The organism is Nocardia sp. NPDC050435 (assembly GCF_040655395.1).
Classification (GTDB): Bacteria; Actinomycetota; Actinomycetes; order Mycobacteriales; family Mycobacteriaceae; genus Nocardia.
Map to the genome: position 1 here is coordinate 166,067 of NZ_JBFAJW010000002.1, position 54,472 is coordinate 220,538.

62 protein-coding genes and 1 tRNA gene (1 of these 63 only partly in view) are annotated in these 54,472 nt (G+C 67.1%); 21 read left to right on the top strand and 42 right to left on the bottom strand.

The window, feature by feature from the left end:
• Positions 1-370: the 5' portion of a phytanoyl-CoA dioxygenase family protein gene (locus AB0I43_RS05085; protein WP_357431413.1), read on the bottom strand. Its footprint begins 335 nt before the window's first position; the window shows 370 of its 705 coding nt (coding positions 1-370); the start codon lies at positions 368-370; its stop codon lies off the left edge, out of view.
• A gap of 168 nt (positions 371-538) precedes the next feature.
• Between AB0I43_RS05085 and AB0I43_RS05090 the strand changes: the two genes are divergently transcribed.
• A complete protein-coding gene (locus tag AB0I43_RS05090; RefSeq protein WP_357431415.1) occupies positions 539-1,837 on the top strand; it encodes a helix-turn-helix transcriptional regulator in 1,299 nt (432 codons plus the stop codon).
• Here the strand turns inward: AB0I43_RS05090 and AB0I43_RS05095 are convergent.
• The 20 genes from AB0I43_RS05095 to AB0I43_RS05190 all read right to left on the bottom strand — a co-directional run bounded on the left by AB0I43_RS05095 (position 1,834) and on the right by AB0I43_RS05190 (position 13,621).
• Positions 1,834-2,079, bottom strand: a complete 246-nt coding sequence (locus AB0I43_RS05095; protein ID WP_357431417.1) for a hypothetical protein — start codon at positions 2,077-2,079, stop codon at positions 1,834-1,836. The genes AB0I43_RS05090 and AB0I43_RS05095 overlap by 4 nt on opposite strands.
• Positions 2,076-2,291, bottom strand: a complete 216-nt coding sequence (locus tag AB0I43_RS05100) for a hypothetical protein (RefSeq protein WP_357431419.1) — start codon at positions 2,289-2,291, stop codon at positions 2,076-2,078. Before AB0I43_RS05100 ends, AB0I43_RS05095 begins: the two co-directional genes overlap by 4 nt.
• Positions 2,288-2,500, bottom strand: a complete 213-nt coding sequence (locus AB0I43_RS05105) for a hypothetical protein (RefSeq protein WP_357431421.1) — start codon at positions 2,498-2,500, stop codon at positions 2,288-2,290. The genes AB0I43_RS05100 and AB0I43_RS05105 overlap by 4 nt, the downstream gene beginning before the upstream one ends.
• The gene (locus AB0I43_RS05110) at positions 2,497-2,970 is read right to left on the bottom strand and encodes a RusA family crossover junction endodeoxyribonuclease (RefSeq protein ID WP_357431423.1); all 474 of its coding nucleotides are present in this window, start codon (positions 2,968-2,970) and stop codon (positions 2,497-2,499) included. Before AB0I43_RS05110 ends, AB0I43_RS05105 begins: the two co-directional genes overlap by 4 nt.
• On the bottom strand, positions 2,960-3,235 hold the full coding sequence (locus tag AB0I43_RS05115; protein ID WP_357431425.1) for a WhiB family transcriptional regulator: 276 nt from the start codon (positions 3,233-3,235) through the stop codon (positions 2,960-2,962). Before AB0I43_RS05115 ends, AB0I43_RS05110 begins: the two co-directional genes overlap by 11 nt.
• A gap of 46 nt (positions 3,236-3,281) precedes the next feature.
• Positions 3,282-4,055, bottom strand: coding sequence for a PE-PPE domain-containing protein (locus AB0I43_RS05120; protein WP_357431427.1), 774 nt, complete (start codon positions 4,053-4,055; stop codon positions 3,282-3,284).
• Entirely contained in the window at positions 4,052-4,489 is a 438-nt protein-coding gene (locus AB0I43_RS05125; protein WP_357431429.1) for a hypothetical protein, read from the bottom strand. Before AB0I43_RS05125 ends, AB0I43_RS05120 begins: the two co-directional genes overlap by 4 nt.
• Before the next feature lie 36 nt (positions 4,490-4,525).
• Positions 4,526-4,960 carry a single-stranded DNA-binding protein gene (locus AB0I43_RS05130; protein ID WP_357431431.1) on the bottom strand — a complete coding sequence of 145 codons (435 nt, stop codon included), beginning with the start codon at positions 4,958-4,960 and terminating at the stop codon, positions 4,526-4,528.
• 515 nt (positions 4,961-5,475) lie between these two features.
• Positions 5,476-5,940 carry a hypothetical protein gene (locus tag AB0I43_RS05135; RefSeq protein ID WP_357431433.1) on the bottom strand — a complete coding sequence of 155 codons (465 nt, stop codon included), beginning with the start codon at positions 5,938-5,940 and terminating at the stop codon, positions 5,476-5,478.
• A 105-nt stretch (positions 5,941-6,045) separates the two neighbouring features.
• Positions 6,046-7,569, bottom strand: a complete 1,524-nt coding sequence (locus AB0I43_RS05140) for a DnaB-like helicase C-terminal domain-containing protein (RefSeq protein ID WP_357431435.1) — start codon at positions 7,567-7,569, stop codon at positions 6,046-6,048.
• Entirely contained in the window at positions 7,570-8,457 is an 888-nt protein-coding gene (locus AB0I43_RS05145; protein ID WP_357431437.1) for a phosphoadenosine phosphosulfate reductase family protein, read from the bottom strand. It abuts the gene before it with no gap.
• Between the two features lie 8 nt (positions 8,458-8,465).
• Positions 8,466-8,738 carry a hypothetical protein gene (locus AB0I43_RS05150; protein ID WP_357431439.1) on the bottom strand — a complete coding sequence of 91 codons (273 nt, stop codon included), beginning with the start codon at positions 8,736-8,738 and terminating at the stop codon, positions 8,466-8,468.
• The gene (locus tag AB0I43_RS05155) at positions 8,735-9,316 is read right to left on the bottom strand and encodes an NUMOD4 motif-containing HNH endonuclease (protein ID WP_357431441.1); all 582 of its coding nucleotides are present in this window, start codon (positions 9,314-9,316) and stop codon (positions 8,735-8,737) included. The genes AB0I43_RS05150 and AB0I43_RS05155 overlap by 4 nt, the downstream gene beginning before the upstream one ends.
• Positions 9,285-9,800, bottom strand: a complete 516-nt coding sequence (locus AB0I43_RS05160) for a hypothetical protein (RefSeq protein WP_357431443.1) — start codon at positions 9,798-9,800, stop codon at positions 9,285-9,287. Before AB0I43_RS05160 ends, AB0I43_RS05155 begins: the two co-directional genes overlap by 32 nt.
• Positions 9,797-10,702, bottom strand: coding sequence for a hypothetical protein (locus AB0I43_RS05165; RefSeq protein ID WP_357431445.1), 906 nt, complete (start codon positions 10,700-10,702; stop codon positions 9,797-9,799). Before AB0I43_RS05165 ends, AB0I43_RS05160 begins: the two co-directional genes overlap by 4 nt.
• Positions 10,692-11,135 carry a hypothetical protein gene (locus tag AB0I43_RS05170; protein ID WP_357431447.1) on the bottom strand — a complete coding sequence of 148 codons (444 nt, stop codon included), beginning with the start codon at positions 11,133-11,135 and terminating at the stop codon, positions 10,692-10,694. Before AB0I43_RS05170 ends, AB0I43_RS05165 begins: the two co-directional genes overlap by 11 nt.
• Entirely contained in the window at positions 11,135-11,503 is a 369-nt protein-coding gene (locus AB0I43_RS05175; protein ID WP_357431449.1) for a hypothetical protein, read from the bottom strand. The genes AB0I43_RS05170 and AB0I43_RS05175 overlap by 1 nt, the downstream gene beginning before the upstream one ends.
• Complete coding sequence (locus AB0I43_RS05180; protein WP_357431451.1) at positions 11,500-12,228, bottom strand: RecT family recombinase; 729 nt, start codon at positions 12,226-12,228, stop codon at positions 11,500-11,502. Before AB0I43_RS05180 ends, AB0I43_RS05175 begins: the two co-directional genes overlap by 4 nt.
• A 68-nt stretch (positions 12,229-12,296) precedes the next feature.
• The gene (locus tag AB0I43_RS05185) at positions 12,297-12,671 is read right to left on the bottom strand and encodes an SLOG family protein (RefSeq protein WP_357431453.1); all 375 of its coding nucleotides are present in this window, start codon (positions 12,669-12,671) and stop codon (positions 12,297-12,299) included.
• Entirely contained in the window at positions 12,668-13,621 is a 954-nt protein-coding gene (locus AB0I43_RS05190) for a lambda-exonuclease family protein (RefSeq protein WP_357431596.1), read from the bottom strand. Before AB0I43_RS05190 ends, AB0I43_RS05185 begins: the two co-directional genes overlap by 4 nt.
• Positions 13,622-14,060: 439 nt before the next feature.
• On the opposite strand from AB0I43_RS05190, the gene AB0I43_RS05195 reads away from it, so the two are divergent.
• On the top strand, positions 14,061-14,714 hold the full coding sequence (locus tag AB0I43_RS05195) for a hypothetical protein (RefSeq protein WP_357431455.1): 654 nt from the start codon (positions 14,061-14,063) through the stop codon (positions 14,712-14,714).
• Between the two features lie 9 nt (positions 14,715-14,723).
• On the opposite strand, the gene AB0I43_RS05200 is transcribed toward AB0I43_RS05195, so the two are convergent.
• Positions 14,724-14,981, bottom strand: a complete 258-nt coding sequence (locus AB0I43_RS05200) for a hypothetical protein (RefSeq protein WP_357431456.1) — start codon at positions 14,979-14,981, stop codon at positions 14,724-14,726.
• A gap of 866 nt (positions 14,982-15,847) precedes the next feature.
• Here AB0I43_RS05200 and AB0I43_RS05205 point away from each other — a divergent pair.
• Positions 15,848-16,165, top strand: a complete 318-nt coding sequence (locus AB0I43_RS05205) for a helix-turn-helix transcriptional regulator (RefSeq protein ID WP_357431458.1) — start codon at positions 15,848-15,850, stop codon at positions 16,163-16,165.
• Between the two features lie 77 nt (positions 16,166-16,242).
• On the opposite strand, the gene AB0I43_RS05210 is transcribed toward AB0I43_RS05205, so the two are convergent.
• Both AB0I43_RS05210 and AB0I43_RS05215 read right to left on the bottom strand, forming a co-directional pair.
• A complete protein-coding gene (locus tag AB0I43_RS05210; protein ID WP_357431460.1) occupies positions 16,243-16,695 on the bottom strand; it encodes a hypothetical protein in 453 nt (150 codons plus the stop codon).
• Positions 16,682-17,221: a hypothetical protein gene (locus tag AB0I43_RS05215; RefSeq protein WP_357431462.1), complete on the bottom strand. Its 540-nt coding sequence runs from the start codon at positions 17,219-17,221 to the stop codon at positions 16,682-16,684. Before AB0I43_RS05215 ends, AB0I43_RS05210 begins: the two co-directional genes overlap by 14 nt.
• An 861-nt stretch (positions 17,222-18,082) precedes the next feature.
• Between AB0I43_RS05215 and AB0I43_RS05220 the strand changes: the two genes are divergently transcribed.
• On the top strand, positions 18,083-18,358 hold the full coding sequence (locus AB0I43_RS05220) for a helix-turn-helix transcriptional regulator (protein ID WP_357431464.1): 276 nt from the start codon (positions 18,083-18,085) through the stop codon (positions 18,356-18,358).
• 7 nt (positions 18,359-18,365) lie between these two features.
• On the opposite strand, the gene AB0I43_RS05225 is transcribed toward AB0I43_RS05220, so the two are convergent.
• On the bottom strand, positions 18,366-19,415 hold the full coding sequence (locus tag AB0I43_RS05225) for a hypothetical protein (RefSeq protein WP_357431466.1): 1,050 nt from the start codon (positions 19,413-19,415) through the stop codon (positions 18,366-18,368).
• A gap of 511 nt (positions 19,416-19,926) precedes the next feature.
• Here AB0I43_RS05225 and AB0I43_RS05230 point away from each other — a divergent pair.
• Complete coding sequence (locus AB0I43_RS05230) at positions 19,927-20,220, top strand: helix-turn-helix domain-containing protein (RefSeq protein WP_357431468.1); 294 nt, start codon at positions 19,927-19,929, stop codon at positions 20,218-20,220.
• Between the two features lie 52 nt (positions 20,221-20,272).
• On the opposite strand, the gene AB0I43_RS05235 is transcribed toward AB0I43_RS05230, so the two are convergent.
• Positions 20,273-20,686: a hypothetical protein gene (locus AB0I43_RS05235; protein WP_357431470.1), complete on the bottom strand. Its 414-nt coding sequence runs from the start codon at positions 20,684-20,686 to the stop codon at positions 20,273-20,275.
• A 35-nt stretch (positions 20,687-20,721) separates the two neighbouring features.
• Positions 20,722-22,329, bottom strand: a complete 1,608-nt coding sequence (locus AB0I43_RS05240; RefSeq protein WP_357431472.1) for a tyrosine-type recombinase/integrase — start codon at positions 22,327-22,329, stop codon at positions 20,722-20,724.
• 608 nt (positions 22,330-22,937) lie between these two features.
• Between AB0I43_RS05240 and AB0I43_RS05245 the strand changes: the two genes are divergently transcribed.
• From AB0I43_RS05245 to AB0I43_RS05285, 9 genes are all read left to right on the top strand, one after another.
• Positions 22,938-23,011: transfer RNA gene (locus AB0I43_RS05245), tRNA-Pro, on the top strand.
• A gap of 152 nt (positions 23,012-23,163) precedes the next feature.
• Complete coding sequence (locus tag AB0I43_RS05250) at positions 23,164-23,478, top strand: hypothetical protein (protein ID WP_356971471.1); 315 nt, start codon at positions 23,164-23,166, stop codon at positions 23,476-23,478.
• A complete protein-coding gene (locus tag AB0I43_RS05255) occupies positions 23,478-24,059 on the top strand; it encodes a carboxymuconolactone decarboxylase family protein (RefSeq protein WP_356971472.1) in 582 nt (193 codons plus the stop codon). The genes AB0I43_RS05250 and AB0I43_RS05255 overlap by 1 nt, the downstream gene beginning before the upstream one ends.
• 470 nt (positions 24,060-24,529) lie before the next feature.
• Positions 24,530-25,045, top strand: coding sequence for an N-acetyltransferase (locus AB0I43_RS05260; RefSeq protein WP_356971474.1), 516 nt, complete (start codon positions 24,530-24,532; stop codon positions 25,043-25,045).
• A gap of 36 nt (positions 25,046-25,081) precedes the next feature.
• Positions 25,082-25,645: a flavoprotein gene (locus tag AB0I43_RS05265; RefSeq protein ID WP_356971476.1), complete on the top strand. Its 564-nt coding sequence runs from the start codon at positions 25,082-25,084 to the stop codon at positions 25,643-25,645.
• A 109-nt stretch (positions 25,646-25,754) separates the two neighbouring features.
• Positions 25,755-26,978: an FAD-dependent monooxygenase gene (locus AB0I43_RS05270; RefSeq protein ID WP_356971477.1), complete on the top strand. Its 1,224-nt coding sequence runs from the start codon at positions 25,755-25,757 to the stop codon at positions 26,976-26,978.
• Positions 26,979-27,543: 565 nt separating this feature from the next.
• The gene (locus AB0I43_RS05275) at positions 27,544-27,978 is read left to right on the top strand and encodes a hypothetical protein (protein ID WP_356971479.1); all 435 of its coding nucleotides are present in this window, start codon (positions 27,544-27,546) and stop codon (positions 27,976-27,978) included.
• 78 nt (positions 27,979-28,056) lie between these two features.
• Complete coding sequence (locus AB0I43_RS05280; RefSeq protein ID WP_356971481.1) at positions 28,057-28,359, top strand: CU044_2847 family protein; 303 nt, start codon at positions 28,057-28,059, stop codon at positions 28,357-28,359.
• Between the two features lie 14 nt (positions 28,360-28,373).
• The gene (locus tag AB0I43_RS05285) at positions 28,374-32,231 is read left to right on the top strand and encodes a tetratricopeptide repeat protein (RefSeq protein WP_356971483.1); all 3,858 of its coding nucleotides are present in this window, start codon (positions 28,374-28,376) and stop codon (positions 32,229-32,231) included.
• A 35-nt stretch (positions 32,232-32,266) separates the two neighbouring features.
• Here AB0I43_RS05285 and AB0I43_RS05290 read toward each other — a convergent pair whose 3' ends face one another.
• From AB0I43_RS05290 to AB0I43_RS05305, 4 genes are all read right to left on the bottom strand, one after another.
• Positions 32,267-33,721: a catalase gene (locus tag AB0I43_RS05290; protein ID WP_356971485.1), complete on the bottom strand. Its 1,455-nt coding sequence runs from the start codon at positions 33,719-33,721 to the stop codon at positions 32,267-32,269.
• Positions 33,718-34,158, bottom strand: coding sequence for a Fur family transcriptional regulator (locus AB0I43_RS05295; RefSeq protein WP_356971487.1), 441 nt, complete (start codon positions 34,156-34,158; stop codon positions 33,718-33,720). Before AB0I43_RS05295 ends, AB0I43_RS05290 begins: the two co-directional genes overlap by 4 nt.
• Before the next feature lie 75 nt (positions 34,159-34,233).
• On the bottom strand, positions 34,234-35,460 hold the full coding sequence (locus tag AB0I43_RS05300) for an ATP-binding protein (protein WP_356971489.1): 1,227 nt from the start codon (positions 35,458-35,460) through the stop codon (positions 34,234-34,236).
• Positions 35,447-36,541, bottom strand: coding sequence for a tetratricopeptide repeat protein (locus AB0I43_RS05305; RefSeq protein ID WP_356971491.1), 1,095 nt, complete (start codon positions 36,539-36,541; stop codon positions 35,447-35,449). The genes AB0I43_RS05300 and AB0I43_RS05305 overlap by 14 nt, the downstream gene beginning before the upstream one ends.
• Positions 36,542-36,881: 340 nt before the next feature.
• On the opposite strand from AB0I43_RS05305, the gene AB0I43_RS05310 reads away from it, so the two are divergent.
• Both AB0I43_RS05310 and AB0I43_RS05315 read left to right on the top strand, forming a co-directional pair.
• Positions 36,882-38,132, top strand: coding sequence for an APC family permease (locus tag AB0I43_RS05310; RefSeq protein WP_356971493.1), 1,251 nt, complete (start codon positions 36,882-36,884; stop codon positions 38,130-38,132).
• 40 nt (positions 38,133-38,172) lie between these two features.
• Entirely contained in the window at positions 38,173-39,513 is a 1,341-nt protein-coding gene (locus AB0I43_RS05315; RefSeq protein WP_356971495.1) for a serine hydrolase, read from the top strand.
• Position 39,514: 1 nt separating this feature from the next.
• Here the strand turns inward: AB0I43_RS05315 and AB0I43_RS05320 are convergent, their stop codons facing one another.
• The 4 genes from AB0I43_RS05320 to AB0I43_RS05335 form a co-directional block, all read right to left on the bottom strand.
• Positions 39,515-40,018, bottom strand: coding sequence for a PaaI family thioesterase (locus AB0I43_RS05320; RefSeq protein WP_356971497.1), 504 nt, complete (start codon positions 40,016-40,018; stop codon positions 39,515-39,517).
• 27 nt (positions 40,019-40,045) lie between these two features.
• The gene (locus AB0I43_RS05325) at positions 40,046-40,192 is read right to left on the bottom strand and encodes a hypothetical protein (RefSeq protein WP_356971499.1); all 147 of its coding nucleotides are present in this window, start codon (positions 40,190-40,192) and stop codon (positions 40,046-40,048) included.
• Positions 40,193-40,298: 106 nt separating this feature from the next.
• Positions 40,299-41,333, bottom strand: coding sequence for an aspartate-semialdehyde dehydrogenase (locus AB0I43_RS05330; RefSeq protein ID WP_356971500.1), 1,035 nt, complete (start codon positions 41,331-41,333; stop codon positions 40,299-40,301).
• A 2-nt stretch (positions 41,334-41,335) separates the two neighbouring features.
• Entirely contained in the window at positions 41,336-42,601 is a 1,266-nt protein-coding gene (locus AB0I43_RS05335) for an aspartate kinase (RefSeq protein ID WP_356971502.1), read from the bottom strand.
• A gap of 177 nt (positions 42,602-42,778) precedes the next feature.
• Between AB0I43_RS05335 and AB0I43_RS05340 the strand changes: the two genes are divergently transcribed.
• Positions 42,779-43,186 carry a YjbQ family protein gene (locus tag AB0I43_RS05340; protein ID WP_356971503.1) on the top strand — a complete coding sequence of 136 codons (408 nt, stop codon included), beginning with the start codon at positions 42,779-42,781 and terminating at the stop codon, positions 43,184-43,186.
• On the opposite strand, the gene AB0I43_RS05345 is transcribed toward AB0I43_RS05340, so the two are convergent.
• The gene (locus AB0I43_RS05345) at positions 43,183-43,758 is read right to left on the bottom strand and encodes a dihydrofolate reductase family protein (protein ID WP_356971504.1); all 576 of its coding nucleotides are present in this window, start codon (positions 43,756-43,758) and stop codon (positions 43,183-43,185) included. The two genes, AB0I43_RS05340 and AB0I43_RS05345, sit on opposite strands and share 4 nt — an antisense overlap.
• A 46-nt stretch (positions 43,759-43,804) precedes the next feature.
• Positions 43,805-44,377: a dihydrofolate reductase family protein gene (locus tag AB0I43_RS05350; RefSeq protein ID WP_356971506.1), complete on the bottom strand. Its 573-nt coding sequence runs from the start codon at positions 44,375-44,377 to the stop codon at positions 43,805-43,807.
• A 59-nt stretch (positions 44,378-44,436) separates the two neighbouring features.
• Between AB0I43_RS05350 and AB0I43_RS05355 the strand changes: the two genes are divergently transcribed.
• The 3 genes from AB0I43_RS05355 (at position 44,437) to AB0I43_RS05365 (ending at position 46,906) form a co-directional block, all read left to right on the top strand.
• A complete protein-coding gene (locus AB0I43_RS05355; RefSeq protein WP_356971507.1) occupies positions 44,437-45,027 on the top strand; it encodes a TetR family transcriptional regulator in 591 nt (196 codons plus the stop codon).
• A 101-nt stretch (positions 45,028-45,128) separates the two neighbouring features.
• Entirely contained in the window at positions 45,129-45,611 is a 483-nt protein-coding gene (locus tag AB0I43_RS05360; protein WP_356971509.1) for an SRPBCC family protein, read from the top strand.
• 83 nt (positions 45,612-45,694) lie between these two features.
• Positions 45,695-46,906, top strand: coding sequence for a low temperature requirement protein A (locus tag AB0I43_RS05365; protein ID WP_356971511.1), 1,212 nt, complete (start codon positions 45,695-45,697; stop codon positions 46,904-46,906).
• A 1-nt stretch (position 46,907) separates the two neighbouring features.
• Here the strand turns inward: AB0I43_RS05365 and AB0I43_RS05370 are convergent, their stop codons facing one another.
• From AB0I43_RS05370 to AB0I43_RS05390, 5 genes are all read right to left on the bottom strand, one after another.
• Positions 46,908-47,741: an ion transporter gene (locus AB0I43_RS05370; RefSeq protein ID WP_356971513.1), complete on the bottom strand. Its 834-nt coding sequence runs from the start codon at positions 47,739-47,741 to the stop codon at positions 46,908-46,910.
• 188 nt (positions 47,742-47,929) lie between these two features.
• Positions 47,930-49,552: a GMC oxidoreductase gene (locus AB0I43_RS05375; protein ID WP_356971515.1), complete on the bottom strand. Its 1,623-nt coding sequence runs from the start codon at positions 49,550-49,552 to the stop codon at positions 47,930-47,932.
• Between the two features lie 102 nt (positions 49,553-49,654).
• Complete coding sequence (locus AB0I43_RS05380; protein WP_356971517.1) at positions 49,655-51,325, bottom strand: alpha/beta hydrolase; 1,671 nt, start codon at positions 51,323-51,325, stop codon at positions 49,655-49,657.
• A gap of 77 nt (positions 51,326-51,402) precedes the next feature.
• On the bottom strand, positions 51,403-51,582 hold the full coding sequence (locus AB0I43_RS05385) for a DUF1272 domain-containing protein (RefSeq protein WP_356971519.1): 180 nt from the start codon (positions 51,580-51,582) through the stop codon (positions 51,403-51,405).
• 15 nt (positions 51,583-51,597) lie between these two features.
• Positions 51,598-52,365, bottom strand: a complete 768-nt coding sequence (locus tag AB0I43_RS05390; protein WP_356971520.1) for a sulfite exporter TauE/SafE family protein — start codon at positions 52,363-52,365, stop codon at positions 51,598-51,600.
• A 266-nt stretch (positions 52,366-52,631) separates the two neighbouring features.
• On the opposite strand from AB0I43_RS05390, the gene leuA reads away from it, so the two are divergent.
• Positions 52,632-54,428, top strand: a complete 1,797-nt coding sequence (gene leuA / locus AB0I43_RS05395) for a 2-isopropylmalate synthase (RefSeq protein WP_356971522.1) — start codon at positions 52,632-52,634, stop codon at positions 54,426-54,428.
• The last annotated feature ends 44 nt before the right edge of the window (positions 54,429-54,472 follow it).

The window sequence follows — 54,472 nt, forward strand, 5'->3', positions numbered from 1 at the left end:
TGGCGACCCAGCAGGCGACTGCGCGAGCAGGGTCCAGCTCCATGTCCTTGTTGGTGCCGTCCTGGTGCGGCGGGACAGCGAAGTCGTCGCTGACCTGGCCGTGCGGCCATTTTATGAGTAAGAAGGTGTTCTCGATCGCTGCGGCCGGGCCCAGCAATTGCCGGACAGGTCCCGCGATGACGGGATGGGTGGCGATCTCGACCGCCCACGCGTGATCCAGGTGGGGATTGCGCATGACCTCGCTGTGGGCGGCGCGGTGCTGGTCGGCGAGTGCGAGCGCGAGTGCGTGCGCTTGATCAGGCGGTGCCCACCGGCACGGGGCCGCGTGCCCGTTGTCGCCGAACAAAGAAGTCACGGTGCTGTTCGTCATCGCTCAACCTCGTCTCCACGTCGATGCCTCCATTGCATCGGGTGAATTGCGGAGTGAGCCAGGTGAACACATCAACTCTCACATGGAATGTCACCTGCGCGAAGCCGTCCGCAAGCCAGCACGGCGCGCTACCGTTAGTGGTACCGGTGTCGAACAAGAGGTGTGCCGGTGGACCCGGACCGTATTGCGTTGGGCTCCATGGCCCGTCAACTCCGGCTCAAGCGCGACCTTCGACAGGTCGACGTGGCGTTGTTGTGCTTCGTCGACCGAACCTATATCACCCACATCGAGCGTGGCGACTCCAAGGCTCCTCGGACGTTCTGGGAACGCCTTGATCGAGCGCTCGTCGCGGAGGGAAATATCCTCGCGGAATACGACGCGCGGGCCGCACGCGCCAACACTTCGGCCCTCACGTCGAACGGCTCCGCCGCGCAGGCAGTGGACCTACACTCCATCCTCAGCATGGACCACCTCGATGCAGACCTGGAGGCATGGGTGAACATGAATCGCAGAAAGGCGCTGACGGTGCTGTCGCTGGCGGGCCCGCTGGCTCTACTCAGCGGTTCGGCCACCGATCCCGTGTCCCGGCTCCGCGCATTGGTGGAGCTGACCGACAGCCACTACGACCAACTCGGCCCCCAAGCGGTGTGGTCTCTGCATCGTGGCCAGGCGGCCATGGCCGACAGACTGCTCAACAGCTGCCCGACAGGCACCCGGCCGCCCCAGCTGCTGTCGATCCGCGCCGAGTTGGGGCGGCGACTCGGGTGGATGGCCTATGACGCCGGTGATCTGGAGCAGGGTCGCGCCGAGTACACGAAAGCGCGCAAGCACGCGGACGATGCGAACGATCCGCGTGCTTGCGCGTTAGTGCTCTGTAATTGGTCGCTCTTGGAAACCCGGGACCACCAGCCGGGGATCGGACTCGACCATGCCGCAGCGGCGATGGAGTGGGCCCGAACCTCCGGGGATCGTCGTCTCATCGCCTATGCCTCCGACATGAGCGCCGAGGCTTACGCCGCTCGTAGCGATGAACGCCGATGCCGCACGGCGCTCGACTTCGCCGAAGAGGTCATCAGCAGCGGTGCGGAGTCCCCCACCCCTGACCACACCTACGGCCCTGGTCTGTCGGCCGGTTTCCGCGCGGAATGTCTACTGACACTAGGACTTCCGCAGGTTGCGACGCCAGCTGCGATTGCCTGCGTCGAGCAGTTCGAGGTTGACACGGTGTCACGTGGCTTTGCTGAGGTGGGTTTGGCCAACGCGCTCACACTCGGGGGAGAAGTCGACGAGGCCGCAAGGCTGTTGGGCCATGGTGCGGACTTGGCGCTGGCGTTCGGCTCTCCCAGGCTGGCCATGGAGGTGTGCGAGAGCCACGAACGCCTCACGGTGTCAGCACCCGATGCGAGCACCGTGCGCCAACTCGGCGCGAAGCTAATCCATCATGGCCTCGCCCCAGCAGACCTCTAACGTTCGACTCGGCCGCGTGCCGGGCACTGATGGACCGAGAGCAGGTCGGCTTCGTCACGAGGAGTCAGCGGCCGGGTCAAGCCGGTGACGAGGACTTCGGCGCAGTGCCCGCAGGAGTAGGTGATGCCGTCGCCGATCTCCTCCTCCTCGGCTGGGCTTCCTGCGTGTGTGGATGGGTCGAAGGCATCCCATGTCACGCTCAGCACCTCGCGGCCGAACAGCGCCAGTGACAGCGTCTTCACCGGCTGCTCTCGATGTGCTCCCAAGCCAGCCACCCGGCAAATGCCAGCAGCACCAATGGCCACACCCAGAACAGGGCGATCGTGACCACCACGGTGAGGACGACGTCGAGGAAGTCCAGATACAAGCCACCGAACAGGTACTCCGCAGCGACGTTCACTGCGAAGCCGAGGGACAGCACGAAACCGATGATCAGGTACCAGTTCATGATCACTTGCCCGCCTTCGCCAGCTCACCTCGGGCGAACAGGACCACGCCGAGGACCATCAGCAGCGGCCACGCCACCACCAGGCCGACCGCCATCGCGACGATCGCGGCCATTCGTGTACCGGTGATCTCCTCGGTACCAGGGTTGGCGACGATGACGACGCCGAAGCACAGCGCCAGCAGCACGCCGACAGTCAGATAGAAGAACACGATCACTCCAAACATGTTGTGCAATAAGGGTTTAACGACAGCCCGTACAGGCTGGAGACGACCTCGGCGAGACTGCCGGAGTCGGAGGGGGCGATCAGGATACGAACGCCCGGTTCCTCGCCGAGTTCGGCGATGCGTTTGGCCAGCGGCATCCGATCGACCTGCGCATCGTCACGAAAAGCGATGCCGGTCAACGCGTCCGCGCACCCCCGGGCAAGCTTCTCGATGTCCGGTCTCTTGGTCGCCGGGGGCGTCGGCCGGGTCCGTGGGGTGCGCTGCGGCCGCGTCATCACGAACCCCAGACCGAGAATCACGGGGCCGTCGATCATCGGAATCTGCTGCGCTACAGCGTGATACGCGATCAACTCGCGCCACGGCTTGAGATACCGTGAAGACTCGTACATGTTTCCGGCGCGACCGAGGTTCTTCGATCCCTGCGGAGCCGCCCGCCCGGCGACATAGAAGTCAACAATCATCGACCGCCCAGCCCCCGTCCGCGATCTGCTCTAGCCGGTCGATAGCGCGCTGGTAGTAGGCGGTATATGGCCATTCCGGCACCGGGACACCGGCCCACACCATTCCTGCTGGTCCCTGTTCGAGTCCGTAGGCGGCGCACTCGACCATGACTGGACATCCCCGGCACGCCTGCACCACTTGTCCGGTTTGGCCGCGTCCCCGGTTGTCGGCCTCCCATTTCTTCAGCTCATGGACTGGAGCTCCGCGACACTTCGCGGCCACCATCCAATCTCTCTCCACACCCAAACCTTCACCCCTACAACGGGATTGACTACTCGCGCACGTGCGCGTTGATGAGATGTGCCAGTTCCTGGCAGTACGTGCGACCAGCGAACTGGCCGATCGGGGCACTGATGTACATCGTGTGTTCGCCGCGAATCAGATAGTTCAGCGCGTCGTCGACCGCTCGCCTGGCGTCCCACCAGCCCGGTTGCAGAAACCATTTCTGCCCGGAGTGCTCCAGCGCTCGTTCCACCAGATCCACTCCCCAACGTGCTGGATCACTGATCGAGAATCGGCCGGTCAGATCCGCGAAACCTCGCAGCGGACTGTTGGCCGGGCAACTACAGATCGGATCGCGCGGGTTAGCGACTTCCCAGATCGGAATATCGGTTGGCCAGGGCTTATGGGCTCCGGCGATGCCGTAGCCGCTGACACTGCCGTCGATGCTGGCCCAGCCCGGCGCGCGGTGCGGGTTGGCGACGAGGGCGGCGAACGACAGTTCGATGTCTGGGAATGCTCCGGCCCCCAGCTCATCGAGCAGCCGGGACACGATCGTCGCGCCCTGCGAATAGCCGATCAGCCCGACGAGGCGGTCTGTTGCCCGGATCGCGGCAACCAGCGCGTCCAGGCCATCTTGCACCGAGGATTCGTAGTCGATGCCCGCCCAGTCCGGCATCGGCCCGTAGGAGGCCGGATAGACCACCGGCGTGCTGGCGAAGCGGTCGGAGTCGAGTTCCTGGGTGACCGCTGACAGCAACCCGTAGACTCGCCCTGGGAAGTGCGGTCGTTCGCCGGTGCCCGCAAGGGTGAGGACGTCGATCATCGGAAGCTGATCTTCAGGTCCGTTTGCGCGGTCTGCAGGCGCTCCACAGCGGCGACCACGGCCGGGTTGCGGTTCGCGGCGGAGCCCTTCAGGACAAGCGCCAAATCCTCTGCCAGCGTCGGGGTTTCGGCTTCCTTCAGCTTGACTGCCATCGCCAGCGCGCCGAGCTGAATGTAGTAGTCGAGTTCGCTGCCGTGCATGGCCGGGCCACCGACGCTACCCTCCGCGCGCCAGTATCCGGACATGTCCCGCCGAGGGGTCGGCAGCGAAACGACTGCCGCCCGGCGGATGTTCTCGAAGGCGGCCGAACCGGTGTTCCTGCTATTGGGGATCAGGAAAGAATGCAGCCCAAGGGAATTGGGGTGGTCGGCGATGACGCGTGTTCCCTCGGTGTAGTCGCCGATGGCGACCGAGGACAGGATGGTTTCGGCCATGGGTGTTCCCTCTATTCAGTTGTGTGTGCGTTAGGGTCAGAACGGCGGCGCGTCGTCGCCGCCAGCGGCGTTGCGTGCGGCGGCCTGTGCGATTCCACCGCCGCCGCGTTCGGCTTTGTTGATTTTCGTGGTGGCGTAGCGCAGTGAGGGGCCGACTTCGTCGACATCGAGTTCGACGACGGTCCGCTTTTCGCCCTCAGCTGTTTCGTAGGATCGCTGTTTGAGTTTGCCGGACACGATCACGCGCGAACCCCGGGACAGTGATTCGGCGACGTTCTCAGCGGTTTCACGCCACACGGAGCAGCGCATGAAGAGGGCGTCGCCGTCCTTGTATTCGTTGGTGTCCTTGTCGAAGATTCTGGGAGTCGACGCGACAGTGAAGTTCGCGACAGCCGCGCCGCTACTGGTGAATCGAAGCTCGGGGTCGGCGGTCAGATTCCCGATAACAGTGATGACGGTCTCGCCAGCCATGCAGTGATTTCCTATTCAGTTGTGTAGGGGTACCCCTGTCGTCCCGTCGCGACCCCACGCCGCGACGGGACGACTCACCCATTCAGAAGGATTTCGCAGACTCCGCGTGTCAGATTACACGGGCCACATCGATGAAGATTCGATGTTCAAAAGGCACTATACAGGCCGGGTTCGATTTCAACAACACGAAAACCCTTTATCGGCTCCGTAATTCATTCTCGGTTGCCCAGCACGGATAGCTTCGGCCCGCATCGACCAAACCTGCCTGCGACGGCGTCAGGCACTTGACGTAGGGCTTCGATCGGTATTGCACTTCCAAGTGGCTGCGGGCCGCTCGGTCCCCGGTGAAGGTTGCGTGGCATTGCGGGCAGTGGCAGACATTATGGGCGCTGAGCGGCCATTGATTGCTGCACCCCCGGCACTTCACCATCTCGACTGCCATCAGGTTGATTCCTCTTCACCGCTACAACTCTTCACGCGCGACAGCGCGACCATGTGCGTGCTACGCCTCGGCGCTACTGCGCAGAGCCGCCGGAGTCCAACTGGCTCAGATCATGGATCTGATCGGCAAGCTGAACAACCTCGGCTTGAACATCGTTGACTGTCCACGCCGGGCTGCCCTGGCGCAGAGAGCTCATCATCTCTGTGAGCAGATCAAACGCGGGGCCGGGCTCAATGTTGAGGTCGGACAGATGCGACCGACGCCACCAGTCCCCAGCGTGGGCGGTATCGAACCCGACCCATTGCCCGTCGTGGGCGGTCAGTCCCCCATGCACCGACACTTCCAGGTCGAGGCTCGCGCATACGTTCCCGGGCGCGCGCACGTAGGCCGTCAGACCGAACTCGTTTCCGTGAATGCACCAGGGCAACCCGTGGTGTCTTCCCCACCGGACCACCTCGGAGTACGAAGTCCACGGGCAGTCCACGTGTCCTTCGATCGGCAGCTCGTCGCTGCGGCCTTCAGTTCGCTCATCCATCATGCTCTCCTCCCCGTGCACCTACCGCAGATTACAGCGCCACTGGCCATGCGACTGCATCAGTACGGGCGTTCCGGAAGGTTGCCGCTCAGCCCGCATCAGAACGCATTATCCAATCCTTGCCATATGCCCGCGCCACGGCAACGTAACAATCGAGGGTGCGGGACCGGTCCTGTTTTTACCTACAATAATCTCGACATCGCCTGTCGGCAAGTTCTCGAACATCGGATGATGAAGCAGCGCAACGACATCCGCGTTTTGCTCCAAATCTCCGGTTTCTTTGAGGTCGGATGGTTTGGGAGGCGCGTTCTGCTGTTCGGGTCCACGGTTCAATTGCGAGGCGAGGATGACGGCAATGTTGAGCTCTTTCGCCATTACCGAGCATTGCCATGACGCGTGGCCGACGACCTCGCGGCGAGGGAGTCCGGACCGCGAGGGCTTCACCAACGCGATGTGGTCGATGGCGAGGATTTCCAGACCAACAGTGGCCTTCATCTGCTCGGCGATCGACCGGATGTTTTCGATCGTGAGTGCGGAGTGGTCGATCAGAAACAGCTCGGTCTCGGTAGGACGGTTGGAGTCGAGATAGATCTGCACGCGCCGCATTTGGGTTTCGTCGAGCGCACGTTTGGTGATTTGCCCGTAGTGGGCTCCAGCTCCGCTTGCCACCAGCCGAGAAGCCATCTCCAATTCCGGCATTTCCAGGCTACACATCAGCGTCGGGGCTCTCTGCGTCTCGGCGATGTGCTGCACGAGATTGAGGACGCTGATCGTTTTGCCTGAGCCTGGGCGGCCCGCGAAAACGTATGTGCGCCCAGGGTGCAATCCGCCCGCCAGGACTTCGTTGAGGGGTTCCCACGGGGTCGGGTACACGCGGCGCTGTGAGGCCGGGGCGTGCAGCCACTTCACCCAGTCGGCGATCACCTCGTCGAAACGGCGTACACCTTCCGGGGCGGTCGGGCGGACCACCGTGAAGTCGTCGAGTCCTCGCCCGGCCGCGATGTGGTCGGCGGCGTCTTTACCGATCGCGGGTTCGACGATGACCACACCTGCGTGCTCACCGAGGACTGCGGCGACACGGAGAGCATGTGCGAGGCCGACATCGTCCATGTCGCGCACGACCAGGACTGCGCGGCCGTGCAGCGGGCTCCAGTCCCAGCGTTCGGCGTCGGTGTTCGCGCCCTGCGGTGGAGACACCGCGAAGGCCCCCAGGGTCGCCAGTGCGCGAACGTCCTTCTCGCCTTCGACGACCCATACCGGTTGCTCTGGGTCGGTGGCCAGGTTTTCGATGTTGAACAGCGCGCGGCCGGTCTTGTTGCCGGACTGGGTGAATCGCTTGCGGCCGCGCTCGTCATAGAAGCGGACCACTGTGCGGCCATCGGAGTAGGGGTAGGTGGTGCTGGCGGTGTCGTAGAGGTCGGCCATGGTGAGACCGAGGTGTTCGAGCACATCGTCTCGGTCGCCGTTGTGGACCCACAGCAACACCCCGTCCGAGCTACGCCGGAACACAGTGCCCCGGTCCTGAAGGCTGTGGCCGGGTGTAGAGGCTGAGCCGTGCTCGCCGTGGTCATCGACGGCGCAGCCCGCAGCGCGTAAGGCAGTTAGGAGGCGTTCGTAGGCGTTGGTGGACACTCAGGCCGCCTGCTGGTTGTCGAAGGATGCCTCGCAGCTTGAGCACAGCGCGCCGGAGCGTTGTCGGCGGCGGCCCTGTCCGTGCCCCCACTGGTTCAGGGGTGGCGGGTGCCCGGCGGCGGTGACTTCGGCGGCGAGGGCGTCGATCTCGGCGGCGACGTGGGGGTACCACGTTCGGATCTCGTCGAGTTCGTTCGGCTTGGCGAAGCTGCCGCATAAGCATTCGCCTGACATGTGCAGCAGCTGGCTGACTGGATTGGTCGGGACGTCGGGATGCATCTGCCGGTAGGTGTTGAGATCCAATGACGTCCAGTTGGCCAGCGGTGATGCCCAGATGACGGAGTAGATCCGTTCGTGCAGGGGAATCATGTTGCGCCGCTGCGATTCCTGGCGGCGGCGGCCTGCGAGAAACAGCACTCGTTCGTGGCGGCCGTCGTTGACGAGTTTGCGTCGGGCTTGGCGCAGTCCGCGTTCCTTCAGGCGCTGGTACATCTTCCAGTGCATGGCGGGCCCGGGAAAGCCGCGTTCGATCACCAGCTCGCGGAAACTCTGCGGCGGGAACTCCTCCATCAGCGGGATGCCCCAGTCGGCGCATGTCGCGCGCACGAACTGCCGGGTTTCCTCGATGCCGATCGTGGTGTTGCAGTGGATGGCGTGGGTCACGCGGTCGCGGAACATGTGGGTCAACGCTGTTGAGTCCGCGCCGCCGGAGAACAACGAACAAACGGCCATCAGTCGGTGGGTTCCCAGATGCTCTGCCAGCGCGGAGGCCACGATGGTGTTCGCTTGGTCCGTTAACGCGATCACCCGGCGCTCGCGGTCGGCCGGGCTCAGCGCTGCGACCTCATCCAATGGTGTCGGCGCGTCCATGCCCGGTGGGCGATACATGCGTGGAGTCATTCGGCGGCCAGCCCGTCTCGCCAGCGATAGTCGCCTCCGGCGCGCTCGTCGACGCGATAGTCCGGGTGTGCGATTCCGGCCATGACCATCGAGCCGCAGTACGGGCAGTGGTATTGCCCCAGCGGCACACCAACGAGTTGTTGGGGCTCCCACGGCCAGGCACACGGCTGACCGTCTTCGCCATAGGGGCCGTCGATATCGGGTTGCGGCAGAACGAGATCGACGGCGTCGGCCGGTGCGATGTCATGCCAGTTGCGTTGAATGCTCACGCGGCGGCCGCCGTATGGACGATCGTCTGGTGATAGTTGTCGGAAACCTTCTGCAGGTGCGGCTTCAGGTCGGGGTGTCGCCGGATGTAACTGCGGGCCCGGTCGCAGGCAAGGCAGAGGCGATGTCCGGTCTGCTGGTACCGGGCAGCGACAAGGTTGGGTTGGGCCAGGTCGTGGCCACGTGGGCAGCTGACCTTGGACGCGTTGTTGTGGGTGCCGTGCGCGAGTTTGTCTTGCTCGTTCTCCGATTGTGTTGCATACCTCAGGTTTTCGATCCGATTGTCGTAGCGATTGCCGTTGCCGTGGCAGGTGAACAGGCCAGCAGGGCGGGGACCGAGGAAAGCAGCGGCAACCAGACTGTGCACGCGTTTGGTTTCGCTGTAGCCGGGCCGACGCAGACGGACCATCGGGTAGTCGGCGCGGCGCGGGGTCATGATTCCGCCGGTGATACGGCGGCGGCGGCCGTCGCGCTGTTCGACGACGCGCGGCACGGAACGGATGCCTCCGTGATTGCTGGCTTGGTAGTAACCGACCCAGCCGGGGATGTCACGCCAGGTTTCGGGGTGTGGGCTCTGCACGGTCGAGTTCCTTTGCGGGGATCTCGCGCGCTAGAGCTGCACGCAACAAGTCTTGCCAGTTGTTTCGTACCCAGGCTTGCAGTTCGGCGACGTGGAAGGCGCGTTCGGCGGCCGGGTCGCCGTGGATGCCCTCGGGGGTGGGATAGCTTGGCTCCCAATCGATTCCGGTCACACGTTGGATTTGCCCGCTGTAGGGGTATTCGCTCCAGGTGCGAAAGAACTGCCGTAACCGCGCCTCCGAGGAGTTGGGGGGCATCGCGGCGACGAGTGTGATGACATCGCCTGGCATGATCGGAAATGGGTTCGGGCGCTGGTAGTAGATCCTCACTGCCGCAACGGCTTCCACGGGCCAGACATCAGCGTCGGTGAAGCAGTCCGCCCACGCCTGGATGCGGGCCGGGTCGGGATCGGGCAGTCGAGGGTCGAGCGCGCTGGCGTAGGCGTAGGCGCGGCTGGCGGCGTCGACGGCCGCCGGATTACTCATCCGGCGGCCTTCAATTCCGGCACAGAGTCGAATTCGACCGAGAATTCGGGCGCGAGGACGTCGGAGTTTCGAAGACGGCTATCGGATTCCGCGAGGAGCTGTTCACCGATTTGCAGTGCCGATTGCGCGCGTTCTTGTGCGGATTTCTTGATCGAACTTTTACGGCGCGGTGGCAACGGGAGATCGCGCCACCGTTCCTGATTCAGCCAAGTTGCGGGGTGCGGAATGAATTGCCGCTCGTCGCCGCTCGGCAGATTCGGGTCGAGAGCGAATGCCTTTGTGCGATCGTGCAGTTCTTCGAAGTCGACATTCTTGAGCGCCGATTTGAAACTTTTGAACGCGGCAGGTTTTCCGACCTTCCGAGGATACCAGGCCCACCACAGGTCGAACCAGATGTTCAGGTCGGGGGGCTTGGGGGCATCACTCTCGGTACGAGAGTGTTTCTCAGGGAAAAGATCGGAGTCCGTAGGACGGAGATCTTTTACTTCTTCTTCTTCCTCTGTTCGATGACAGACCGACTGGTCTGCGCCGGGTGCGGTGGTGGTGTCCTGTCGCCGCTGGCGGCGGGACTGACCAGATCGAACCCCTGCTGAACTGGCTTTTCCGCGCTTCTCGGCGATTTGGGCGCGGCTGCGCTGGTGCTCGGTGTAGTCAACGAAGCGGATGCCCGAACCGTCTTCGAGCCAGTCCACTCCGTCGAGTTTCCGCAACTTTTCCAGGACATCAGCGCGGCAGATCTGCCGCAAAATTGCAGCAGGAACGAACCCATCGGTGCGGTGGCGAGCACAGTACATCCACAGGCGAATCAATTTGAAGCGTGCCGAATCGGTCCATTCCGAGAATTTGGGATGATCCGGAAAGTCGAGAGTGAGGGTAATGTACTCACGAGGATCAGCGGGCATAACCTGCCGCCTTTTCCCCGGTTTCAGATTCCGATAAACGTATTGGGCGGCCACCTGCGTCAGCGGCCCGGACGGCTTCGCCCCACGCCTCTTTCTTATCCTGGGCGAATTGAACATGGCGAAGCCATCCGACTTCGGGGGCGTCGATATCGATTCCGTACATCGCCTCCAAAATGATTGCGATAGAGGAGTTTGATTGCGCATCCCAGCACTGCAGCACGTCGAGCGGAATGCCGATCCGCGCGGCAGCCTGCGCGATCAAGCATGAGGGTTTTCCGTCACGGACGTAATCGCATGTAGCGCCCGTCTCCCAATCACCCACCTCGTAGATATGACCCGGCCGTTCGGCAGCGACGGCACGGACTGCGCGCGTCAGAGCAGCGATGTCGATGGATGGGCTGCGCCGCCGCGCCTTCCAGATCAAGGCCGCCATTACGCCCCCCGGTTCCAGGTACGGAACAGTTCGTCGACGAACCTGACCGCTTCGCCCCATGAACGCCGGTGATCCTGCTCGAACTGCACGTGATCCAGCCACTGAACCTCCGATGACTCGCGGTCGACGCCCTCGGCTGCCAGGACATCTTCGATTCCGGTGAGGGTGCGCCCATCCCAATCCCGCAACTGGTCCAGAGAGACGCCGAGCCGCAAAGCGGCATGCCCGATCAGGCACGACGGCGCGCCGTTGCGGGTGTAAACGCAGCGTTTCCGGCCGTCCTCGGTGTACCCGTCATAGACATGGCGGGGGTGTTCGTTGGCGACGGCGCGGACTTCGCGTACCAGCGCGGCGGCGTCGATGCTCACGCCTGCTCACCTCCTTCGAGTCCAGCGGGGATTTCGAACACGTCGACGTCGTCGATCAGTTCGGCGTCATGGACCTCGGCCTCAGCGGCGACGACGGGCGCGCGGGGTGCGTCGACACGGGGACGCACCTCAGCCGAGGTGTGCACCCACGCCTCCAACTCCCGGACCGCCGTCTTGCGGTACATCACTCCAGTCACGCTCTGCCACGGCGAATCTCGACGATCCGCACCGAAGCTCTTGGCCTTGGCGGCTTCGATGCGTTGCGGCGTGGCGACGCCAACCGCCGAGGGCGACCCATCCCAGTGCACCGCGAAGGCATACGCGGACACCGGCCGTCCCCGATCGCCCTCGGCGGGTTCATGGTCGGGCAGATCGTCGGTCACCGGGTCGAATGAGAATGTGTCGTTTTCGTGGACGACCTGGGCGACAACTTTGCGGTAGTGCCCGGAATTGAGGATGCGGCGGATGATTCCGTGGTAGCCCTCTTCCCCGGAGATCGCGCCACCGCGCGGCACCAAGTAGAACTCTTTGGTGCCGGGGTCGTGTCCGAGTCGGGCGCATTCCAGCAGCGCCCGCATCAGACTCGCCCCTTGATCGCGGGCCACGATCTCCAGCAGTTTCGGGTTTTTGCGGACTGCCATCTGCGCGACCATGGCCCAGCGGTCGACGTCGTCGCGGATCGCGGCGGGCAGGCTCTTACCCAGTTCCTCGCGGTATTTGGCCACGACTCCGAGCGGGTTGGATTGCCGCGCGACTTCTTTCGAGATGGACGATTCAGCCACTCGTGTCTCCTCTATTCAGTTGTGGTGATGACAGTCAGTGGGATCTGCGCGCGCCGGATGCGCGCCATGCAGTCGGCGGTGCCTCGCGATCCAGGAATCCAGGCCGCGACCGCGTGCACGTATCCGCCGAGGTCGACCATGCCCTGGTTGCGGAGCACTCCGGCGGCTTTGCCGTGCGTGGCCCAGTCGGCGGGCATCGCTCGCACTGGAAGGCCGAGCCGCCGCCAAATCGTGGCGGCCATTCGGTCGGCTCCCCTGGCGTCGCCGTGAACCAGCTCCAGCGATTCGGGTCGGCCCAGCTGCTTCCACACCATGGTCAGATTCATCTGCAGGGTCAGATACTTTGTCCACGCTCGCGGGCCGGTGAACAACAACCGCTCGGTCATGCGGCTGCTTGGGCCAGGGATTCTGTTGCGGCGTCTTTGGGTCTCGGTGCCGACTTCACGTATGGGTCGCCGAAGGGGTTCTTCCACGGCCGGATGCGGTAGGCGACCGCCTGTTCACCGCTGGCGGCCTTCCACGCCGAGCCCATCGCATCGGCGATTTCGATGCGCACCTTGATGAGCTCGGCCTCTGCGTCCGCCGCCGCGTCCTGCACTGCCCACCAGCGATCGGCCAGTGCGGCGGGAATCTGGGCGATCACGGAACGATCGATGTCGGGGTGCAACTCACGCACAGCCTGATAGGTCGCGGTGTGGCCGTCCAAGTTCGGAAGCACATCCGCTTCCAGCTCGGCCCAGAACTGTGCTCCCTCGGAGATCAGGTACTCCAGATCCTCAGTACTGGGGCGGATTCGATAGGTGCGGGCATCATTACCGCCGATCAATGCCCGCAGAATCATGCTGTCGAGTCCGAGGACCGAGCAGTACCAGGCGATCTGGCATCGGTAGTAGATCGGGATGTTGTCGCTGCCCTCGCGGGGCCACTTCTCGCTGAAGTCCTCACCAGGGCACTTGATCTCGACACCGTCGACCAGCTCTCCGCTGGGTGACCAGATCAACCCGTCAGGGTTGGCGATCTGCCATGTCCGGAGCTTGTGCTGGTAGGTGGCACCTGTGGTCATCGTGTGTCCGGCGGGCAGGTGATGGGCCCGGAACTCCTCGAACACAACAGGTTCGAGCAGGGTTCCCCACTTCATCGGGCCTGTTTCCGTTACTGGGCGCAGGCGGTCCTTCTTGCGGTGCCACAGGCTGTAGCGGCTCTCCCAGGGAGAGAGCCCGACGACGGCGGCGATCTCCGACCCGCCGATGCCGTTGGCGCGGGCAGCGTGCCACTCCGGCGAACCGGCAGGGTAGGAACCGAGGAGGAGCGCGTCGTTGACGCTCGCGGGCGACATGCTCAAGCGATCATTCCTTAGTGCATGACATCCGATCCACGGGGCACGATTTAATTGCGACCTAATTCACGGACGTTAACGGAATGCACGCAACCGGCGATCCCGGCGAAATTCGCTGCGCAGAAAATGAGGGTCCAAACTCGCGCCGGACGCGCGACGTCAAGGGATAACCGAAGGCTTCCCCCGAAGCAGCCGAGCCTCTGAGACCCCTTTTAACCTGGGGTGTTGCTCGCTCACCGAGCATCATAAGCTTGTTCGCAGGGCGCTGTCAAACGGTCGTAGATTTCGTTAGAAAGATGCGGCAAAATCGTGGAGATTGCACGGCCGAGCACGCCTTTCTCTATACCTGTTGCCGATTGACAAAAAGTGCAGCCAAGCGGCAATATCTGTCGACGAGGTGACCGCAACCCGTGGCGGTCACACGTGCGTTAGGAGACCCATGGCGGAGCAACGGCGAGAAGTGCCAACGCCATGGAAAGAGGCTTTCCTAGCGATGGGATGGACAGCGCGCAAGGACACCCCGAGCATGCGTGCGGCGGCCGAGGCGATGGGCCTCAACGTAACCCAAGTTGTGCGTGCGATTTTCGGCACCGAGAACGGTTCGCGCGTCGCTGACACGACAGTGGACAAGATGGTCGCCGCGATGCTCCCCTACCTGATATCGCCGGATCTCCCCGAGGATCACCGGAAGGCCACTCCGCGTGAAACCTTGCTGGCATGGATCGATGTCAACGTAGACCTCAAGGTGAGGACTGCCGTCCGGCCGGAAATACTCAAAGCCATAGAGACACTGGGCGATCGGCCTGAACTCCTCGGCGCTGTTCAGACTCTGCACAATCGACCCGAGATACTGCAGGTCGTGCAAGCCCTGCACGAGCGGCCGAGGGTCCTCAAAGTGGTCCAGGCCCTCGGCGAGCATCCTGTATCCACGAAAGTCCTAGCGTGCCTAGACCGTCAGGACGTCGTCGCTTCCGAGCTGCTAGAAGTCATGGAATGGTATGTGGCTGCCGACTCAATCGACCGAGTCGACATGCTCCATCAAGCGCGGCAGGCAAAGCTGCGCCCGCCGACCCCACGCGCCGCGCTTCCGTAGGCCGCATCATCAGCCAGCCAACCCTTTCGGAGGTTTGCGCGAGATGATGGGCAACGGGATCGTGTCGTCTCCGTGGCTGGGCGGCATCACGACTGCCTGCTGACTCGATCTCCGCATCCAGTCCTGAGCGTGCAGCATCGTCTGAATGAAGAGCCCGAAGCGTTCGGAGAAGTAGTCGACTGCGCTGTCAGGATCGTCGGTGCGCCAGATGGTGACAACTGGCTCTCCCTCTTCCATCCGGCACTGAAAGCTGTATCCGTCCGCCATGCCTGGAACGTGTACGGGGAACGACCAGTCCTCCCCGGACGGAAACTGTCTCTCATTCCTCATCTGCGCGCCTCTCCCCGCCCTCGTTCGTGTCCGCCCCCGCCTGCGCGGTGAAGCCGTGCCGTGTCGAGCGACCCCCGCCCCCGCGCGGGGTTGCTCGCTGCGGCTGATTCCACACCTAGTCTTGGTGAGGGGTGCCTCTTCTCCGCGCCAGACCTAGCAATTCTCTGGATTTCCTTAGAAATCAAGATCATTCGCGGCGCGTTCGCACAGCAAATCATGTCGCCCGATACCGGCGCAAGCCTTGCTACAAAACTCGAAGAACTCGTTTTGATAACTTGCACAGGATGTGCAAGTCGTTGGGCTGCAACGCCTTTGCGCTGGCACAAATCCGGCCGCGCACTCGAATGGCATCGAAATTCCAACACCACCGCGCGCACCAAATCCTCCACCCTCCGGCCAGCGTGACCCGGCACCCACCTGGCACCACACCCGTCACGCCGCCCGTGCATCGAACGTGTGTTCGATGATGCCTCATCGACCTCGCGAATGCCAGTACCGGCTTCGCCCGGCATGGCCCTCGTCCACCGTCTCGCCCCCCGGCGCGAACTATGTCGTCCCGCTCTACCCACGGTTTTGAATCCTCATGCTCATGCGGTCAACAACCCACGAGGCTACCCCAAGAATTTGGCATCGCAATAGCGTTTAGCCCCTGCTCGCGTGCTACTGTCCAGTTCGAAAGTTGGCGCGCTCCAACGTCCTTCCGCGCTGGGCGGCCGTCGCCGCGTGCCGAGCAGATGGCGACAGGAGATCGACCGCTGAACGCCGCCGCACCGCATGGCCATGGCGCAACGCCGCCTGCGGCCATGGACAACGTCGCAAAGCTTCGATTGAACAGGGCCGTCGCACGCGCGATCAGGGAACTTCGAACTAAGAAGTGCATGACACGGCGACAAGTTTTCGAAGCGGCGAACGTGCAAGAGAACACTTACAGCAACTTCGAAAACGGTGTCACCTTCCCGAATTCAGGCGTCCTGGAAGCGATCGGGCTGGCCCTGGGCACGACAGCCGCAGGACTGATCAACGCCGCCAAGCGCACCATCAACGCCGAAATGCAAGATTGCGCATCGAAGGCCCCGGACGGGAAATCCCAAAGTGCGCATGCGCCTGCGTCGAATGCATGAGCCGCCCGCAGCCGAAATCAACGGTGCGGCAGAAGAATAGGACCCTCCGGTTTTTCTGCGGAATTGCGCTCATGATTTCAACGGCGGGCGTTGACCGGTCCGATGTCCTCAGGGCCGTCCGCATCCGGCTCGTACCGGTCTTCTATGGAGACAGCTGCGACGCCTGGAGCTGCCGTAGCAAGATCGTTGAGGTAGTCCGATAGAGGCGCAACCCAGGCCGCTGGCAGTGCGGGATTGAACTGCGTTGCGGTGCCATCGGCAACCCAGCCATCCAGCAGGGTGCAGTGGTGGTACCAGGCGAGAACCCGCACGCCTTCAGGCACCGAGAACGGCATCGCGGTCATGTCCTGCCAGCCTGCCAAGACAGCGATCTCGGCCGCGCGGCCCTGGGCCCTGAGCACGCGGGCTACTTTGTCGGCGGTCGGTTCGCAGTCGCCGTCGCGAGCTCGCACGGGGGCGTGCTTGGCCAGTGCCGCGTGAAGGGCCTGCACAACTTCGGAATCGGGGTTCGACGGCTCAGAGTTCTGCATGACTTCCCGCTGTCGTGACTGCCGTGCCCTGGCGCGGCCGCCCTATGTTCGCCAGCGCGTCGGCCGGAAGCTGTTTGCTCAAGATCGGCGCGAACCAATCCCGATGAGTGAAGACCCCCTGGCCGCTCAACGGGGGCCACCAGGTCGAATCCGCGAAGGCGACGCCGAAGTAGGCAACACCGTCGTCGGTAGTCGGGTCCACCACGACGCCGTCAGAATCGACGCACCATCCATGGTCGACACAGAAGTAGCTGCCGCCGCTGACGATCACCATGACGCCCTCGGCGTAGGCCAATCCTGGATAGACCCGGGCAGTGGTGGCGGCGTTTCCCCAACAGCCCTTCTTCGGCATCTTCTTCACGGCGTGCGGCAGCGGGCCCGGTGTGAAGAATCGGCCGTGCTGTGCCAGGAGCTGGTAGTGAGACTTGTAGACCCAATCGGAAGGTCCCTGTGCATCGAGGAGTCGAGACATGGTGTCGACGAAATCGAGAGCGGATTCCTCGGCCCCCAGACCCGGCGTGAACATCAATCCAGTCTTCCACAAGGAATAGGGAAAGAGATTGGTCTTGATAGCCTCCCAGGCCCTGCCTCCCATTTAGCCGCTCACCGCTTGCTACCCCAACGCCTCTAGCCTCACGTCCACCGGGGACGCAAGGCTTTCGGACACCACTCTCACGCTGATCAGGCTGTGAAGGTGGCCGCGTCGCCGAGTCGACGCGCTTACGTAGTGAGCACATACTCGGAGCAGTCGGTTTGCGGCGGACCCGCCAGATAGCGCCGTCTTACTCAAGTCACGAGGGGGTGCGAAATCTCCTGCCAGAACGACGTCCGGCCACCGCAACAACTGTGGGGCGGCCTGTACGGACCAAGGGGTTTTCACGGCGTCTCAGGCTGCAACCGATGGACAAGCCTGCCTGGCGCTCCCGGTTCGCTTGGGGCGCAGCGCAGGACACTGTCACTGGTGCGGACGACTCCGCGTTTCAACGCACAAACCGGGGCCTAGATGGGCCTGGGTCGCTCTTCGCGCTGCAGGGAATCCCCATTGTGCGACAGGGGGATTCACGCGGACAACCGTCACGTATCACCGAAGGGGCGCGTGACGGAATTCCCTCATGGCAGAGCCCACCACCAGGCGACCAAGAGCAGGACGGTATAGCTGGCGGCGCAGGCCAGCGCGATCAGGTGAGCCTTCAGCGACGACATGGTGCGGAGCCGAGGTAAGGGTTCTGGCGGGACGCCGAGGGTTCTGCGGCAGGTTCTGCACGTTCGCAGCGAGCTTGATTGCCTAGAGTTTCCGGCTTTGACTATCCATTGGTCATTGCCTATTGCGGCCATGGGCCGAAGCTACACAGTTGACCAATGATTGGTCAATGACTAGCTTGTGGTCATGGGCGCTCTCGAACTCGACCATGCGATACTGGCCCGCATGGACAGTCCGGGGACACGGCCGCGTTGGGAGACCGCTGACGCGCTGCGCCTATCCCTGCGTCATGCCGGGATCACCCCCGCCGACATGCGCGAACACCTCGGCGTCTCCCGTCAATCCATGACGAACTGGCTCACCGCCCGAGGCCGTCCAACCCAAGCAGTGCTGCGCGCTTGGGCCGCGAAAACCGACGTCCCCTACGAATGGCTCGTCGACCCCGAACAGGTCTCCCCCTAGCCCGCGACTACTTCGACTTCCGGCGTACGGGGCTGATCGTCGCCGGAGCTTCAACCATGTCGACGTCATCGACGTTCACATAGTAGGGAGCCTTGAACCGCACAATCGGCGTCGTGCGACCTGCGCCCGTCCAGTACGTCTGGAAACCAGGACCCCGCCGGTGAGGAACTTGTTTAGACCCGGTGTTCGAGCCCGAGCCGGAAGAAGCGTCTGCCGCCTTGGCCCGAGCACGGTGAAGCGCAGGTCCGAGCTTCCAGCCGACGTTCAGCATCTTGACCGGCTTGCCATCCTTGGTCACGTTCCGGCGCTTGACAGGGCCGAGCGACGGCGCGATATCAGACTCCTCAGTGCACATGTACACCAAAACCCTGATCGCCAGACCGATCTGCTCTCGCATCCAATCCCGAAGTCCATCGCCGAGCGGAGCAGCAACTCCACTCCGAAAGCCGTCAAGAGTTCGTTCGATCGCGTCCTCGACCGTGAACCTCTCCATGTCGGTCGGCACAGAAACACGAAGGGATTCATCGCCCCCCTCGTCGAGCTGCGTAATGAACACCAAGCCCAGCTGACTGCGACCCTCGTCGTCGGTCGAGCAGATATGGGTTCGCCCCTCAGACAGCCGCCCGAAGGTATGGAAGCCGAGCACCCGGCCGGTAAGCCCATCAGAGGTGGTCGTGGGTATCGGCTCAGCGAAGAGCACGAGCGGATTGGCATGGGGCAAGTAATCGAACAGCACGCCGGGCAGCTCATCAGACTTTGCGCGCGCCAACTCGGCCAGCATCAAAGGGTGCAGCGCGTACACGTGCTTGCCTGACATCGACCACAACCGGCGGATCGCCATATCAATGCTCGCGTTGGCGACCTCGTCGGCGATGCTTTGATCAGGGATACGCGCGTCAACTTCGAACCGGGTCGGCTTTCCCTCCGAGATCTCGACCACGTTCGTCCAGTAGCCAAACTTCCGAAGAATCGCCACGGTCCCCGCGCTGTACTCCTCGATATGCGCAAGGACGTCGGCGGCCGCGCCCGCCAAACCGATATCGGTGTCCAGTCCCACCAGCTCATCCTAGCCAGGCACAGACACACTCCCAGGTCGCCCCAGTGCCACACATCGGAATGGGATTCAACAGCTCGCGATGCTCAAAAGGTCCGCCAGACCCGGTCACACGCACTTGCGAGATCCGTTGACCAACAGCTGCATTCGTGCAAGACTCCCCAACACAGGCCGTCATGGCCTGATCACTTGCGCGTGAATTGACGTGCGACATCCACCACGTCCGACAGGACGATTCAAATGGAGTCGCGCATGCTTCATCCCGTCCCCGCAGCCTGTTCGCCCTGGAAGTCACTGGGATGAGCCGGACAAGACTCGACCCGCGCCGCACAGACATCCGCTGGGCACTCGACAACGGATGGGCCTTCGACCGCGTTACTAAGTCGGGCCACCTCAGATTCATCCACACCCATACCCAGGTCACCGCCCACCTCGCCAAGAGCCCCAGCGACCACCGAGGGCCCGCGAACTCGATCGCCAGACTGCGCCGGAAACTGCGACAGGCAGCAACCGCATGAGCCTGCCGCAGCTGTACACCGCCGAACAAGTCGCGGACGCTCTCCACCTCGAATCCCCCGCCTGGCTGGAGGATTCAGCACGATCCGGCACGATCGCCCATGTTCGTCTCGGTCGACGGCTCCGCTTCAGCGCCAAGCACGTCGAATCGCTGATCGCTGCCAACGAAAAGGGAGTCGATACTCCGCTCCCCAAACCAGCCCCACGACGTACGCGTGGCAACGAGCCCACGACAGCTCCACAACCTCGTCGTTTGCAGGCGCGGGTACCCGCAAGGATGAGGAATCTCTAGAGGCAACAAGGCCGCCCCGTCTGCGCTGCAGTCGGGGCGGCCTCCCTAGTTCCTAACCCTCAGATCCAGCGAGACGCTGGTTGTAAGCCTCCATCGCGTGTCGTCCGTGCTCCTCCATCTTGGCGAAGACCTCGGCCGGATCAACTCCGGCCGCTCGCACGCTCACCGGTTCGAACCGAACTGGAGACATGTGCTCCTTGATGATCTCCAGAAGCTCTGCCCTGTCGTGTCGTCCCAGAACGGCCGAGCTGACCGCCTCCGACAGCGCCAGGAATGCGGCGGCTAGTTCGCCGTGAGCGATGGTGTCCAGCACCACAATCCGCTCAAGGTCGACGTACTCAGGTTGCGTAGACAGAGATTCGCGCGTGTCTTCCAGGCAATCCCCCATGTGCTTCAACGCTTTTGCCGCCTTTTCAGCGGCTTTCGTGACACTCACCAGATATGTATCCGTGTTGATCTCCGACATGCCGACAGGCTAGCCATGCCCGCCGACAGCCAGCCTCACGCAGCGATTTCAACAACGTGCCCGGCCACCTGGTCCCTGGCCCGTTCGCGCAGCAAACCGTCGAGCACCGAGACCGGTGAACCTGCCGAGATCGCCAACCGCCGATCGAGAGTTTCGAGCCACACCGAGGTGAGCTCGCCCATCAAGCGATCGATCATGGGCTGCGTAACGTGCGTGTACTTGGCCTGGACCGTCTGGTCCTCGTGGCCCATGATGGCGTCGATGAGGACTTTGGGCGTGCCCAACTCTTCCAGCAGGGTGCGCAATGAATGCCGAAGGCCATGAGGTGTCATGTCTTTGGCCAACGCCAGCCAACACGAATCCGAGCGGCTGTGTGCATCGCGTCCACGAACCGGAGTACCTGGAAAGCTGTCCGCACTGATTGGCACAGGCCGCGCGGGCTGCCGCTCGCCCTTGCGCGGATACCAGCCGGATACAGCCGGGGTGTACAGCCAGGTGTAGAAGCCTGAACGTCGCCAATGCGCGGCGTCGAGGCCCGTGGTCGGTGCGGTATAGCCCAACTCGTCGGCGGTGCGCTGCACGCGCCTCCTGGTCAGCTCTGGCACCTTGGGGTCCCCGCGAAACACGGCCGATACGGTGCCGACCGACAACTCCGCGCGCTCGGCGATCATCTTCTGAGTAATGCCGCTGGAACTGCCCCGGCTGCGACGCTTGGCTTGCCCGCGAAACACGTGCACCAGCCCGTGGCACTCGCACGGCTGCGGGTTGGTGCGCTCAATGAAACCTGAAAGCATCTGTGCAAGAAACCCCGGCAGGTAGACGTCACGCTGCGACTCGTTCTTCGGCTCGCACTTGACGAACGTCCCCTTCACCTCGGCCAGTTGCCATTCCACGCGCAACTGCTTGAGGCCAACATAAGGGACTTCCAAGCCACGCAGCTCCCCCAGACGCATCCCCGTGAAGAACTTCAGAATCGTCGCCACGAACTCATCGTCGCGCCCGGACAACAACGCCATGCGCTCGGCGATCAGCAGCGCACCGAGGGCATTGGTGATCACCTTCTCCGGTGCCCGGTGCGCTTTGCGACCGGTCCGCCGCCCCCGGTTACGCGGACGTTCGGCAGGGTTTGAGGTGATCTTGCCCGCGCGCGTGGCGTCGGCCAGGATCACGTGCAAGAGCGCTCGATAGGTCCGGATGCTCTCGGCCGGATAGCCGTGCTTACGCAACTCCTTCTCCCAGTCCACCACTGCTTTTCTGGTGATCTGCGACAGCGGCAGAGGGCCGAAAGTCGGCAACAAGTGGCATTGGATATGGCTCTCGTAGTTGGCCACAGTGGTCACCGCCAAATCCTGTTCCCTAATCCAGTCCTCGACGAAGTCCGCAAACGTCTGCTCATCCTCGGACGTGCTCAGCAAAACTGAGGCAGAAGTCGTCGCCACAACCGCCTGCCTCACCGCTGGCGAGGGGCTTGCGTCGACGAGCTGATGCTTCAGTTTGAGTTCGGCGAGCTGAATAGCTTCCAACGCAAGGGGTTTTGTGGCGTACCGCATCGGCTTGCCGTGGGCGTCACGAATGGTCTCGTACCGGCCCGCAGAGACTCGGTAGCGCGCCTCGAAGTAAGTGCCCCGGTCGATCGCAGGCATCAGGGCACCTGCGGTGTGATGGCCTGTGGGCAGGCGTGAGTTGCGAATTCGGATGGTGCGGCAACGGATGACATAAGCGAAATCTCCTGGCGTCGCGCGCCGAAGGTCGGCGCGAGGGAGGGACGGGGGCGGCGACACGACACACCAAGGTGATGGTTGTAGCCGGAGTTTCGCGCCGATCAAGTCCCTCGACGCCCTGCGGGAGATACACCAGCAGGTCAGTTGCGATAGCCACACAAGCGTAACCAGGGAATCGACTGCGGCGCAATGTGCTTCGCTTGTCCTCGGCGGCGGCCGCCGACACGAAGTCACGACACGCCGTAAATCTCGCCTATATTTGGCCTACGGTCGCTACCCATTAGCTCGTCAACCCGATCGGCTCAGGCGCATCGCCGGAATCTCGGCAAAATCTCGGTAAAAATTTGCCTACCGAACCGCGCCGAACCCTACCCAGATCGGTCGAACGGACTGGCGGCCTCGCACCCGCCAGCCGGGAGGCGACCTGCCGCCGCCGCGTCGGAGGCTCTGCATTTACCCACGTAGATCGTCGTTCTTACTGGTTGGACGCAAGCCTGCCCGGTCCCGTAGTGTCTGTCCGGACAGCTTCACGGGGTGTGGCGCAGCTTGGTAGCGCGCTTCGTTCGGGACGAAGAGGTCGCAGGTTCAAATCCTGTCACCCCGACTCGTGTGGTTGAGACACGATACGGCTCCCAGCCTTCACCGGCTGGGAGCCGTTCTGTTTCCCGGAACTCCTGCACCGTTCCGCCCTCCGTCCTATCGTGGGCTCGCCGGAACAACCAGCTGAAGCCTGATCGGCGGGAGGCGGAATTCGCTGTGCCACACGAGGATCCCAAGCAGGCCGCGCATCGCGCCCTGGTCGAGCGCATTCTGCACGGTCCGGGCCGGGCCGCGCCGGACCAGCGCGCCGGCGCGTTCCACCACACCGAGGTGCCCGCCGCCGTGCGGACGCTGATCGACAAAGTTGTCACGAACTCGGCCGCGATCACCGACGCCGACTTCGCGGCCACCGGGTACAGCGACGACGAGTTGTTCGAACTCGTGGTGTGCGCCGCCGTCGGCCAGTCGACCCGGCTCTACGACGCGGGCCTGGCGGCGTTGGCCGAAGCCACCGGCCCGGAGCACCCCTGATGCGCCCGGACATCCTCAACCACGGCTATCGCCCCGGCACCAAGCTGCTCTTCGCCCTCCTCCGCCTGGTCACCCGCCAGCCCCTGCCGGACGCCGCGAAACTCGTCTTCTACCGGCCGGACTTCTACGGCGACCACGCCAAGAAATTCACCCACGAGGCCATGCGCGGCCCCTCCGCCTGGTCGGTCGCGGACCGCGAACTCATGGCGGCCTACATCTCCCAGGTCAACGACAGCCCGTTCTGCGTCGCCGCCCACACCGCGACCGCCACCCAGGCCTACGCCGACCAACCCAAGGTCGAGGCCATACTCTCCGACCTGGACTCCGCCCCCATCGACGAGAAGCTCCGCGCCACCCTCCACATGCTCGCCAAGCTCACCCGCGAATCGACCATCACCGCGGCCGACATGCGCACCGTCCTCGCCACCGGCGTCACCCCTCAGCAAATCGAAGACGCCCTCGCCGTCAACGCCGCTTTCAACACCACCGACCGCCTGGCCAACGCCTTCGCCTTCACCCTCCTCACCCCCGAAGCCAACCAATCCGGCGCCACCTACCTCCTCAGGCGCGGCTACAAATAGCGCGATGTCTCCAAACTAGCGACAACTTCGCGCACCCCGTCTTCAGATTGAAGACATCGAGACAAGGAGGGCGCGATCTTGCTCTATGCGATTCCTGAACCGGATTCCTTCGACCGAGCGGTGCTGAACAGCATCTGGCTAGCGCCGAGACGCCCTCGCTCTGCAATGCGTGTTCCCAGGTCTCGCGCGCCCGGGGACCGGTAGCTGGTCACCCGAGCACGATGCCCGGCTGTGGCTGAAATTCACGCCGGCCTGGGCGCGACTCGATCACCTCGTCGCCGAATACAGGCTGCCCGAGCGGATCTCGGACGCGCTCTACGACGCCTCATCGGCAGCGCATCCGCCGCCGCGGGGTATTCGGTCCCCGCTGCTCAGGCCGTAGCAGACGGTGACGACCGTTCACGACCAGGGATTCAGTACGGGCCGGGTGTCCGCGAGGCCGGGGGCAGGGGCGCGGTTAGGTTGTGGGGATGAGCGGTGGCGCGTGGGTGACGCGGGTGGAGACGGCGGCGGATGTGGACGCGGTCCGGGAGGTGGTGCGGGCGGCGTTCGAGACGGCGGACGAGGCGGAGTTGGTGGATGCGTTGCGGGGGGATCCGGCGTGGATCGAGGGGTTGTCGATGGTCAGTACGACCGCCGAGGGGGTGGTGGTGGGGCATGCGTTGCTGACGCGGTGTCATGTCGGGGAGACGCCGGCGTTGTGTTTGGCGCCGTGTTCGGTGTTGCCGGAGTATCAGCGGACGGGGGCGGGGGCGGCGGCGATCCGGGCGGTGCTGGCGGCGGCGGCCGCGCGGGGTGAGCACGCGGTGGTGGTGCTGGGGCATCCGGAGTACTACCCGCGCTTCGGGTTCGAGCGCGCGTCGGCGTACGGCATCGAGGCGAGTTTCGAGGTGCCGGACGAGGCGCTGATGGCGCTCGGCCTGGACGGGGATCGGCCGCTGCCCAGCGGAGTCATCCGCTACGCGGCCCCGTTCGGCATCGACTAGCCTGCGGCACCGGCCGTTCGGGTTCACCATGGATGGATGAACGAGCACGGCCGGCCTGTCCTGTACGCGATCGCCACCGGATCGACGGCGGCGCGGGATATCGGGAAGCTGGTGGAACTGGCGCAGTCCGACGACTGGGAGGTCTGTGTGGTCACCTCCCCGGCGGGGCGGAGGTTCGTGGACGTGGCGGCGCTGGAGCGCCAGACCGGTTATCCGGTGCGCAGCGAATACAAGGAGCCGGACGCGCCGGATCTGCTGCCGCCCGCCGACGCCATGATCGTCGCCCCGGTGACCTCGAATTCGCTGGCCAAGTGGGCCGCCGGGATCTCGGACACGCTGCCGCTCGGGCTGCTGGTGGAGGCCGTGGGCAAGGGGCTGCCGGTGGTGGCGGCGCCGTTCTCGAACCGGGCGCAGCTGGAGTTCCCGGCGATCCAGGAGGCGATCACCCGGCTCGCGGAGTGGGGCGTCATCGTGGTCGGCGGCTCGGATATCGCCGAACCGCACGAACCCGGTGAGGGCGCGCAGCAGCTCCCCCTGTTCCCGTGGACCGGGACCTGGCAGGCGCTGCTGACCCATCCGCGGTATCACCGCCCGACATAGAACGCGGCCACCTGCGTAGACATCCGTTTTGCACATTTGTACTAGACAAACGTGCAACTCCTCTGTTAGACATATGTCTAAGACATTCGCTTCACAGCAGAGGACACACATGAACGCCGACCGCTCCACCCAGCCCCGCATCCTCGTCTCCGGCGGCGGCATCGGCGGCAATGCCGTTGCGCTGCAACTGCTCCGGTCCGGCATCCGGGCCACCGTGGTCGAGCGCGCGGCCACTCCCCGCCCCGGCGGCCAGTCGGTCGACCTGCGCGGCGCCAGCGGTGAGGTCGCGCGGCGGCTGGGCCTGATGCCCGGCATCCGCCGGCACCAGATGGACGAGCGCGGCATGATCTACGTCGACGCCGACGGCGGGGAGATCCTGCGCATGGACATGGAGGCCTTCGACGGCAAGGGCGCCGTGGCCGAAATCGAGATCACCCGCGGCGATCTGAACCAGGTGCTGCTGGACGAGCTGGCCGCCGCGGGCGGCGCCGACTACCGCTACGGCGAGTGGATCACCGCGATCGAGCAGGACGCGGACGGCGTGGACGTCACCTTCGCCTCCGGCGCAACCGAGCGCTTCGACCTGGTGATCGGCGCCGACGGCCTGCACTCGGCCACCCGCCGCCTGGTCTTCGGCCCCGAGGAGAACTTCAGCACCTACCTCGGCGGGTACATGTCCTTCTTCACCATGCCGACCCCGGCGAGCCTGGAACCGAACTGGTTCTCCATGCACTCGATCGTCGGCGGCGCCAATGTGGGCCTGCGCCCCGATGTCGATCCCCGCACCTGCAAGGCCATCATCACCGTTCGCTCCGACGCCGATCCGGCGCTGCGCCGCGACGTGACGGCGCAGCGGCGGCTGATCCGCGAACGGCTGGCGGCCGGCGGCTGGGAGTCGCAGACCGTCCTGGCCGCACTGGATCAGGCCGAGGATTTCTACTTCGACGAACTGGCTCGCATCGATGTGCCGAGCTGGTCCGAGGGCCGCGTGGTGCTGCTCGGGGACTCCGCCTTCTGCGGTTCGCCGCTGGCCGGGCAGGGCACGGCGATGGCGATCACCGGCGGCTACCTGCTGGGCGGTGAAATCGCGGCGCACGCCGACGATCTCGGGCGGGCGCTGGCCCGCTACGAGGAACTGATGCGGCCGTTCGTCGCGAAGTCGCGCGATCTGCCCCCGGGCGGCATCAAGGCGATGGCCCCGATGAGCCGCTTCGGCATCCGGGCCGGTCAGACCATGACCAAACTGATGCTCTCGAAGGTGATGCGGCCCTTGATGATCAAGATGCTGAGCTCCACCGAGGACTACACCCTGCCCGAATACGCCACCCGCTGAACGTCGAACCGCTGGGCGGGCCGGTCACCCCTCGTGACCGGCCCGCCCAATACCCTTGGGTGGGATCGTCGGCGGCCCCCGAATGGTTACCTTCGGCAGTGGCGCGACGCCGGTCAGCTCCCGGAAGAGCCACTGAGTGCTACCCGTAAAACCGACCGGGCCGGTCACCCCTCGTGGACCGGCCCGGCTGGCTTTACCTCCGCGACTCGGCCTGCCACCCCTCGTAGACAGGCCGTGTCCCGGATCCCCACCCCCCGTTGGTGGCTTGTCTCCGGCGTTGAGACAACTTTGCAATCACCCTCTTAGCGGGGTCTTAAGAAGAGCTTGTACGAGCAAAATTGCAGGTAGAGGACGAATCGCCCACGCACCGCCCCCGCATGGCGGATGATGGAAATCGCTGCACCGACGAGGATTGGGGATTCGATGGAAACCGTGGTGGTCTGGGTGCTGGCCTGCCTGCTGTATTGGTGGGGCCTGCTGTAGCTCCGCGGAATCCGCGCCGGGCGCCGCCCATATCTACTACACTCGGTCGTAGATTTCCGGCGCTCGCACGATTGGATTCGACATGACCCGCCCCACCGCGGCCCGTATCGACCTCGGCTCCCGGGCCACCGAGTTACGCTGGGCCACCGCGATATTCGCGGTCGCGCTGCTCGTCCACGGCGCCGATCACCTGCGCCGCGGCATGGACACCATCTCCTCGACCGTGATGGTGCTCGGCACCGTCCAGTTCGTCGCGGCGGCGCTCACCATCGCGCTGGTGCTGCGCGGCCACCGCTGGGCGCCCACCGCCGCCGTCCTCATCGGATTCGTCAGTGCGGCGGGCTTCATCCTGGTGCACCTGTTCCCGGACTGGTTCGGCCCGTTCAGCGACAGCTTCATCAACCCGCCCGCGAGCGCGAAGGTGACCGGTTTCTCCTGGTTCGCGGCCCTGTTCGAGATCGTGGCCGACATCGCCCTCGGCATCGCGGGGCTGCGTGCGGGGCGATCCCCCAACTAATTCCATCCCGGCTCGAAGACCGCTGCGCGCGTGCTACTTTCGCGGCATCGACGGCGGCATGACAGCAGGGGGCAGGCAATGGCGGAATCGGTCCCGGTCCGGGTGGGCGACACCGAGTTCTGGGTGGAGATCGCCGACGGCGAAGCCGGCCCCCAGGTCGTCAGCGGGGTCGGCGCGGCCTTCTCCTTCGACACCGTGCGCGGCACCATCGAGGCGATCGCCGGCCAGCTGGCCCAGGCCTGGGACAAAACCAAGCCGCACGAGGCCACGGTCGAGCTGGGCCTGGCCCTGACCACCAAGACCGGCAAGCTCAGCGCGCTGCTGGTGGAGGGCGGCGGCAGCGCCACCATCAATGTCAAACTCACCTGGAAACGCGACTGACGCTGCCGGGCCGGATGTTTCAGCGCTTCGACTCGCTCGCACTGCGCGGATACATCCTGCGCGTGCAGGATTCGGACGGCGCGGTACTCGGCACGGCCTTCCGGGTCACCGCCGAGCTGGCCTTGACCTGCGCCCACGTCGTCGGCGACCGGGACGCGGTCGTCCTGGTGCCCGCCGACGCCCTGACCGAACCCGGCACCCCGGCCGCGGTGCTGGTGCGCTCCGAGCTGGGACGACCGGGCCAGGCGCCGTGGCCATTTCCCGATCTCGCGGTCCTGCACCTCACCGGCGCGCGGCCCGGCCCCTGCCTCCCGGTGCTCGGCAAGCATCCGGCGGGGTCGCAGCCCTGCCACGCCTACGGCTTCCCGCCGCGCCAGCGCGAGCTCCCCACCGGCTCGCCACGCAGCTTCGACTTCGAGGGCAGCGACGGCGACGGCTATCTGCTCCTCAAGGCCGGGCAGGCGGCCCCGGGACTGTCCGGCGCGCCGCTGATCTGCCCGGTGCGACGGGCCGTGGTCGGCATCGTCGCCGTGTCGCGCAACGTCGCCACCGATCTCGGCGGCTGGGCCACCCCGATCGCGGCACTGACCAGCGTGGACCCCGAGACGGGGATCGACCTGTCCGAGCTCGTGCAGTCACCGGACACCGCCACCTGGCTGGACCGCGTGCTGGCCACCCCGAACACCGACACCCGCCTGGCGCTGGTCGGCGGCAAGATCGCCATCGACAACGCCGAAGCCGCCGCCCGCGACCGCACCGCCTGGCAGCGCGTGCTGCCCGCGGACGAGGCCGCGCACCTCCTGCTGGACCGGCCCTGGGGCCGGTTCACCCGGCTGCCCAAATCCAACCCCTCGGATCTGCTGCTCGCCGATTCGCTGGTCGTGCCCTACCTGTTCCGCGACAGCTATCTCGATCAGATGCAGGAGTGGTGCGAGAAGCCCGCCGCCATGGCGGTGGGCATCGTCGGCGGGCGGGGTGGTTCGGGCAAGACCCGCTTCGCCATCGAATTGTGCCGGCGGATGGCCGATTTCGACTGGATCGTGGGCTTCTGGGTGAGCGCCGCGGTGACCTCGGCGCTGGGCGCGGTGGCCGCCCCGCGCCTGGTGGTGGCCGACTACTCCGAAGACATCGATGTCGCCGCCCTGCGTGATCTGCTCGCCGACCTCCAGGCCGGCGCGACCACGATGACGCCGGTGCGGCTGCTGCTGCTCACCCGCACCCGGGCCCGGGGCGCGGTCGATCCGCTGGACAACGTGCGTCGCAAGGCCGCCCAGAGTCTGCGCACCGTCATCGATACGCCGTTCGACACCTCGGCCGCCGCGCTGCGCTTGGAGGTCTGGGAGCGCGAGGAGCTCTATACCGTTGCCCGGCAACGGTTCGCCGCGGCCTGGCAGCCGGAGGCGCGCGGCCCCGCCGGCCGCGACCGCTGGGCGGTGGCGAACCTGCCCGATCTCGCCGGCGAACGCTACGCGACCGCGCTGGACGTGCTCTTCGAAGCGTTCGACGCGGCGCTGACCGGGACCGTCGACGCCGCACCGGTCACCCGCCCGCCGGTGCAGCGCGTCCTCGACCACGAGATCCGCTTCTGGCAGCGCTCGGCCCCCGGCCTCACCGAGGCGCAGATCCGCCTGGCCGTCGCCCTGGCCACCTTCGCCGGCGCCGACGATCGCGCCCAGGCGGATCGGCTGCTGCGCATGGTGCACGGCGACGACGCCGCCGAGTCCACCCGGCAGGCCACCGCCGACTGGCTCGCCGGCCTCTACCACGGCACCGGGTATCTGAACCCGCTGCGCCCGGACCGGCTGGGCGAGGCGCTGATCGGCGAGGTACTGCGCGAACAGGACGACGGCGGCTTCCGGCTGCTGGAGACGCTGGTCGAGGTCACCTCCGAGCATCAGCTCACGCGCGTCTTCGAGGTCCTGGCCCGGATGGTCGCCACCGACGCCTATGTCCGGGAACTGGCCACCGAGACCGTGGTCCGGCACCACGCGGCCCTGCTCCGGCGTGCCACCGGGCCCGGGGACGCCGAGCATCCGGGCGCCGGATCCACACCCATCGCGATCAGCCTGGCCGGGCTGATCAGCAAACCGCTCGGCGACGAGCTCGCGGCCACCGAACTCGCCGACAACCGGCACCGGCGCGATCTGTCCGCGTCGTTCAACCGGCTCGGCGAACTGGCCCGCGGCACCGGGCAGCTGGCCGAGGCCGAGCGCCTGTTCCGGCTGGCCACCGACACCGCCGAGGAACTGGCCGCCGCCGAGCCCGAGAACAGCGAATTCCGGGTCGATCTCAGCTTCTGCTACGACCGGCTCGGCGAATTGGCGCTCGGGCAGGGCCGGGTGAGCGAGGCCAGGCAGCGCTACCGCGCGGCCCGCGACATCCGGCTCGATCTGCGCGCCGTCGAGCCCGAAAGCTATTGGTATCGAGGGGATCTGGCCGCCTCGCACGTCCGGCTGGGTGATCTGGCGCGGTTCGAGGGCAAGCTCGCCGACGCGCGGCGGCTGTACTGGTCGGCTCTGGACGAGGCCGAATACGTGATCGGCTTCGACGACCGCAACCCGACCCATCGGGACCGGCTCGGGACGATCCGCCGGCGGCTGGGGATCGTGCTGCGCGACGCGGGCCGGTGGGAGGACGCCGAGCGCTTCCTGCGTCAGTCCCTCGACGAGTACACCAGCCTGGCCCGGGAGAACGCGCACCTGTCGGGGTATCGCGGCAGCGAAGCGCTCGCCCACCTCGAACTCGGCCTGCTGTTCCGCACCCTGGGGCTCCCCGGCCCCGCCGATCGGCACTTCACGGCGGCGCTGGGCGTGTTCGGCGAGCTGGTCGCCGCCGAGCCCGACAATTTCGACTATCGCCACGGAAAAGCCTGGAGCGCCGTGGCACTGGGGCGGCTGGCCGGCGACGCGGGACTGCTCGGCGCGGCCGCCGACCGGTTCCGCGAGGCCCGCGACACCGCCGAGGACCTGGTCGCCAAGCAGCCGTCCGTGGTGCGCTGGCAGGTGCTGCTGGGCACCGCGCTGCGCCAGCTCGGCACGACGGCGGCGCACGCGGGGCGCCGGATCACCGCGCAGCGCCGGTATCAGCGCGCGCTGGGCATCTATCAGGAGCTCGCGAGCAGGCACCCGCACGCCGTCGAGTACCGCGGCAGCGTCGCCGAGTGCTACGCCGGGCTGGCCCGGGTCGCACGGGACGACGGCAACCACGCCGAGGCGATGCGGCTGTGGCGGGAAACGCTCGAGATCAAGGAGGAACTGCGGGCCAGCGATCCGGGCAACCGGCGCTACAACCAGGACGTGGGCGAATGCTATGCGGGCCTGGCCCGGCTGCACCACGACGCGGGCGAGTTCCTGGCCGCCGAGCGCTGCGCCCAGCGCGCGCTCGACATCCGCGAGCGCGTCCTGGACACCAGCCGTCAGAACACCCGCTACCGCCGGGATCTCGCGGAGTCGCTGACCCAGCTGGGCGATGCCGTGCTCGAGCGCCGGAAACCGGGGCAGGCCCGCGCGTGCTATCTGGCGGCGATGCGGATCCGCAAAGAGCTGGTGGGACTGGAGCCGGAGAACCGTGGTCTGCGTTTCGAACTGAGCCAGTCCTACGCCGCCCTGGCCCGGTTCGACCAGCAGCGCTTCGACAATGTCTTCTACCCCCTACAGCGCGCGGTCGACATGCTGTCCGATCTCTGCGCGGAATCCGCGCACGTCGACTGGATCGAGACCTTCGCCGAGGTCCAGATCCTCTGCGCCACACTGCTGGAGCCGGGCTACGACCCGGCCGCCGAGATCACCGAGCTGCTGGAGCCGTTGCGCGCCGACGGACGGCTCACCGTCCGGGGGCGCCGGCTACTCGACGATCCGCGCGCGCGGCGGTGAGCCGGGGCGGTGCGCACCGCCCCGGCCCGGCCGGGTCAGCGGGCGTCGCGCACGCCCACCTCGATGCGCTTGCCGAGATCGGCGTCGACGTTCTTCCAGTACTGGAAGACCCGGGACAGAATCGGCTCCTGCACACCGCCGAGAATGTGCCCGACGACGTTGGCGACCAGGCGATCCCGCTCGCCGTCGTCGAGGACCTCACGCACCAGCGTGCCGGCCTGGGCGAAGTCGTTGTCCTCGGGATGCTGGATGTAGCCGGCGCGCAGCATGGTCGGGTCGAAGTCCCAGGCGCCGCCGTCGGGCGCCTGCCCGGGCTGGGCGTGCGGGCCGCCGAAGGAGTTCGGCGCGTACACCGGGACGCTCGCGTCGTTGTAGCCGAAGCGCATGGCGCCCTCCTTGGAGTAGGAGTTCACCTCCGCGGCACGGGCCTGGTTCGGCGGCAGCTCATGGTGGTTGACGCCGATCCGGTAGCGGTGCGCGTCGGCGTAGGCGAAGACGCGGCCCAGCAGCATCTTGTCCGGCGAGAAGCCGATGCCCGGAACGAGATTCGACGGGGCGAAGGCGGCCTGCTCGATGTCGACGTGGAAGTTGCCGGGGTTGCGGTTCAGCGTCCAGCGGCCGACCTCGATGAGCGGGTAGTCCTTCTGTGACCACACCTTGGTCAGGTCGAACGGGTTGAAGCGGTAGGACTCCGCCTCGGCCACCGGCATGACCTGCACCTTGAGCGTCCAGCTCGGGAAATCGCCGCGCTCGATCGCCTCGTAGAGGTCCTTGCGGTGGTGATCGGGGCTGGTGCCGGCCAGGGTGTCGGCCTCGGCCTGGGTCAGGTACTCGATGCCCTGATCGGTCTTGAAGTGGTACTTCACCCAGAAGCGCTCGCCCTCGGCGTTGATCCACTGGTAGGTGTGCGAGCCGAAGCCGTCCATGTGGCGGTAGGTCTTCGGGATGCCGCGGTCGCCCATGAGCCAGGTCACCTGGTGCGCGGTCTCCGGGCGCAGGGTCCAGAAATCCCACTGCATGGTGTGATCGCGAAGTCCGCTGCCGGGCAGGCGCTTCTGCGAGTGGATGAAGTCGGGGAACTTGATCGGGTCCTTGATGAAGAACACCGGGGTGTTGTTGCCGACGATGTCGTAGTTGCCGTCCTCGGTGTAGAACTTCACCGCGAAACCGCGCGGGTCGCGCCAGGTGTCGGGGCTGCCCTGCTCACCGGCGACGGTGGAGAAGCGGACCAGCGACTCGCTGCGCGCGCCCGGCTGGAACAGCTTGGCCTTGGTGTAGCGGCTGACATCGTTGGTGACGACCAGTTCGCCGTAGGCGCCGGAGCCCTTGGCGTGCACGACCCGCTCCGGCACCCGCTCCCGGTTGAAGTGGGCGAGCTTCTCGATCAGGTAGTGATCGTGCAGCAGGATCGGGCCCTGCGTGCCCGCGGTGAGCGACTCGTCGTCGCTGACCACCGGGGTGCCGGTGTTGGTGGTGGTCGGCTTGATCATGCGAAGGACTCCTCGGCTGTTCGACATTTCGGGCATGCACCCCAGAACACGACCTCGGCTTCGTCGACGACGAAACCGTGGGCGTCGGCCGGGGTGAGGCAGGGGGCTGATCCCACCGCACAGTCGACATCGACGACCGTGCCGCAGGTGCGGCACACCAGGTGATGGTGGTTGTCACCGGTGCGGGTCTCGTAGAGCGCCGACGAACCGGCCGGCTCGATGCGCCGCAGGATCCCCGCGCTCACGCAGGCCCGCAGCACGTCGTACACGGCCTGCGTGGAGACCGATCCGAGGGCCTCGCGCACGGTGACGGCCACCGTCTCGGCATCCGAATGCGGCCGGTCCGCGACCGCGCGCAGGACCGCGAGCCGCGGCGCCGTGACCCGGAGGCCGGCGTGCCGCAACCACTCGCGTGGGTCGGTGCCGGTGGTGTGCATGCACCCCATCGTGGCCGCTTATCTGGAATTAGTCAAGAAATAGAACACCTACATTCAATTGCGGGCGTTCGGGCGCTAGCGGCCGCGCCGCGCCTTCAGGTAGCGGGCCAGGTCGTCGTAGGTGCCGTCGCCGTTGGCGAATTCGACCACATTGCGGGCGGATTCGAACCAGGCGGCGGCGCTGGGGCGGACGTCGGCGAGGGCGGCGTCGAGATCGGGCATGGCGACCGGGCGGACCTCGCCGGTGCGCAGGGCGTCGGCCATGGCGAGCTGGGTGGCCGAGGTGCAGACGTGCGCCAGATCGGCGCCGGAGAAACCCTCGGTACGGCGCACGAGAGCACCGACATCGATGCCCGCCACCGGGCGGTCGCGCAGATGGACGTGCAGGATCGCGGCGCGCGCGGCGGCGTCGGGCAGGCCGACCATGATCATGCGGTCGAACCGGCCGGGACGGCGCAGGGCGACGTCCACGTCCCACGGATGGTTGGTGGCGCCGAGCACGTACACGCCCTCGTTGCCGGCGGTGGCCGAATCCAGTTCCGTGAGCAGCTGATTCACCACCGTGCGCATGGTCGAGGAGCCCGACATCTGGCTGCGCTTGTGCCCCAGGGCGTCGAGTTCGTCCAGGAACAGCACGCACGGCGCGTTGCGGCGGGCCACCTCGAAGACGCTGTGCAGGTTGCGTTCGCTGGCGCCGGTGTAGATGTCGAGGATGTCGGCGATCTCGATGGGATAGAAGTTCGCGCCCAGCTCCCCCGCCACGGCCGCGGCGAGGAACGTCTTGCCGCAGCCGGGCGGGCCGTAGAGCAGCAGGCCGCCCCGGGCCGAGGTGCCGAAAGCCTTGGCCAGGGCGGGATTCCGGAGTGGCCCGAGCAGCGCCAGGTCGAGCTGGCGCTTGACCTCGTCCATGCCGCCGACGTCGGCGAGGGTGACCGCGGATCGCTCGATGGTGCCCGCGTCCCGGTCGGTCGTGAACTCCGCGGGCCCGGCGTCCAGGAACGCGGGGGCGATGATGTCGCCGACCTGCTCCTCGGCGGCCGCCCAGAAGTCGTACTCGTCCAGCTCCCGCGGCGTCGCCGGGCCGGACGCCAGTGCGATGGTGCACTGCTGCAGCAGGCCCAGGACCTGCGCGTTGCCCGGGTCGCGCCGCAGCGCGGTGCCGCACTGGGCCAGGGCTTCGGTGAACAGCCCGCGCTCGAGCTGCAATTCGATCACCCGCACCCGCAGGGCGAGCACGTCGGGGCTGCGGTCCAGCGCCGCGAGCATTTCGTTCAGCACCGGGTCGTCGCTAGGCCGGGGCATGGCGCCTCTCCTTCACAGCTCGGATGATCCAGCGCAGGATTTGCAGGGCGAGCGCACCGAAGACGACCAGCGGCACGGCGATCCCGATCGGGTCGGCCGACCCGGTGACGACGGCGAGCAGCACGAGCAGATACGCCACGACCAGCAGCGCCACCCGTGCCATCGAGACCACGTCCGCGCGCAGCGCCGCCCGGATGTGCGGCCACTGCCGGCGCGGCAGCGACCGCAGCCCCAGCAGCACGGCGGCGGGCACCGCCACCAGCCCGGCCACCCCGAGCGCCCGGCCCGGAGCGGTCAGAATGTCCAGCGTGCGCGACCCGGCGGTCTCCGGTGCGGCGCCGACCAGCAGCACCGCGCCCACCACCACGAACATCAGCAGGTGCAGGCGCACCAGCGCGCGGTGCAGCACCAGCCCGACATTGCGTCGGACCAGCGGGCCCATCACGGTCGGGTCCAGTTCGCCGACCCGCAGCAGTCCGTCGGCGGCGGCGCCCAGCCGGCCCGCGCGCAGGCGCACGATGGCCAGGTCGTGGGCGGCGGCGCGGTGCTCGGGATCGAGCTCGAGGGCGCGGCCGAAGGCGGCGGCGGCCCGCGCGGAGGTGCGCGCGCCCGCCTTGCTCTGCTGCAGCAGGATCGATCCGCGCAACCAGTGCAGGTTGGCGTTGTCCGGCGTGAGCCGCAGGGCGCGCTCCACGGCGGGCAGCGCGACCTCCGGATCGGCGCGGGTGACGGTGGCGAGCACGCGATAGTTGGCCGCGGAGTCCGGGCCGAGCTCGACCGCGCGGCGGGCCGCTGCTGTGGCGGCGTCGGCGTCGCCGAGACCGCTGCGGGCCAGGGCGCGGGCGCGCAGGCCGAATTCGGAGTCGGGTTTCGCGCGCAGGGCCGCGTCGGCGGCGGCCGCGGCGTCGTCGTAGTCGCCGAGCGAGAGGCAGGCGTCGGCGAGGTAGGCGGCGGCGGTGGCGTTGTCCGGATCGCTGGCCAGCTCCTCGGCGAACAGCGCGCGGGCATCCCGGTAGCGGCCGAGCTGCTGCAGGTGGACGGCGCGCCCGAGGCGCGTGCCGACCGCCGAACCCTCGCTCATCAGACCACCCCGTCTCGGTTGCCGGTCTGGCGATCCTAAATTTTCAGACCGATCGGTACGAGACGTGCGGTGTTTCCGATACCGAATCGTTTCCCCTGGTCACACGCGGTGAGGCGGGCCACATCCGGCCGCTGGAATAGCTCCGGCCCGGCCTCGGTTGTAGCTGTTTGCCGACGTCCGGACAGCCCCGGGCCGCACCCCATTCGTCGCTACGAGCGACCACCCGCCGAGAGGCGCTTGTGGGACGTCGGCGCCGGCGCCGCCAGATTTTCTGGCGGCGTTCGTCATATCCGAGCCCGGCCGGGTCGCGCCCGCGACGTTCGTCACCGAGGATTCCGGTGTGACTGCGGACCGCGACGCACTGAGCCGCCGGCTCGGCCTCGGCGACTCGGTCGTGATCGGGCTCGGCTCGATGATCGGCGCCGGGATCTTCGCGGCCCTGGCCCCCGCCGCGACCGCGGCCGGATCCTGGCTGCTGCTCGCCCTCGGCATCGCGGCCCTGCTGGCCTACTGCAACGCCATCTCCTCGGCGCGGCTCGCGGCGCTGTACCCGGTCTCCGGCGGCACCTACGTGTACGGGCGGGAACGGCTCGGACCGTTCTGGGGCTACCTGGCCGGGTGGGGGTTCATCGCGGGGAAGACCGCCTCGTGCGCGGCGATGGCGCTGACGATCGGCGGCTACGCCTGGCCCGAGCACGCGCGCGCGGTGGCCGTGGCCGCGGTGCTGGCGATCACCGCCCTCGACTACACCGGCGTGCGGAAGTCGGCGCTGGCCACGCGGGTCATCGTCGCGGCGGTCCTGGTGGTGCTGGCCGTGGTCGTCGGAGTGGGCCTGCTCGGAAACCACTCGGCGGCAACCGTTCTGCCCGGCCGGACGGGGCCGCTGGGCGTCCTGGAGGCCGCGGGCCTGCTGTTCTTCGCGTTCGCCGGGTACGCGCGCATCGCCACCCTCGGCGAAGAGGTGCGCGACCCCCGGCGCACCATTCCGCGCGCCATCGTGATCGCCCTCGGCCTCGCCTTGGCGGTGTACGCGCTGGTGGCGGTGGCGGCCCTGACCGCGCTCGGCTCGGCGGGCTTGGCGCACGGGGCGGATCCGCTCGCCCGGGTCGTCTCCGCCGCGGGCGCACCGGAACTGACGCCGCTGATCCGCGTCGGCGCTGTGCTGGCGGCGGCCGGCTCGCTGCTCGCCCTGCTGCTCGGGGTCTCGCGCATCGTGCTCGCCATGGCGCGCGATCGGTGGCTGCCGCGCGGATTGGCGGCCGTGCACCCGCGCTTCGGTGTCCCGCATCGGGCCGGGCTCGCGGTCGGCGCGGTGGTCGCGGCGCTGGCCGCGAGCTTCGATCTGCGTGCGGCCATCGGCTTCTCGTCGTTCACGGTGCTTGCCTACTACCTGATCGCGAACGTGGCCGCCGCGACGCTGCGCGCGTCCGAGGGCCGGCCGCCGCGCTGGGTGCCGGTGGTGGGAGCGGCCGGCTGCCTGATCGTCGGCTTCTGCCTGCCGCCGCACTCGGTGCTCGCCGGGCTCGCGGTCCTCGCGCTCGGCGCGGCCTGGTTCCGCTTCCGCCACAAGCACGCCGGGACGACTGGATAATCCGGCGCGGAACGCACCGCAGCCGTTAGCCTCGATTCTCATGGGGCGCATCGGTGGGATTCTGGCTGGGTTCGCGGCGGTAACGCTGGTGTCGGGCAGTCTATTCACGCCCGCGGCACAGGCGGCGCCCGACGAGAGACAGTGCTCGGTGACCTCCGCGCGCGAGCTGGAACGCGCCAGACCCGAGCAGGTCGGAATGGATTCGGCCGCCATTCAGGACGCGCTGGATTTCGCGGCGGGGAGAAATCGTTTCAATGTGCAGATCTTCCGGCACAACTGCCTGATCGGCACGGGGGCCACGAACGACCAGAGCGGTAATGCCGCCTGGAATATCTGGAGTTCCACCAAGAGCGTCGTCTCGATGCTCGCCGGAATTGCCTGGGATCAGGGGAAACTCGATATCTACGCGCCGATCGGCGCCTATCTGCCCGACGGCCTCGGCGATGAGCTGCGGCGGTCGATCACCGTGGAGAATCTGCTCACCGAGACCTCCGGGATGCGGACCGGCGTCTTCACCGAGGGCATCACCGGAGTGATCCCGGTCGACCCGAACAGCGCCGTCCAGGCGCTCGGCGTACCGCTGGACAACCCGCCCGGGGCGGCGTTCAGCTACAGCCAGCGCAATGTCGATCTGCTCTCCTATGTCATCGAATCCGCCGTCGGCGAGCCGCTCCAGGACTTCGCCCAGCGCGAACTGTTCGGACCGCTCGGTATTCAGCGCGGCGATTACTACTGGGCCCGCGACCGCGCCGGGCACACCTACGGCTACGCACACCTGATGCTGCCGCCGAACGATTTCGCGAAAATCGGGCTGCTGGTGCACAACGCGGGCCGGTGGGGCGATCAGCGGATCCTGTCGGAGGAATACCTGCGGAAGGCGATCACGCCGTCGCCGGCCAATCCCTGCTACGGCTACCTGTTCTGGATCGGGGCGGGTTGCGCGGAAATTCCCGACTTCCTGCCCGCGGACGCCTACGGCATGTCCGGATTGGGTTTGCAGAACGCCTTCTTCATTCCCAGTCTGGATCTCACGGTCGTGTGGACCGGCGTGTTCGGCAATGTCACCCGATACGGACTGCAGGGCATCCTGCAGAACTTCGAGGAACTGCCGCACGAGTTCTTCCGCAAACTCATGGCGGCCTTTCCCGGCCACACCGACCCCGGCCCCTACGTCGAGCCGCCGATCCGGATCGACCCGAGCCGCTACTTCGACACCGACATCCTGATCGCCGTCTTCGGCCTCGGCCCCTCGGCCTATCCGGGCTGCACGGTCTTCGCCTGCCTGAACTATCCGCTGGCGCCGCCGTTCGCCGATACGCCGCCGGGGTGCGCGGTGCTGGTCTGCCTCGGCACCGACCCACGCACACCGGGAATCCGCTGAATCAGACCCCGAAGAACGGTATTTCGCCCGGCTTCGCGCCGTGCGCGACGAAATGCTCCGCGGTGACGACGACGAACAGCGCCGCTCCCTCGGCGATCAGTCCGTCGTCGTCCTCGAGCCGGGCGTGGATGTGCAGTTTGCGTTCGCCCTCGCGCCGCGCCAGGATCGCCGACACCGTCATCGGCCGATGCAGCGGTGCGGGCCGGACGTAGTTCACCTCGAGCTTCGCGGTGACGGCGGGCACGCACATTGTGCTCGGCACGGTGCCCGCCGCCTCGTCCAGCACCGTGGCCACCACCCCGCCGTGCGCCAAACCCGGTGCGCCCTGGTGTCTTTCGTCGAGGGTGAACCGGCCGACGACCCGATCCCCCGCGCGCTCCAGCGTAACGCCGACGGCCGCGGGGTTGGTCGGCCCGCAGCCGAAACAGCCCGCGACGTGCGGCGGCAACGGGCCGTCCGGCATCGGGCTGTGCAGCGGCAGTGGCTCGGGCGGCAGACCGGTCATGGTGGACAGGTTAGCGGGCACCCGACCTCAGTTGCGACGGACCGCCGCGTTGCCGCTCCACCAGAAGCGATCGGTGAACAGCGGACCCGCCGCGTTCAGCGAGCGCTCGAGTTCACCGCGGGCTTGGTCGTAGGCCTTCCGATCCCGCTCTTCTTGCTCCAGATCTTGAACCATGCCTCCATGATTCGATGCCGCCGCCCGTCCCGTCCACTGATTTTCCGGCCCGCGAACGCCGCACGGGCCGCCCGGAAAACCGGGCGGCCCGTGCGGAGGATGCGGCTCAACGCTGGCTGAGCAGGACCTCGGCGATCTGAATCGTGTTCAGCGCGGCGCCCTTACGCAGGTTGTCGCCCGAGACGAACAGGGCCAGGCCGCGGCCGTCGGGGACGCCCGGATCCTGCCGGATGCGGCCGACCAGCGACTCGTCGATGCCGGCGGCCTGCAGCGGCGTGGGCACGTCGACCAGCTTCACGCCGGGGGCGGCGGCGAGGATCTCCTGCGCGCGCGCCACCGACAGCGGATCGGCGAACTCGGCGTTGATCGAGAGCGAGTGGCCGGTGAGCACCGGGACGCGCACACAGGTGCCGCTGACCAGCAGCTCGGGCAGGCCGAGAATCTTGCGGCTCTCGTTGCGCAGCTTCTGATCCTCGTCCGTCTCGCCGGAATCGTCGTCGACCAGCGCGCCCGCGAGCGGGATCACGTCGAAGGCGATCGGCGCGACGTACTTGTTCGGCGCCGGGAAGGCGACCGCGCTGCCGTCGTGCACCAGCTTCTCGGCGTCGCCGACGACGGCGCGCACCTGCGAGACCAGTTCCTCGACACCGGCCAGGCCGCTGCCGGAGACCGCCTGGTAGCTGGAGACGATCAGGCGCCGCAGGCCCGCCGCCTCGTGCAGCGGCTTGAGCACCGGCATGGCGGCCATCGTGGTGCAGTTCGGGTTGGCGATGATGCCCTTGACCAGGTTGCGGGTGGCCTCCGGGTTGACCTCGGAAACGACCAGCGGCACATCGGGATCCTTGCGCCAGGCCGAGGAGTTGTCGATGACCGTCACCCCGGCCGCGGCGAACCGCGGCGCCTGCACGCGGGACATGGTGGCGCCCGCGGAGAACAGGGCGATGTCCAGGCCGGACGGATCGGCCGTCTCGGTGTCCTCGACGACGATCTCCTGGCCGCGGAACGGCAGCTTCTTGCCGGCCGAACGCGCCGAGGCGAAGAAACGCACCTCGTCGGCCGGGAAGTCGCGCTCCTCCAGCAGTTTGCGCATGACCGCGCCGACCTGACCGGTCGCGCCGACGACGCCTACTCGAATTCCCATGCTCATCGCCCCGTTCCGGCGTGTACGACGGCGACCTCGTCGCCGCCCAGATCGAAGGCCTTGTGCAGCACCTGCACGGCCTCGTCCAGTTCGGTGTCCTTGACCAGGACCGAGATGCGGATCTCGGAGGTGGAGATGAGATCGATATTGATGCCGGCCGCGGCCAGCGCCTCACAGAACTTGGCGGTGACGCCGGGATGGCTCTTCATGCCCGCGCCGACCAGCGACACCTTGCCGATGTGGTCGTCGAAGATGATCTGCGAGAAACCGATCTCGTCCTGCTGCTTGGTGAGCTTCTCCACCGCGCGGGTCAGATCGGACTTGGGCAGGGTGAAGGTGATGTCGGTCTTGCCCGTCTCGACCTTGGAGATATTCTGCAGCACCATGTCGATGTTGATCTCGGAATCGGCGACGGCACGGAACACCTTGGCGGCGTAGCCCGGGACGTCCGGCAGTCCGACCACGGTCACCTTGGCCTCGCTGCGGTCGTGCGCGACGCCGGTGAGGATTGCTTGCTCCAAGGGGATGTCCTCCATCGATCCGTAAACGTAGGTGCCCTGCTTGTCGGTGTAGGACGAGCGCACATGCACGGGCACGTTGTAGCGGCGCGCGTACTCGACGCAGCGCAGCATCAAGACTTTCGAGCCGCAGGCCGCCATCTCCAGCATCTCCTCGTAGGAGACCTGTTCCAGGCGCTGGGCATCGGAGACGATGCGCGGGTCGGCGGTGAAGACGCCGTCGACGTCGGTGTAGATCTCGCAGACGTCGGCTTCCAGCGCCGCGGCCAGCGCGACGGCGGTGGTGTCGGAACCGCCGCGGCCGAGCGTGGTGACGTCCTTGGTGTCCTGGCTGACGCCCTGGAAGCCGGCGACGAGCACGATGGTGCCCTCGTTCAGCGCTTCCCGCAGGCGGCCGGGGGTGACGTCGATGATCTTCGCGTTGCCGTGCGCACCGGTGGTGATGACACCGGCCTGCGAACCGGTGAACGACCGGGCCTCCGCGCCGAGCGAGTGAATCGCCATGGCGACAAGCGCATTGGAGATGCGTTCACCGGAGGTGAGCAGCATGTCCATCTCGCGCTGCGGCGGCGTGACCGCCACCTGCTGGGCCAGGTCGAGCAGTTCGTCGGTGGTGTCGCCCATCGCCGAGCAGACGACCACCACGTCGTGGCCCTGCTTCTTCGTCTCTACGATCCGTTCAGCGACGCGCCGGATGCGCTCGGCGGTCGCTACCGAGGATCCTCCGTACTTCTGAACCACGAGAGCCACGAGAAGGTCCTCCAAGATCGACTAACAGCTGGTAACAGCCACTAAGAGTACCGGGATAGGTGCGCGGGTTTTCCCGCTACCTCCCGCAGCTGTGGAAATCCGCACATTCACACATAGTCTCGGCACGGCTGGGCAACGTGCCCGGATTCGCAGCGTAGGACGGGAATGATGGGGCCCATGAAGAGCACACTCCTCACGCTGCGGACCGGCGAAAAAGAAGTGGTGCAAGACATCACACCGCAGTGCGCGGCGTTCACGCGCGAAGCCGGCGGGGACGGCCTGCTGCACGTTTTCGTACCGCACGCGACCGCCGGGATCGCGATCATCGAACTCGGCGCGGGCAGCGACGACGACCTGCTCGCGGCCCTGCGCGACCTGCTGCCCGCCGACGACCGGTGGCGGCACGCGCACGGCACGCGCGGGCACGGCCGCTCGCACGTCATGCCCGCGCTGATCCCGCCCTACGCCACGGTGCCGGTGCTCGACGGCGAGCCGGCGCTGGGCACCTGGCAATCGATCGCCTTCGTCGACCTCAATGTCGACAACCCCGACCGCCGGGTGCGCCTGTCGTTCCTGCCGGGCTAGCGGTGGAACCAGCTGACCTGGGTGCCGTTGGCGAAATTCGCGCGCCGGTCCAAGGTGAACTGGGTCGGAGTGAACCGCCCGGTGAGCGCGCGGGTGCCCTCGCCCGCGATGACCGGGTAGCTCTTGATCACCAGCTCGTCGATCTCGTCGATGAGCTGGGCGGCGAGGTTGCCGCCGCCGGCGAGCCAGATGCCCTTGCCGTCCTCTTTCTTCAGGCGGCGCACCAGCTCGAGCGGGTCGCTCTCGACGAGTTCGACGCCGGGGGCGTCGATGCCGCCGAGGGTCGTGGACACCACGTACTGGGTGCGCAGGTGCGGGTACGGGCTGGCGATGCCGACGGCCAGGCCCGGCTCGTAGGTGCCCCGGCCCATCACCATGGTGTCGAAGTGCGCGGGCGCGGTGCCCGGCTCGACGCCGAAGTGCGGCCACACGTGGGCGGGCAGCGTTTCCGGATAGTTCGCCGCGAGCCAGGCCCAGAAGTCCGCGCCGCCGTCCATGAACGAGATGTCGTGGTCCGGGCCGGCGATGTAGCCGTCGAGGGTGGCGCCGACGAAGTAGGTGAGCTTTCGCATGAATGGTCCTGCTTTCTGCGGTGGAGAGGGAACGAAGGTATTCGGGTCAGGCGCGGGCGAACCAGGTGACCCGGGCGCCGTTGCCGAAGTCGCGGCGCCGGGTCGGGGTGAACAGCGTCGGATCGAAATCCCCGGCGAAGACGGGAATGCCGCGACCGGCGACCACCGGGTAGCTCTTGATGATCAGCTCGTCGATCTCGCCGAGGAGCTGCCCGGCGAGCCGGCCGCCGCCGCAGAGATAGAGGTCGCGGCCGTCCGCTTTCTTGAGCCGCTGGACCAGGCCGACCGGATCCCCCGCGATCACCTCGACCTTCGGGTCGTCGATGCGCAGCGTGCGGGACAGCACGTACTGCTTCATATGGCCGTACGGGCTGGTGACGCCCACCGCGAGGGCGGGCTCCCAGGTGCCGCGCCCGGCGATGACGGTGTCGAAGCGCCGGTTCGGTTCATCCACAGCCATCCCCACGTGGGGGCGCAGGTGCGCGGGCACGAACTCCGGATACTCGGCGTTGAGCTCGGCCATCTGCTCGGCGTCGTGGGGATAGAAATCGAATTCGCCGTTCGGGCCGGCGATGTAGCCGTCGAGCGACACCGCGATGTAGTACACGAGCTTTCGCATGCTCAAACCGCCTCAACTGTTGTACTCTGCCTGAAGTGATGTGAAATGTAGTACTACGGATGGAGTGGTGTCAAGTGCGGACCAACCCGGAACGACGCAATGCCCTGGTCGACGCGGCCATCGAGGTCCTGGCCAGCGACGGAGCACGCGGCCTGACCTTTCGCGCGGTGGACAAGGCCGCCGCGGTCCCGGCGGGAACGGCCTCCAATTACTTCGCCAATCGCGACGATCTGCTCACCCAGGCGGGCGCTCGCTTCTACGAGCGGCTGCAGCCGAGCGCGGAGGCCATGGCCCAGGTGACGATCGGGCCGCGGACGCGGGAGCACATCGTCGTCCTGATGCGCGAGGTGGTCAGCCGGATCGAAGCGTTCCCCACCGGCTACCTGGCCCTGCTGGAACTGCGGCTGGAGGCCACCCGGCGGCCCGAACTGCGCAAGGTGCTCACCGAGCGGGTGCGCGCCGACCTCGATTTCAACGTGCGCACGCACCTGGATTCGGGCCTGCCCGGCGACGAGGAATCGGTCGTGCTGCTCTATCTGACGCTGAACTGGCTGATCCTCGATCGGCTGACGCTGCCCGAGATCTTCACCGAGGAACAGGGCCAGGCCCTGATCGAGGAGGCGGTGCACCGGCTCATCGGCCGCGGGTAGCCGCCGAATTGCGGCGCCCCGAGAAGAGACTGCTTGGTTGACGTTCGGAGCACGCCTGTGCACAATCGGCCCAGTTGGTAAGTGGGGGGTGGAGGTTTGGCATGCGCACGAAAATAGATATTCACTTCACCGTCGACGCCACTCCGGCGCATGTGTTCGAAGCCTTGGCAAACACCGACATGCTGCCCGAATGGTCCGCCTACCAGGACGCGCGCGTGGCCGGCCGGGACGGGAGCAACCGCCCGACCAAGATCTACGTCACCGCCGACGTGCACGGCAGCTCCGACCTGCAGGTCCTGGAATGGGAATGGACCGCGGACCGCGTCACCTGGCAGATCATCGACAGCTCGCGCGGCATCCGCGGCGGCGGCTGGTTCGAGGTCACCGAGGCCGACGACGAGACCCAGGTCTGGTATCACTCCGAGCTGCAGACCAAGATCCCGCTGCCCGGGTTGCTGATGAAGCGGACCCAACAACGCTGGCACGAAACCATCGTCGAGAACTTCATCGAGTTCGCCGAGAGCGTGCCCGAGAACGACGGCTACGGGGCCTATCTGGACCCGGCCTACACCGAGCAGCTCTGACCCGATGACGCCGTAAGCGAAATCGCCCCGGCCGCAACAGCTCCGGGCCGCACGGCGTGCGCCGGGGTGCGACGATGGACGCCATGATCGGTAGTAGACGCGTTCGGTTCCAGCCGATGGCCGAGGGCAGTTCGGTGACTCAGCTCGAGTTGTTCTTCGATCTGGTCCTCGTGTTCGCCTTCACCATGGTGACCAGCATCGCCGCCAAACCGACCAGCGCGCAGAACCTGCTGCGCGCCCTGCTGGTGCTGGCGGTCATGTGGTGGGTGTGGATCGCCTACTCCTGGCTGGCCAACACGGTGCGCGCCGACGAGGGCCTGATGCGGGTCGCGATGTTCGTGGCCACGGGCGGCGGACTGATCGCCGCGCTCACCATTCCCGAGGCGTTCTCCGACATGCCCGGCGGCTGGCACGGCCCGCTGATCTTCGCCCTCGCCTACCTGGTGGTGCGCCTGGTGCACCTGGGTGTGTACATCGCGGGCACCGGCGACGATCCGGCGCTGCGCGCGCAGGTCACCAAATGGGGAATCGGGTCCATCGCCATCGGCACCACGCTGCTGATCATCGCGGCCACCACGCACGGCACCGTGCAGATCTGCCTGTGGATCGCGGCCATCGCCGGCGACATGCTGTGGACCATGGTGGCCGGACTCGAATGGCGCGTGCGCTCGGCGCGGCACTTCTCCGAACGCTACGGCCTGATCATCATCGTGGCCCTCGGCGAATCCATCGTCTCGATCGGCATCGGCGTGGCCGGGCAACCCATTTCGTGGCCGATCACCGTGGGCTCGCTGCTCGGCCTGGCGGTGTCCGGGCTGCTGTGGTGGACCTACTTCGACGTCGCGGCGCTCTCGGCCGAACACGCGCTCGCCCGCGCCGAAGGGCAGCGGCAGGTGCGGATCGCGCGCGACGGCTACACCTACTGGCACTTCCCGATGATCGTCGGCATCATCGGCATCTCGCTCGGGCTGAAGAAGGTGCTCAGCTACGTCAGCGACGCCTCGCACCACCGGCTCACCGACGCGCTCTACGGCATCCCGCTGTACGCGCTCTACGGCGGCGTCGTGCTGTACCTGGCCGGGCTGGTCGGCTTCAAATACGCGGCCACCGGACGGGTCACGGTGTCGCACCTGGTCGCCGTCGGCCTGCTGCTCGCCCTCGTCGCGCCCGCCACCGCCCTGCCCGCGCTCGCGTCGCTGGCCCTGCTGTGCGCGGTCCTGATCGGGCTGGTCGTCTGGGAGACGGTGCGCAACGCGCAGCCGCGCGAGCAGATCCGGCACGCGCACTCGGAATGAGCTAGAGGTTGCGCAGTTTGTGCGCGACCGTGTGCTCGGCCGCGGTCGGCCCGTAGGCCGACGGGTCGACCCGGATGCCGTCGCGGACCGCCTGCCGGATCTGATCCACGTTCTCCCGGATGGCGTCGGAGACCAGCTCGTCGGTGCGCGGGTCGGCGAGCACGCCGAACAGGATCCGGAAGGTGGTGTCGGCGATCAGCCGGATGATGTCCTCGTGGAACGGGATGTAGCGGACCCGCCCGGTCTGCGGATCGTTCTTGATCAGCTCCAGGATCATCTCGTCCATCTCCGCGCGGTTCTCCTGCAGCGCGGCCGCGATATTGCGGGTGTAGTGGCCGGTGCGCAGCACATGCGCCACCTCGTCCATGACCGCGATCGTCATCGGGCGCTTGATCGCCTCGACGATGGTGCCGATGAACCGGTTCACCAGGGCGGCGGTGATCCGGTCGCCGAAGGCGCGGTCCGCGACCCGGGCCAGCCGGACCACGATCACCACGACGCGCAGCAGCCGGAAGCCGCGGAAGAACGGACTGGTCACCGGGATCATGCCGAGGATCTCGTACCAGTAGACGAACGGGTAGGTCCACGGCCAGCCCGCACGCCGCCAGCGCCACAGGAATTCGACGGCGAAGATCGCGCAGATCGCGTAGTCGACGATCACGATCGTGCGATAGGTCTGGTCGGAGACGGTGAAGAAGCTGATCCAGACGATCAGCGCCAGCGAGCAGATCGCGAGCACCAGCATCGCGAAATCCGTCCACAGGGCGGGCGGTTTGCGGGGATAGTCGGACGGCTCGGGTGCCGGGTCGTATCCCGACAGATTGGGAGCGGACACGAACAATCCCTTCAGCGCCGAACGGGCCCTCCCGCCGCCCCCGGAGGGACGCACAACGCGAGGCTGTGCCCGAAAGCGTAACCAGTTGAGCGGCGTTCGCGAGGGATCCCGGCGTTCGCCGGGATGACGGAGGCGTTCGCAGGACGGACGCGGCCCGGGGTGATGGACAGCGGAGGGGCGGGGCCCGGTCAGCGGCCGGCGCGGATGATCGCCTCGATGTTGCGTTCGGCCAGGGCGGTGATGGTGAGCGAGGGGTTGACCGTGCCGGTGCTGCCGGGGATCGCCGCGCCGTCCATCACGTAGAGCCCGGGGTGCCCGTGCACCCTGCCGTAGGCGTCGGTGGCCCGGCCAAGTACCGCGCCACCGAGCGGGTGCGCGGTGAACAGGGCGTTGGCGTCGTAGCCGAGCGCGCTGTACTCGACCATGGCGCCGGCCTTGTCGGCGATCCGGTGATCCACCGCACGCGCCACGCCGACCACCTCGTCGCGGTTGCGGGTGGACCAGGTCAGGCCCACCGAGTTGGCGGCCGCGTTGTAGCCGAACCGGGTGCGGGCCGAATCCAGCACCATGCCCAGCGAGGCCAGCGCACCGGTCTCGAACGGGATGCCGGGGATGTACCAGTTCTCCAGGGTGAGCGGCAGCCCCGATTCGTCGAAGATGCGGCTGGCGCTCGGCACGCCCTGCCCGAACCCGGCCAGATGGCTTGCGCCCCTGGCGAGTACGACGTCGCCGTTGGTGCCCCAGCCGTCGCCGACGTGCTCGTTGAGGTTGGGCAGCGCGCCGGTGGCCTGGGCGCGCACCAGCAGCTCGGAGGTGCCGACCGAACCCGCGCCGAGGAAGAGCTGATCGCAGGTGAGGGTGCGGGTGGCCCGCACCTCACCGGTCGGGGCCAGCTTGCTGACGGTGACGACGAACCGGCCCGAGCCCTCCTGGGCGATGGCGTCGACGCGATGGCCGGGGAACACCGCGGACTTGCCGGTCTCCTGGGCATAGCGCAGGTAGTTCTGGTTCAGGTCGAACTTGGCGCCGTTGGAGTTGCCGAGATTGCTGCGCGCGGCCGTCGCCGAGGCGCGCGAGCCGCCGGACAGTTCGGCGCGCAGCACGTCCCAGTTGAAGATCGAGTCGTTGGGCTGCGGCTGGAAGCCGGCCTTGCGGACCTGGTCGTCCCAGGCCCGGGAGTGGGTGAACGGCGCGGAGTTGTAGATGTCGGCGGGAATCGGGTCCAGCCGCAGCATCTCCCGGACCCGGGGGTAGTACACCCGATCCAGTTCGCCGTAGTCGACGACGCCGCCGAAGACGTGGTCGAAGAAGCGCCGCTCCGGGGCGACCATGGCCCCGGTGAAGATCACCGAGCCGCCGCCGACGGCCGCCGCCCGCCACACGTCGATGCCCGGGTAGCTGGTGCAGTCCAGCACGCCGCCGAATTTGGTGAACGTCATCGGCACCTTGGTGACGCCGGTGAAGCTGGTGCGGTGCCAGAAGCCGCGGCCGTCGGGCAGGTCGTCGCCGGTGAAGATCTCGCGCCAGGGGTCGGCGGGCCAGCGGGAACCGCGCTCCAGCACGGAGTTCGCGATCCCGGCCTGGGCTAGTCGCAGCGCGGTGACGGCGGCGCCGAAACCGGAGCCGATGACGATGGCCTGCGTGTGCTCCGGCGGGTCCGGCAGCGGCGCGAAGATTTCCGGCACCCACTGCTGGAACTGGCCCGGCCCGGCGGGGTTGGCGGCGACCGCCCGGCCCGCGCTCAGCGCCGGCCCCGCGGCGCCGAGCACCGCGGCCACACCCGCCGCCTTGAACAGCGCACGTCTTCGCACCAGGCCACCTCCCTCATCATGCATGGCCGAGCGCAGATTACCCGGTGGACCAGGCCCACCCCAACCGCTCGGCCCGCCAATTTCGGGGAATACGGGGCGAATTCAGCCGGCGAAGGGCCGGGTTCCGGCGACGCAGGTGCCGCCGGGCGCGGGCAGTTGCAGGTCGACGAGGTAGCGCTCGCGCAGGCGGCTGACGCAGTCGCCGCCGGTCTCGTGGCCGTAGCCGTCGGTGACCACGACCAGGCGGGCGTTGACCATGGCCTGCTGCGCGCCCTGCGCGAAGGCCAGCGGGGTGACCGGGTCGTAGCGGTTGTTGATCAGCAGCGCCGGTTTGTCCGAGCTCAGGGTCCACGGCCCGGTGTAGCGCTGCGGGTAGCCCTCGCCCGGGACGGGCCAGCTCGCGCACGGCTGCCGCTGATACAGCCAGAACGGGCCGTACTCGGCGGCGGCGCCGTTGAATTCGCGGGCGATCGCGGGCCACTGCTCGGGCCCGCGCGGGGTGCTGTTGTCCGCGCAGGTGATCGCGGTGAAGGAATCCAGGAAGTCCCAGTCGACGCCGCCCGCGGCGAGCGTGGCCCGGACCAGCTCGGCGTTGCCGGCGGGACCGCGCTCGAGTTCGGTGAGCAGCTGGGCCAGCGCGGGCCAGCCGTTCGCGGCGTCGTAGAGCAGCAGCGAGCGGGCCTGCATCACCTCGGTGTGGTGCACCGGCACCGCGCGTTCGCGCTCCCCCACCGTGATCGGGCCCTGCGCCAGCCGGTCCATCAGCGCGGAAACCCGCTGTCGCAGTGTCTGCTCCGCCTCCGCCGCCGGGCCGCTGGTGACCGGGCTGCCCGAGGTCGGGGTGCTGCTGGTCGTGCTCGGCTGCTCGCTGCCCGCGCCGCGGCGTTCCTCGGTCCGGTCACCGGCGGCGAAGCCGCAGCGCAATCGACCGGCCTCGGCGCACAGCCGCAGGAACTCGTCGAAGACCTCCGCGGTGCCGAGCGCGGTGCCGGTCACCTGGGCGCGGGTGTCGCCGGTGTAGGTCTCGGGGTCGATCATCGAACCGAGCAGCAGCGCCCGGACCCGGTCGCCGAACATCGCGCCGTAGACCTGACCCAGGTAGCTCGCGTAGGACCCGCCCTCGTAGGAGATCTTGTCCTCGCCGAGCGCGCGGCGCAGCAGATCCAGGTCGCGGGCGGCGTCGACTGTGGTCAGGTGCGGCAGCAGGTCCGGGCTGTGCGTGGCGCAGCCCGCGGCCAGCGTGCGACTCGCTCGCTCCGCGTCGGCCTCCTGCCCCGGATTCACCGGCGGGATCGTGGCGCCCAGCCAGAACCGTTCCTGCGCACCGGCATCGGGGAAACAGCGCACCTGCGCGCTGCGCCCGATCCCGCGCTGATCGAAGGTCACCACGTCGAAGCGGCGGCTGATCTCGCCGGGGAACAGCTCGCCCTTGCGCGCCCAATCCAGCCCGGAGCCGCCCGGCCCGCCGACCGCGGTGAACAGGGTGCCGATGCGGCGCTCGGGATCGGTGGCGGGCTGGCGCACCACGGCCAGCGCCAGCTTCGCGCCGTGCGGCTGGGCGTAGTCGCGCGGCACCTCGGCCACCGCGCACTCGCGGCCGCTCAGGTCGGCGTCGGCGCAGGGCGCCCAGTCCAGCCGCGGCGTGGGTGCGGCCTCGGCCTGGGCGACCAGTTCCGACACCGCGGCGCCCCGCCCGCCCGGCAGGCCGCAGCCGCTCAGCACGGGCAGCGCGACGGCGAGCATTCCCAGGGCCACCAGCTTGCTTGCACGCATACCGATCATGGTGTGCCCCACCGCCCCTCGGCGTCGTCATCCTTAATGACGAAATCCTCCCCGGCGCAACCCGGAACCTACTTCGCCACGCGCCGCGGCCGGCGCACCAGCTCGCCGCCGCAGTTCGGGCAGGCGCGCGCCATCGCCGCGGTGCACTCGTCGCAGAACGTGCACTCGTAGCTGCAGATCCAGGCCACACCGTCGGCGGCCACCCCGGTTTCACAGCGCTCGCAGAGCGCGCGCATCTCCAATGCCATTGGGTATCTCCTCGTTCAGGTCAGCAGCAGCCGAGCCACGGCGATCAGGCCCACCACCACGATGACGCCGCGCAGCACGTTCGGCGGGAGCCGGCGGCCCACCGTCGCGCCGAGCTGGCCGCCGATGATCGAGCCGATCGCGATCAGCCCCGCCACCCGCCAGTCCACCGTGGCGATCACGATGAAGATGGCCGCGGAGACCGCGTTCACGATCAGGCCCAGGACGTTCTTCACACCATTGAGCCGCTGGATGTCCTCGTGCACGAAAACGCCGAGCAACCCCATCAGCAGCACACCCTGCGCCGCGCCGAAGTATCCGCCGTAGACGCCCGCGGCGAAGATTCCGGCGAGCAGGATCGGCCCGCCGTGCGCGGGCGGGGCGACATCGTTGAGCTCGCGCCGCCGCTTGACCCAGCGGGCCAGGCGGGGTTGCACCACCACGAGGATCAGCGCGGCGATGATCAGGATCGGGACGATCGCCTTGAAGGCGTCGGCCGGCAACCGCAGCAGCAGCACGGCGCCGGTGATGCCGCCGACCAGCGAGGCGGAGCCCAGTTTCAGCAGCCGGTTGCGCTGGCCGGCCAGTTCTTTGCGGTAGCCGACGACGCCGCTGATGCCGCCCGGGACCAGGCCGATGGTGTTGGACACGTTCGCGGTCACGGGGGGCAGGCCGAAGGCGAGCAGCACCGGGAAGGTGATCAGGGTGCCCGAGCCCACGATGGTGTTGATGCAGCCCGCGGCGATTCCGGCGCCGAAGACCGCGAGCATTTCCAGCCAGGTCATGTCAGTACGTCCTCACGTCCCGTCGGGTTCGCACCCGTACAAGCGTTCGTTTCGTTAGCGAACCTAGACGTATGCCGGCGTCCCGGCAGCAACCGGGACCGCCCTTTCCCCGTCCTGTCACGGCACGGTAAACTCGTGATCATCATGCAGCGGGCGCTTCTTCTCGGCCGCCGCGACGGGGTCTGATCAGACCGGCCCCCCGTCGCGGGGTTTTGCCGCGTCGGTCGACCCATTAACGGGATTCACCAAAACCCTGGAGAAATCGCATGTCTACCGCCGACGCCTTCGTCACGGGCTCCCCGCGCACCATCACGCCCCCGTCCAAGCCGGCGCCCGCCGACCAGCCCGCCTGGAACACCCAGAAGAACTCCTCGATGCCGAGCTTCCGGTACCGGCCCTTCGCCGAGGAGGTCGAGCCCATCGCGCTGCCCGACCGCACCTGGCCGGACAAGGTCATCGACAAGGCCCCCGCGTGGTGTGCGGTGGATCTGCGCGACGGCAACCAGGCCCTGATCGATCCGATGAGCCCGGCCCGTAAGCGCCGCATGTTCGACCTGCTGGTCCGGATGGGCTACAAGGAGATCGAGGTCGGCTTCCCCGCCGCCAGCCAGACCGATTTCGACTTCGTCCGCGAGATCATCGAGGACGGCGCCATCCCCGCCGACGTCACCATCCAGGTGCTGACCCAGTGCCGCGCCGAACTGATCGAGCGCACCTTCGAGGCCTGCGCCGGCGCCCCGAACGTCATCGTGCACTTCTACAACTCCACCTCGATCCTGCAGCGCAAGGTGGTCTTCCGGGCCGACCGCGCGGCCGTCAAGAAGATCGCCACCGACGCCGCGGCGCTGTGCCTGGAGATCGAGAAGAAGTACCCCGACACCGACTGGCGCTACGAGTACAGCCCGGAGTCCTACACCGGCACCGAGCTGGAATACGCCAAGGACGTCTGCGACGCGGTCACCGCGATCATCGCGCCCACCCCGGCCAAGCCGATGATCATCAACCTGCCCGCCACCGTCGAGATGGCCACCCCCAACGTCTACGCCGACTCGATCGAGTGGATGAGCCGCAACCTGGCCCGCCGGGAGTCGATCGTGCTGTCGCTGCATCCGCACAACGACCGCGGCACCGCAGTCGCTGCCGCCGAGCTGGGCTACCAGGCCGGCGCCGACCGGATCGAGGGCTGCCTGTTCGGCAACGGCGAGCGCACCGGCAACGTCTGCCTGGTCACCCTGGGGATGAACCTGTTCTCCCGCGGCGTCGACCCGCAGATCAACTTCTCCGACATCGACGAGATCCGCCGCACCGTCGAATACTGCAACCAGCTGCCGGTGCACGAGCGCCACCCCTACGGCGGCGATCTGGTCTACACCGCGTTCTCCGGCTCGCACCAGGACGCCATCAACAAGGGCCTGGACGCGATGAAGGCCGCCGCCGACGCCGCCGATTCCGACGTCGACGACATCACCTGGGAGGTGCCGTACCTGCCGATCGATCCGAAGGACGTGGGCCGCACCTACGAGGCCGTCATCCGGGTCAACTCGCAGTCCGGCAAGGGCGGCGTCGCCTACATCATGAAGACCGATCACGGCCTGGCGCTGCCGCGCCGGCTGCAGATCGAGTTCTCCCAGGCGATTCAGAAGATCACCGACGGCGAGGGCGGCGAGGTCACCCCGAAGGAGATGTGGGACGTCTTCTCCGAGGAGTACCTGTCCCCCATCCGCCCGCTGGAGCGCATCCGGCAGAAGGTCACCGCCTCCGAGACCGACGGCGGCGTGGATTCGATCGCCGCGGTGGTGAAGATCGACGGCGCCGAGCAGGAGATCACCGGCACGGGCAACGGCCCGCTGGCCGCGTTCGTCGACGCGCTGGGCACGGTCGGTTACGAAGTGCGGGTGCTGGATTACTCCGAGCACGCGCTGTCCGCCGGTGACGACGCCCAGGCCGCGGCCTACGTGGAGTGCGCGATCGGCGACAAGGTGGTCTGGGGCGTCGGCATCGCCACCTCGATCACCACCGCGTCGCTGCGGGCCGTGGTATCCGCGGTCAACCGCGCGTCCTAAGAGACGGTAAAGGCCCGGACGTTCGGGGACGTCCGGGCCCCAAT

What these genes read in the sequence shown, in the direction of transcription:
- AB0I43_RS05165 (WP_357431445.1), bottom strand. Translation starts at nt 10,702, where the DNA reads ATGCCCGCTGATCCTCGTGAGTACATTACCCTCACTCTCGACTTTCCG.
- AB0I43_RS05195 (WP_357431455.1), top strand. Translation starts at nt 14,061, where the DNA reads ATGGCGGAGCAACGGCGAGAAGTGCCAACGCCATGGAAAGAGGCTTTC.
- AB0I43_RS05315 (WP_356971495.1), top strand. Translation starts at nt 38,173, where the DNA reads ATGGGGCGCATCGGTGGGATTCTGGCTGGGTTCGCGGCGGTAACGCTG.
- AB0I43_RS05220 (WP_357431464.1), top strand. Translation starts at nt 18,083, where the DNA reads ATGGGCGCTCTCGAACTCGACCATGCGATACTGGCCCGCATGGACAGT.
- AB0I43_RS05360 (WP_356971509.1), top strand. Translation starts at nt 45,129, where the DNA reads ATGCGCACGAAAATAGATATTCACTTCACCGTCGACGCCACTCCGGCG.
- AB0I43_RS05260 (WP_356971474.1), top strand. Translation starts at nt 24,530, where the DNA reads ATGAGCGGTGGCGCGTGGGTGACGCGGGTGGAGACGGCGGCGGATGTG.
- AB0I43_RS05215 (WP_357431462.1), bottom strand. Translation starts at nt 17,221, where the DNA reads ATGTTCACGCCGGGTCTGGGGGCCGAGGAATCCGCTCTCGATTTCGTC.
- AB0I43_RS05285 (WP_356971483.1), top strand. Translation starts at nt 28,374, where the DNA reads ATGTTTCAGCGCTTCGACTCGCTCGCACTGCGCGGATACATCCTGCGC.
- AB0I43_RS05125 (WP_357431429.1), bottom strand. Translation starts at nt 4,489, where the DNA reads ATGGCCGAAACCATCCTGTCCTCGGTCGCCATCGGCGACTACACCGAG.
- AB0I43_RS05255 (WP_356971472.1), top strand. Translation starts at nt 23,478, where the DNA reads ATGCGCCCGGACATCCTCAACCACGGCTATCGCCCCGGCACCAAGCTG.
- AB0I43_RS05200 (WP_357431456.1), bottom strand. Translation starts at nt 14,981, where the DNA reads ATGGCGGACGGATACAGCTTTCAGTGCCGGATGGAAGAGGGAGAGCCA.
- AB0I43_RS05160 (WP_357431443.1), bottom strand. Translation starts at nt 9,800, where the DNA reads ATGAGTAATCCGGCGGCCGTCGACGCCGCCAGCCGCGCCTACGCCTAC.
- AB0I43_RS05210 (WP_357431460.1), bottom strand. Translation starts at nt 16,695, where the DNA reads ATGCAGAACTCTGAGCCGTCGAACCCCGATTCCGAAGTTGTGCAGGCC.
- AB0I43_RS05330 (WP_356971500.1), bottom strand. Translation starts at nt 41,333, where the DNA reads ATGGGAATTCGAGTAGGCGTCGTCGGCGCGACCGGTCAGGTCGGCGCG.
- AB0I43_RS05185 (WP_357431453.1), bottom strand. Translation starts at nt 12,671, where the DNA reads ATGACCGAGCGGTTGTTGTTCACCGGCCCGCGAGCGTGGACAAAGTAT.
- AB0I43_RS05190 (WP_357431596.1), bottom strand. Translation starts at nt 13,621, where the DNA reads ATGTCGCCCGCGAGCGTCAACGACGCGCTCCTCCTCGGTTCCTACCCT.
- AB0I43_RS05115 (WP_357431425.1), bottom strand. Translation starts at nt 3,235, where the DNA reads ATGGTGGCCGCGAAGTGTCGCGGAGCTCCAGTCCATGAGCTGAAGAAA.
- AB0I43_RS05205 (WP_357431458.1), top strand. Translation starts at nt 15,848, where the DNA reads ATGGACAACGTCGCAAAGCTTCGATTGAACAGGGCCGTCGCACGCGCG.
- AB0I43_RS05365 (WP_356971511.1), top strand. Translation starts at nt 45,695, where the DNA reads ATGATCGGTAGTAGACGCGTTCGGTTCCAGCCGATGGCCGAGGGCAGT.
- AB0I43_RS05340 (WP_356971503.1), top strand. Translation starts at nt 42,779, where the DNA reads ATGAAGAGCACACTCCTCACGCTGCGGACCGGCGAAAAAGAAGTGGTG.
- AB0I43_RS05275 (WP_356971479.1), top strand. Translation starts at nt 27,544, where the DNA reads ATGACCCGCCCCACCGCGGCCCGTATCGACCTCGGCTCCCGGGCCACC.
- AB0I43_RS05110 (WP_357431423.1), bottom strand. Translation starts at nt 2,970, where the DNA reads ATGATTGTTGACTTCTATGTCGCCGGGCGGGCGGCTCCGCAGGGATCG.
- AB0I43_RS05390 (WP_356971520.1), bottom strand. Translation starts at nt 52,365, where the DNA reads ATGACCTGGCTGGAAATGCTCGCGGTCTTCGGCGCCGGAATCGCCGCG.
- AB0I43_RS05230 (WP_357431468.1), top strand. Translation starts at nt 19,927, where the DNA reads ATGAGCCTGCCGCAGCTGTACACCGCCGAACAAGTCGCGGACGCTCTC.
- AB0I43_RS05145 (WP_357431437.1), bottom strand. Translation starts at nt 8,457, where the DNA reads ATGTATCGCCCACCGGGCATGGACGCGCCGACACCATTGGATGAGGTC.
- AB0I43_RS05135 (WP_357431433.1), bottom strand. Translation starts at nt 5,940, where the DNA reads ATGATGGATGAGCGAACTGAAGGCCGCAGCGACGAGCTGCCGATCGAA.
- AB0I43_RS05235 (WP_357431470.1), bottom strand. Translation starts at nt 20,686, where the DNA reads ATGTCGGAGATCAACACGGATACATATCTGGTGAGTGTCACGAAAGCC.
- AB0I43_RS05350 (WP_356971506.1), bottom strand. Translation starts at nt 44,377, where the DNA reads ATGCGAAAGCTCGTGTACTACATCGCGGTGTCGCTCGACGGCTACATC.
- AB0I43_RS05305 (WP_356971491.1), bottom strand. Translation starts at nt 36,541, where the DNA reads ATGAGCGAGGGTTCGGCGGTCGGCACGCGCCTCGGGCGCGCCGTCCAC.
- AB0I43_RS05265 (WP_356971476.1), top strand. Translation starts at nt 25,082, where the DNA reads ATGAACGAGCACGGCCGGCCTGTCCTGTACGCGATCGCCACCGGATCG.
- AB0I43_RS05300 (WP_356971489.1), bottom strand. Translation starts at nt 35,460, where the DNA reads ATGCCCCGGCCTAGCGACGACCCGGTGCTGAACGAAATGCTCGCGGCG.
- AB0I43_RS05170 (WP_357431447.1), bottom strand. Translation starts at nt 11,135, where the DNA reads ATGGCGGCCTTGATCTGGAAGGCGCGGCGGCGCAGCCCATCCATCGAC.
- AB0I43_RS05290 (WP_356971485.1), bottom strand. Translation starts at nt 33,721, where the DNA reads ATGATCAAGCCGACCACCACCAACACCGGCACCCCGGTGGTCAGCGAC.
- AB0I43_RS05295 (WP_356971487.1), bottom strand. Translation starts at nt 34,158, where the DNA reads ATGCACACCACCGGCACCGACCCACGCGAGTGGTTGCGGCACGCCGGC.
- AB0I43_RS05120 (WP_357431427.1), bottom strand. Translation starts at nt 4,055, where the DNA reads ATGATCGACGTCCTCACCCTTGCGGGCACCGGCGAACGACCGCACTTC.
- AB0I43_RS05325 (WP_356971499.1), bottom strand. Translation starts at nt 40,192, where the DNA reads ATGGTTCAAGATCTGGAGCAAGAAGAGCGGGATCGGAAGGCCTACGAC.
- AB0I43_RS05380 (WP_356971517.1), bottom strand. Translation starts at nt 51,325, where the DNA reads ATGCGTGCAAGCAAGCTGGTGGCCCTGGGAATGCTCGCCGTCGCGCTG.
- AB0I43_RS05355 (WP_356971507.1), top strand. Translation starts at nt 44,437, where the DNA reads ATGGAGTGGTGTCAAGTGCGGACCAACCCGGAACGACGCAATGCCCTG.
- AB0I43_RS05130 (WP_357431431.1), bottom strand. Translation starts at nt 4,960, where the DNA reads ATGGCTGGCGAGACCGTCATCACTGTTATCGGGAATCTGACCGCCGAC.
- AB0I43_RS05320 (WP_356971497.1), bottom strand. Translation starts at nt 40,018, where the DNA reads ATGACCGGTCTGCCGCCCGAGCCACTGCCGCTGCACAGCCCGATGCCG.
- AB0I43_RS05270 (WP_356971477.1), top strand. Translation starts at nt 25,755, where the DNA reads ATGAACGCCGACCGCTCCACCCAGCCCCGCATCCTCGTCTCCGGCGGC.
- AB0I43_RS05345 (WP_356971504.1), bottom strand. Translation starts at nt 43,758, where the DNA reads ATGCGAAAGCTCACCTACTTCGTCGGCGCCACCCTCGACGGCTACATC.
- AB0I43_RS05280 (WP_356971481.1), top strand. Translation starts at nt 28,057, where the DNA reads ATGGCGGAATCGGTCCCGGTCCGGGTGGGCGACACCGAGTTCTGGGTG.
- AB0I43_RS05385 (WP_356971519.1), bottom strand. Translation starts at nt 51,582, where the DNA reads ATGGCATTGGAGATGCGCGCGCTCTGCGAGCGCTGTGAAACCGGGGTG.
- leuA (WP_356971522.1), top strand. Translation starts at nt 52,632, where the DNA reads ATGTCTACCGCCGACGCCTTCGTCACGGGCTCCCCGCGCACCATCACG.
- AB0I43_RS05240 (WP_357431472.1), bottom strand. Translation starts at nt 22,329, where the DNA reads ATGCCTGCGATCGACCGGGGCACTTACTTCGAGGCGCGCTACCGAGTC.